At 29.7% G+C, this 55,555-nt stretch carries 58 protein-coding genes and 1 pseudogene; 33 read left to right on the top strand and 26 right to left on the bottom strand.

What is annotated here, in order from left to right:
- Positions 1–76: 76 nt before the first annotated feature.
- From ACTT9D_RS01690 to ACTT9D_RS01655, 8 genes are all read left to right on the top strand, one after another.
- Entirely contained in the window at positions 77–943 is an 867-nt protein-coding gene (locus tag ACTT9D_RS01690) for an S-methyl-5'-thioadenosine phosphorylase (RefSeq protein WP_440930155.1), read from the top strand.
- Positions 940–1,740 (top strand): phytanoyl-CoA dioxygenase family protein, encoded by an 801-nt coding sequence (locus tag ACTT9D_RS01685; RefSeq protein WP_440930154.1) that lies wholly within the window; start codon positions 940–942, stop codon positions 1,738–1,740. Before ACTT9D_RS01690 ends, ACTT9D_RS01685 begins: the two co-directional genes overlap by 4 nt.
- The gene (gene mtnA / locus ACTT9D_RS01680) at positions 1,740–2,816 is read left to right on the top strand and encodes an S-methyl-5-thioribose-1-phosphate isomerase (protein ID WP_440930153.1); all 1,077 of its coding nucleotides are present in this window, start codon (positions 1,740–1,742) and stop codon (positions 2,814–2,816) included. Before ACTT9D_RS01685 ends, mtnA begins: the two co-directional genes overlap by 1 nt.
- Positions 2,813–3,478: a class II aldolase/adducin family protein gene (locus ACTT9D_RS01675; RefSeq protein WP_440930152.1), complete on the top strand. Its 666-nt coding sequence runs from the start codon at positions 2,813–2,815 to the stop codon at positions 3,476–3,478. Before mtnA ends, ACTT9D_RS01675 begins: the two co-directional genes overlap by 4 nt.
- A gap of 6 nt (positions 3,479–3,484) precedes the next feature.
- On the top strand, positions 3,485–4,525 hold the full coding sequence (gene speD, locus ACTT9D_RS01670) for an adenosylmethionine decarboxylase (protein WP_440930151.1): 1,041 nt from the start codon (positions 3,485–3,487) through the stop codon (positions 4,523–4,525).
- A 63-nt stretch (positions 4,526–4,588) separates the two neighbouring features.
- Complete coding sequence (locus tag ACTT9D_RS01665; protein WP_440930150.1) at positions 4,589–5,455, top strand: transporter substrate-binding domain-containing protein; 867 nt, start codon at positions 4,589–4,591, stop codon at positions 5,453–5,455.
- A 45-nt stretch (positions 5,456–5,500) separates the two neighbouring features.
- Entirely contained in the window at positions 5,501–6,193 is a 693-nt protein-coding gene (locus ACTT9D_RS01660; RefSeq protein ID WP_440930149.1) for an ABC transporter permease, read from the top strand.
- Positions 6,193–6,870 (top strand): ABC transporter permease, encoded by a 678-nt coding sequence (locus tag ACTT9D_RS01655; RefSeq protein ID WP_440930148.1) that lies wholly within the window; start codon positions 6,193–6,195, stop codon positions 6,868–6,870. The genes ACTT9D_RS01660 and ACTT9D_RS01655 overlap by 1 nt, the downstream gene beginning before the upstream one ends.
- On the opposite strand, the gene ACTT9D_RS01650 is transcribed toward ACTT9D_RS01655, so the two are convergent.
- Positions 6,860–7,249 (bottom strand): DUF6165 family protein, encoded by a 390-nt coding sequence (locus tag ACTT9D_RS01650; RefSeq protein WP_440930147.1) that lies wholly within the window; start codon positions 7,247–7,249, stop codon positions 6,860–6,862. The genes ACTT9D_RS01655 and ACTT9D_RS01650 overlap by 11 nt on opposite strands.
- 30 nt (positions 7,250–7,279) lie before the next feature.
- On the opposite strand from ACTT9D_RS01650, the gene ACTT9D_RS01645 reads away from it, so the two are divergent.
- Entirely contained in the window at positions 7,280–8,221 is a 942-nt protein-coding gene (locus ACTT9D_RS01645; protein ID WP_440930146.1) for a glycosyltransferase family 9 protein, read from the top strand.
- On the opposite strand, the gene ACTT9D_RS01640 is transcribed toward ACTT9D_RS01645, so the two are convergent.
- Positions 8,218–9,285: an AbrB family transcriptional regulator gene (locus tag ACTT9D_RS01640; RefSeq protein ID WP_440930145.1), complete on the bottom strand. Its 1,068-nt coding sequence runs from the start codon at positions 9,283–9,285 to the stop codon at positions 8,218–8,220. The two genes, ACTT9D_RS01645 and ACTT9D_RS01640, sit on opposite strands and share 4 nt — an antisense overlap.
- An 80-nt stretch (positions 9,286–9,365) precedes the next feature.
- Here ACTT9D_RS01640 and ACTT9D_RS01635 point away from each other — a divergent pair, with 80 nt between their 5' ends.
- Genes ACTT9D_RS01635 through ACTT9D_RS01625 form a run of 3 tightly spaced genes read left to right on the top strand, consistent with a single transcriptional unit; the run spans position 9,366 to position 12,348 of the window.
- On the top strand, positions 9,366–10,346 hold the full coding sequence (locus ACTT9D_RS01635; RefSeq protein ID WP_440930144.1) for a tripartite tricarboxylate transporter substrate binding protein: 981 nt from the start codon (positions 9,366–9,368) through the stop codon (positions 10,344–10,346).
- A gap of 29 nt (positions 10,347–10,375) precedes the next feature.
- Entirely contained in the window at positions 10,376–10,846 is a 471-nt protein-coding gene (locus tag ACTT9D_RS01630; RefSeq protein WP_440930143.1) for a tripartite tricarboxylate transporter TctB family protein, read from the top strand.
- Complete coding sequence (locus ACTT9D_RS01625; RefSeq protein ID WP_440930142.1) at positions 10,843–12,348, top strand: tripartite tricarboxylate transporter permease; 1,506 nt, start codon at positions 10,843–10,845, stop codon at positions 12,346–12,348. Before ACTT9D_RS01630 ends, ACTT9D_RS01625 begins: the two co-directional genes overlap by 4 nt.
- On the opposite strand, the gene ACTT9D_RS01620 is transcribed toward ACTT9D_RS01625, so the two are convergent.
- Positions 12,341–13,423, bottom strand: coding sequence for a glycosyltransferase family 4 protein (locus tag ACTT9D_RS01620; protein WP_440930141.1), 1,083 nt, complete (start codon positions 13,421–13,423; stop codon positions 12,341–12,343). The genes ACTT9D_RS01625 and ACTT9D_RS01620 overlap by 8 nt on opposite strands.
- Positions 13,423–13,977 (bottom strand): thioredoxin family protein, encoded by a 555-nt coding sequence (locus ACTT9D_RS01615; RefSeq protein ID WP_440930140.1) that lies wholly within the window; start codon positions 13,975–13,977, stop codon positions 13,423–13,425. The genes ACTT9D_RS01620 and ACTT9D_RS01615 overlap by 1 nt, the downstream gene beginning before the upstream one ends.
- Before the next feature lie 20 nt (positions 13,978–13,997).
- Between ACTT9D_RS01615 and ACTT9D_RS01610 the strand changes: the two genes are divergently transcribed.
- A complete protein-coding gene (locus ACTT9D_RS01610) occupies positions 13,998–14,507 on the top strand; it encodes a gamma carbonic anhydrase family protein (protein ID WP_440930139.1) in 510 nt (169 codons plus the stop codon).
- 14 nt (positions 14,508–14,521) lie between these two features.
- Here ACTT9D_RS01610 and ACTT9D_RS01605 read toward each other — a convergent pair whose 3' ends face one another.
- From ACTT9D_RS01605 to ACTT9D_RS01570, 8 genes are all read right to left on the bottom strand, one after another.
- Entirely contained in the window at positions 14,522–15,616 is a 1,095-nt protein-coding gene (locus ACTT9D_RS01605) for an ABC transporter ATP-binding protein (protein ID WP_440930138.1), read from the bottom strand.
- Positions 15,609–17,048, bottom strand: a complete 1,440-nt coding sequence (locus tag ACTT9D_RS01600; protein ID WP_440930137.1) for a mannitol dehydrogenase family protein — start codon at positions 17,046–17,048, stop codon at positions 15,609–15,611. The genes ACTT9D_RS01605 and ACTT9D_RS01600 overlap by 8 nt, the downstream gene beginning before the upstream one ends.
- A gap of 6 nt (positions 17,049–17,054) precedes the next feature.
- The gene (locus ACTT9D_RS01595) at positions 17,055–17,867 is read right to left on the bottom strand and encodes a carbohydrate ABC transporter permease (RefSeq protein WP_440930136.1); all 813 of its coding nucleotides are present in this window, start codon (positions 17,865–17,867) and stop codon (positions 17,055–17,057) included.
- A 2-nt stretch (positions 17,868–17,869) separates the two neighbouring features.
- Positions 17,870–18,730 carry a carbohydrate ABC transporter permease gene (locus ACTT9D_RS01590; RefSeq protein WP_440930135.1) on the bottom strand — a complete coding sequence of 287 codons (861 nt, stop codon included), beginning with the start codon at positions 18,728–18,730 and terminating at the stop codon, positions 17,870–17,872.
- 95 nt (positions 18,731–18,825) lie between these two features.
- Positions 18,826–20,133, bottom strand: coding sequence for an ABC transporter substrate-binding protein (locus ACTT9D_RS01585; protein WP_440930134.1), 1,308 nt, complete (start codon positions 20,131–20,133; stop codon positions 18,826–18,828).
- A gap of 165 nt (positions 20,134–20,298) precedes the next feature.
- Positions 20,299–21,213: an ROK family protein gene (locus tag ACTT9D_RS01580; RefSeq protein WP_440930133.1), complete on the bottom strand. Its 915-nt coding sequence runs from the start codon at positions 21,211–21,213 to the stop codon at positions 20,299–20,301.
- Between the two features lie 6 nt (positions 21,214–21,219).
- On the bottom strand, positions 21,220–21,843 hold the full coding sequence (locus ACTT9D_RS01575; RefSeq protein ID WP_440930132.1) for a flavin-binding protein: 624 nt from the start codon (positions 21,841–21,843) through the stop codon (positions 21,220–21,222).
- A 6-nt stretch (positions 21,844–21,849) separates the two neighbouring features.
- Entirely contained in the window at positions 21,850–22,719 is an 870-nt protein-coding gene (locus tag ACTT9D_RS01570; RefSeq protein ID WP_440930131.1) for an NAD(P)-dependent oxidoreductase, read from the bottom strand.
- 12 nt (positions 22,720–22,731) lie between these two features.
- On the opposite strand from ACTT9D_RS01570, the gene ACTT9D_RS01565 reads away from it, so the two are divergent.
- The 6 genes and pseudogenes from ACTT9D_RS01565 (at position 22,732) to ACTT9D_RS01540 (ending at position 27,987) form a co-directional block, all read left to right on the top strand.
- Entirely contained in the window at positions 22,732–23,940 is a 1,209-nt protein-coding gene (locus tag ACTT9D_RS01565; RefSeq protein WP_440930130.1) for an MFS transporter, read from the top strand.
- 44 nt (positions 23,941–23,984) lie between these two features.
- A pseudogene (rpoZ, locus tag ACTT9D_RS01560) lies at positions 23,985–24,365 on the top strand (DNA-directed RNA polymerase subunit omega); the annotation flags it as partial.
- Positions 24,366–24,559: 194 nt separating this feature from the next.
- Positions 24,560–25,552, top strand: coding sequence for a tRNA dihydrouridine(20/20a) synthase DusA (dusA, locus tag ACTT9D_RS01555; protein ID WP_440930129.1), 993 nt, complete (start codon positions 24,560–24,562; stop codon positions 25,550–25,552).
- Positions 25,553–25,592: 40 nt separating this feature from the next.
- The gene (locus ACTT9D_RS01550; protein ID WP_440930128.1) at positions 25,593–26,378 is read left to right on the top strand and encodes a sulfite exporter TauE/SafE family protein; all 786 of its coding nucleotides are present in this window, start codon (positions 25,593–25,595) and stop codon (positions 26,376–26,378) included.
- A 1-nt stretch (position 26,379) separates the two neighbouring features.
- The gene (locus ACTT9D_RS01545) at positions 26,380–26,793 is read left to right on the top strand and encodes an HIT domain-containing protein (RefSeq protein ID WP_440930127.1); all 414 of its coding nucleotides are present in this window, start codon (positions 26,380–26,382) and stop codon (positions 26,791–26,793) included.
- A gap of 150 nt (positions 26,794–26,943) precedes the next feature.
- A complete protein-coding gene (locus tag ACTT9D_RS01540) occupies positions 26,944–27,987 on the top strand; it encodes a hypothetical protein (RefSeq protein ID WP_440930126.1) in 1,044 nt (347 codons plus the stop codon).
- 9 nt (positions 27,988–27,996) lie between these two features.
- Here ACTT9D_RS01540 and ACTT9D_RS01535 read toward each other — a convergent pair whose 3' ends face one another.
- A complete protein-coding gene (locus ACTT9D_RS01535) occupies positions 27,997–29,451 on the bottom strand; it encodes a phosphomannomutase/phosphoglucomutase (protein ID WP_440930125.1) in 1,455 nt (484 codons plus the stop codon).
- A gap of 156 nt (positions 29,452–29,607) precedes the next feature.
- Here ACTT9D_RS01535 and ACTT9D_RS01530 point away from each other — a divergent pair, with 156 nt between their 5' ends.
- The 3 genes from ACTT9D_RS01530 to ACTT9D_RS01520 are packed head-to-tail and all read left to right on the top strand — an operon-like array spanning position 29,608 to position 33,175.
- Entirely contained in the window at positions 29,608–31,542 is a 1,935-nt protein-coding gene (locus ACTT9D_RS01530) for a ribonucleoside-diphosphate reductase subunit alpha (RefSeq protein ID WP_440930124.1), read from the top strand.
- A complete protein-coding gene (locus ACTT9D_RS01525; protein WP_440930123.1) occupies positions 31,533–32,540 on the top strand; it encodes a ribonucleotide-diphosphate reductase subunit beta in 1,008 nt (335 codons plus the stop codon). Before ACTT9D_RS01530 ends, ACTT9D_RS01525 begins: the two co-directional genes overlap by 10 nt.
- A gap of 5 nt (positions 32,541–32,545) precedes the next feature.
- Positions 32,546–33,175: a class I SAM-dependent methyltransferase gene (locus ACTT9D_RS01520; RefSeq protein WP_440930122.1), complete on the top strand. Its 630-nt coding sequence runs from the start codon at positions 32,546–32,548 to the stop codon at positions 33,173–33,175.
- A 2-nt stretch (positions 33,176–33,177) separates the two neighbouring features.
- On the opposite strand, the gene ACTT9D_RS01515 is transcribed toward ACTT9D_RS01520, so the two are convergent.
- From ACTT9D_RS01515 to ACTT9D_RS01500, 4 genes are read right to left on the bottom strand one after another with little or no spacing between them, the layout of a single operon-like run.
- Positions 33,178–34,302 carry a bifunctional 2-methylcitrate synthase/citrate synthase gene (locus tag ACTT9D_RS01515; RefSeq protein WP_440930121.1) on the bottom strand — a complete coding sequence of 375 codons (1,125 nt, stop codon included), beginning with the start codon at positions 34,300–34,302 and terminating at the stop codon, positions 33,178–33,180.
- The gene (prpB, locus tag ACTT9D_RS01510) at positions 34,302–35,198 is read right to left on the bottom strand and encodes a methylisocitrate lyase (RefSeq protein ID WP_440930120.1); all 897 of its coding nucleotides are present in this window, start codon (positions 35,196–35,198) and stop codon (positions 34,302–34,304) included. Before prpB ends, ACTT9D_RS01515 begins: the two co-directional genes overlap by 1 nt.
- The gene (locus ACTT9D_RS01505; protein ID WP_440930119.1) at positions 35,198–36,700 is read right to left on the bottom strand and encodes an MmgE/PrpD family protein; all 1,503 of its coding nucleotides are present in this window, start codon (positions 36,698–36,700) and stop codon (positions 35,198–35,200) included. The genes prpB and ACTT9D_RS01505 overlap by 1 nt, the downstream gene beginning before the upstream one ends.
- A gap of 41 nt (positions 36,701–36,741) precedes the next feature.
- Positions 36,742–37,425, bottom strand: a complete 684-nt coding sequence (locus ACTT9D_RS01500; RefSeq protein WP_440930118.1) for an HAD-IA family hydrolase — start codon at positions 37,423–37,425, stop codon at positions 36,742–36,744.
- Between the two features lie 70 nt (positions 37,426–37,495).
- Between ACTT9D_RS01500 and ACTT9D_RS01495 the strand changes: the two genes are divergently transcribed.
- Genes ACTT9D_RS01495 through ACTT9D_RS01455 form a run of 9 tightly spaced genes read left to right on the top strand, consistent with a single transcriptional unit; the run spans position 37,496 to position 47,133 of the window.
- Positions 37,496–38,119 carry a DapH/DapD/GlmU-related protein gene (locus ACTT9D_RS01495; protein WP_440930117.1) on the top strand — a complete coding sequence of 208 codons (624 nt, stop codon included), beginning with the start codon at positions 37,496–37,498 and terminating at the stop codon, positions 38,117–38,119.
- The gene (gene glmS, locus ACTT9D_RS01490) at positions 38,120–39,940 is read left to right on the top strand and encodes a glutamine--fructose-6-phosphate transaminase (isomerizing) (protein WP_440930116.1); all 1,821 of its coding nucleotides are present in this window, start codon (positions 38,120–38,122) and stop codon (positions 39,938–39,940) included.
- 39 nt (positions 39,941–39,979) lie between these two features.
- Positions 39,980–41,359, top strand: a complete 1,380-nt coding sequence (locus ACTT9D_RS01485; RefSeq protein ID WP_440930115.1) for a class II 3-deoxy-7-phosphoheptulonate synthase — start codon at positions 39,980–39,982, stop codon at positions 41,357–41,359.
- Positions 41,360–41,398: 39 nt separating this feature from the next.
- Positions 41,399–42,136 carry an NAD(+) synthase gene (gene nadE / locus ACTT9D_RS01480; RefSeq protein ID WP_440930114.1) on the top strand — a complete coding sequence of 246 codons (738 nt, stop codon included), beginning with the start codon at positions 41,399–41,401 and terminating at the stop codon, positions 42,134–42,136.
- A 45-nt stretch (positions 42,137–42,181) separates the two neighbouring features.
- Positions 42,182–43,540 (top strand): cysteine--tRNA ligase, encoded by a 1,359-nt coding sequence (cysS, locus tag ACTT9D_RS01475; protein WP_440930113.1) that lies wholly within the window; start codon positions 42,182–42,184, stop codon positions 43,538–43,540.
- Positions 43,537–45,138 carry a citramalate synthase gene (gene cimA, locus ACTT9D_RS01470; protein WP_440930112.1) on the top strand — a complete coding sequence of 534 codons (1,602 nt, stop codon included), beginning with the start codon at positions 43,537–43,539 and terminating at the stop codon, positions 45,136–45,138. The genes cysS and cimA overlap by 4 nt, the downstream gene beginning before the upstream one ends.
- 2 nt (positions 45,139–45,140) lie before the next feature.
- Positions 45,141–45,854: an RNA methyltransferase gene (locus tag ACTT9D_RS01465; protein ID WP_440930111.1), complete on the top strand. Its 714-nt coding sequence runs from the start codon at positions 45,141–45,143 to the stop codon at positions 45,852–45,854.
- Positions 45,855–45,893: 39 nt separating this feature from the next.
- Complete coding sequence (gene rpsD, locus ACTT9D_RS01460; protein ID WP_440930110.1) at positions 45,894–46,511, top strand: 30S ribosomal protein S4; 618 nt, start codon at positions 45,894–45,896, stop codon at positions 46,509–46,511.
- A gap of 4 nt (positions 46,512–46,515) precedes the next feature.
- Complete coding sequence (locus ACTT9D_RS01455) at positions 46,516–47,133, top strand: class I SAM-dependent methyltransferase (protein ID WP_440930109.1); 618 nt, start codon at positions 46,516–46,518, stop codon at positions 47,131–47,133.
- Here the strand turns inward: ACTT9D_RS01455 and grxD are convergent, their stop codons facing one another.
- From grxD to sfsA, 9 genes are read right to left on the bottom strand one after another with little or no spacing between them, the layout of a single operon-like run.
- Positions 47,134–47,466 (bottom strand): Grx4 family monothiol glutaredoxin, encoded by a 333-nt coding sequence (grxD, locus tag ACTT9D_RS01450; RefSeq protein ID WP_440930108.1) that lies wholly within the window; start codon positions 47,464–47,466, stop codon positions 47,134–47,136. It lies immediately after the preceding gene.
- 3 nt (positions 47,467–47,469) lie between these two features.
- Entirely contained in the window at positions 47,470–47,700 is a 231-nt protein-coding gene (locus ACTT9D_RS01445) for a BolA/IbaG family iron-sulfur metabolism protein (RefSeq protein ID WP_440930107.1), read from the bottom strand.
- A 1-nt stretch (position 47,701) separates the two neighbouring features.
- Positions 47,702–49,894 carry a phosphoribosylformylglycinamidine synthase subunit PurL gene (purL, locus tag ACTT9D_RS01440; protein ID WP_440930106.1) on the bottom strand — a complete coding sequence of 731 codons (2,193 nt, stop codon included), beginning with the start codon at positions 49,892–49,894 and terminating at the stop codon, positions 47,702–47,704.
- Entirely contained in the window at positions 49,894–50,577 is a 684-nt protein-coding gene (purQ, locus tag ACTT9D_RS01435) for a phosphoribosylformylglycinamidine synthase I (protein ID WP_440930105.1), read from the bottom strand. Before purQ ends, purL begins: the two co-directional genes overlap by 1 nt.
- 8 nt (positions 50,578–50,585) lie before the next feature.
- Positions 50,586–50,819: a phosphoribosylformylglycinamidine synthase subunit PurS gene (purS, locus tag ACTT9D_RS01430; RefSeq protein WP_440930104.1), complete on the bottom strand. Its 234-nt coding sequence runs from the start codon at positions 50,817–50,819 to the stop codon at positions 50,586–50,588.
- On the bottom strand, positions 50,816–51,601 hold the full coding sequence (gene purC, locus ACTT9D_RS01425; RefSeq protein ID WP_440930103.1) for a phosphoribosylaminoimidazolesuccinocarboxamide synthase: 786 nt from the start codon (positions 51,599–51,601) through the stop codon (positions 50,816–50,818). Before purC ends, purS begins: the two co-directional genes overlap by 4 nt.
- Positions 51,601–52,893, bottom strand: coding sequence for an adenylosuccinate lyase (purB, locus tag ACTT9D_RS01420; RefSeq protein WP_440930102.1), 1,293 nt, complete (start codon positions 52,891–52,893; stop codon positions 51,601–51,603). Before purB ends, purC begins: the two co-directional genes overlap by 1 nt.
- Before the next feature lie 2 nt (positions 52,894–52,895).
- On the bottom strand, positions 52,896–53,663 hold the full coding sequence (gene map, locus ACTT9D_RS01415; RefSeq protein ID WP_440930101.1) for a type I methionyl aminopeptidase: 768 nt from the start codon (positions 53,661–53,663) through the stop codon (positions 52,896–52,898).
- Entirely contained in the window at positions 53,656–54,354 is a 699-nt protein-coding gene (gene sfsA, locus ACTT9D_RS01410; RefSeq protein WP_440930100.1) for a DNA/RNA nuclease SfsA, read from the bottom strand. Before sfsA ends, map begins: the two co-directional genes overlap by 8 nt.
- Before the next feature lie 22 nt (positions 54,355–54,376).
- Here sfsA and ACTT9D_RS01405 point away from each other — a divergent pair, with 22 nt between their 5' ends.
- Together ACTT9D_RS01405 and ACTT9D_RS01400 are read left to right on the top strand one after the other, a co-directional pair.
- A complete protein-coding gene (locus tag ACTT9D_RS01405) occupies positions 54,377–55,126 on the top strand; it encodes a competence/damage-inducible protein A (protein WP_440930099.1) in 750 nt (249 codons plus the stop codon).
- Positions 55,127–55,132: 6 nt separating this feature from the next.
- A complete protein-coding gene (locus ACTT9D_RS01400; protein WP_440930098.1) occupies positions 55,133–55,534 on the top strand; it encodes a gamma-glutamylcyclotransferase family protein in 402 nt (133 codons plus the stop codon).
- The last annotated feature ends 21 nt before the right edge of the window (positions 55,535–55,555 follow it).

Below are 55,555 nucleotides of genomic sequence, written 5' to 3'. Positions count from 1 at the left end.
ATCGATCTTATATGTTCTAACGAGATCCGCATTCTAAACTATAAATACACTTATAAATTAAATTTTAAACATAAGAATGAATAAATTAGCAATAATTGGAGGAAGTGGATTATATGATGTGGAGGAATTTCAAGAAAGAGAGTTAATAAATTTAGATACTCCTTGGGGCAGTCCATCAGATCAGATATTAAAAACTAGTTATAATAATAAAGAGGTCTTTTTTTTACCCCGTCATGGAAGAGGACATTTTATATCTCCAACTAAAATTAATTTTAGAGCTAATATTGATGCTTTAAAACAACTAGGTGTAACAGATATTGTTTCTGTTTCAGCGGTTGGATCTTTAAAAGAAGATTTACCCCCTGGAAAATTTGTAATTGTTGATCAATTTATTGACAGAACATTTGCAAGAGAAAAAACTTTTTTTGATGAAGAGATTGTTGCTCATGTTTCTATGGCACATCCAACCTCTAATGGATTGATGAATGCTTGTGAAAAAGCAATTAAAGAAACTAAAATTGATTATCAAAGAGGAGGAACCTATGTGGTTATGGAAGGCCCTCAGTTTTCTACATTAGCAGAATCAAATTTGTACAGGTCATGGAATGCCGATGTGATTGGAATGACTAATATGCCTGAAGCAAAACTGGCAAGAGAAGCAGAGATTAGATATGCATCAGTTTCTATGGTAACAGATTATGATTGTTGGCATCCAGATCATGAAAATGTTGATGTCCAACAAGTAATTAAAGTTTTACTGGGTAATGCTGAAAAAGCAAAAAACATGATCAAATGTTTAATAGATAATTTTGAAAATCATATAGATCCAAAAGATCCAACTAATAATTGTCTTGATGTTGCTATAATTACATCTCCAGAAAAAAGAACAAAAAAAACTATACAAAAACTTAATACGGTTGCTGGAAGAGTTTTAAATAAGTGAAAAAAGATTATTTAAATGCATATCAAATTAATGAATATCAAAATGAAGGCGTAATTATTTTAAGAGGATTATTTGATAATTGGATTGAAAAACTTCAATCAGGTTTTGAAAAAGTTATAAAAAATCCAAGCGAACATGGCAGAGAAAATGTTATAGAAAAAAATAGTGGTAGTTTTTTTGAGGATTATTGTAATTGGCAAAGAATTCCAGAATTTAAAGATTTTATTTTAAACTCTCCTGCAGCTAAAATTGTTGCAGAAGCAACTAAATCTAGCTCAGTACAAATTTTTCACGACCATATCTTTTCTAAAGATCCAGGAACTATAAAAGAAACACCCTGGCATCAGGATTTGCCATATTACTGTGTTAATGGAAACGATACCGGTAGTATATGGATTCCACTAGAAAACGTTTCAAAAGAAAATTCTTTAAAAGTTTTAAAAAAATCTCACAAGCTCGATAAATTAGTTAAGCCAACTAAATGGTCCACAAACATATCATGGTATAAAAATAATAATAATTTTATAGAGATCTCAAGTATAAATGAAAATGATAAAAATATTTTTAATGAAGAATTGATTAAAGGAGATGCTATTTTATTTAATTTCAAATCATTACATTATTCACCAGGTAATAAAGAAAATAAACCTAGAAAAGCATTTTCGGTTAGATTAATAGGAGATGATGTTCGTTATATTGATAGAGGTGAAGAAACATCTCCACCTTATAAAGATATAAATTTACAGAATGGTCAAAAATTAAGAAAAGATTGGTTTCCAGTCATTTGGAGTGATTAATGAAAATAGAAGGCAAAGAATTTAATACAATTTGGTTTAATGAGACAAATCAAAATGTTCAAATTATAGATCAAACTAAACTTCCCCATAAATTTATAATTAAAGATTTAAATACTGTGGAAGATGCAATAAACGCAATTAAAGTCATGGAAGTTAGAGGAGCACCACTTATCGGTGCAACTGCTGCTTATGGGTTGGTTTTGGCAATGAAAAAAAATAATGATTTTGAATATTTGGAAAGATGTTCAAAAAATTTAATTAATTCAAGACCAACTGCAATAAATTTAGAGTGGGCAGTCAATAGAATGAAAAACAAACTTTCATCTTGTAAACCTGTAAATCTTTTTAATACAGCATTAGATGAAGCAAAAAAAATATGTGAAGAAGACATTAGTTTTTGTCAACAAATTGGTCAAAATGGTTTTGAAATTATTGAACAGATTTATAATTCAAAAAATAAAACAATAAATATTTTAACTCACTGTAATGCTGGATGGCTAGCAACAATAAATTGGGGCACTGCTACATCACCGATTTATCAAGCACATAAAAAAGGAATTCCCATACATGTTTGGGTAGATGAGACTAGACCAAGAAACCAAGGCGCTAATCTTACTTCTTATGAATTAAATGAGGAGGGAATACCCAATACAATTATTGCAGATAACACTGGGGGTATTTTGATGCAAAGAGATCAAGTAGACATGTGTATTGTTGGAACTGATAGAACTTTATCAAATGGTGATGTTTGTAATAAAATTGGAACTTACCTTAAAGCTCTAGCTGCTCATGATAATAAAGTGCCATTTTATGTAGCACTGCCAAGCTCAACTATCGATTGGAATATTAAAGACTCAAAAGATATTCCTATTGAGGAAAGAGATTCTAAAGAGCTTTCGAATATTGATGGTGTAAATTCAAAAGGAGAAATTGAAAATTTTTTGATCTATCCAAATAAAAGTAAATCAATGAATTTAGCGTTTGATATTACACCTGCAAAATATGTTACAAAACTAATTACTGAAAAAGGTGTTTGTGATGCATCTACAGAAGGATTAAAAAGTTTATTTAAATGAATAACTTGAAAGAAAGAGAGTTGGTAATTGAGTTTTCAATTAAATTAAATGAAACAAACTTATCGCCTTTAAGATCTGGAAATATTTCAGTAAGAGGATTTGAAGATAATAAGGAAGGTTTTTTTATAACTCCATCAGGAAAAAAATATGAGACTTTAAAGCCTGAGGATATTGTTTTTTTATCTTTAGATGAGGATAAAGATTTTTTAGCTTGGTTCAATTCTGGAAAAAATCCATCTTCCGAATGGAGATTTCATCAAGATATTTATAAAAATAAATGGGAAGCTAAAGCTATTGTTCATGCTCATTCACCACACGCAACAGCTGTATCTACTCACAGAAAATCTATCCCACCATTTCATTACATGATTGCATTAGCAGGTGGTGAAGATATTAAATGTGCAGATTACGCAACATTTGGAACACATGAGCTTTCTATGAATATTATTAATGCCTTAAAAGATAGAAAAGCTTGCTTAATGGCAAATCATGGCCAGGTTGCATTTGGTGAAAATTTATCAAAAGCTTTTGAACTTGCTCAAGAGGTAGAAAATATTTGCTATCAGTATGTTATTGCTTTAAAGATGGGCCAGCCAAAAAACCTATCATTAGCTGAAATGAATAAAATTTTGGATAAAGTCAAAAATTATAAAAGTGGATAATATATTATGACTAAAGTTGGAGAACATATTATTGTAGATATAATTGGAACTAATAAAGAATATGATCCCTCTGTATATGAAAAAGTCATAAAAGATATTGCTAGTGCAGCAAAAGTAACAATCTTAAATATATCAAAATACAAATTTGAACCACAAGGTTTTACAATTTTAGCGTTATTAGCAGAAAGTCATATTAGTTTTCATACTTTTCCTGAAAAAGGGATTGTGAGTTTTGATTTTTTTACTTGTGGAAAAGTAAGTCCTTCGATTGCTTTAGACATAATTAAAAAAGAATTTAAATACAAAAGACTTTCAATTAAAGAATTTGATAGAAATACAAATTCTCTCTATAATGATATTTATAGCTCACCTGGTTTAAAAAAATCATATATCGTAAAAGATGTTCTAGAAGATTTTAAATCTAAAGTAGGTCAACATATCGAGATCTTAGAATTAGAACAATTTGGTAAAGCATTATTTATTGATAATGAAATACAAGTAGCTGAAACTGATGAACATTTATACAGTTCTACTTTTGTTGGAGCTGGCTTAGAATTAAATCCAGCAAATGAGAGAGCTGCAATAATTGGTGGTGGTGATGGTGGGGTTGCAAGAGAGTGCATATCTAAGAAATTTAATTTTATAGATTGGTTTGAATTAGACCCTGAAGTTGTAGATGTTTGTAATAAGCACCTTGGAGATATTGGTAAAAAATCTACAGAAAAAAACTCTGTTAAATGTGTTTGGGGCGATGCATTTGAAAGTGTTAAATCTATAGAGGACGATACATACGATCATATATTTGTTGATCTAAATGATGATCAATTTTGTATAGATCTTGCTGCAAAAAATATGGATTCTTTGGTTCGAATTTTAAAACCAAAGGGAGTTATAACAGCACAGGTTGGTAGCCAAGATAAAAAGCCAAAACAAGTTCAAAATTGGATGAATGTTTTCAATGAAAATTTTGGAAATACTAAACTATCAAGAGTATATATTCCAAGTTTTGACTGTTCTTGGAATTTTTCCTCATCAATAAATCATTAATTTTACTTTTTTCTTTTATAAAATTGTGAAATAATTCTCACATTAATATTAAAGGAGTAAATAATGAATATATTCAAAAAAACTATTTTTTCAGTTTTAGCAGTTTTATTATTTGTAGGTAATGTAAATGCTACTGACAAAATTAAAATAGCTACTGAAGGTGCTTATCCTCCATGGAATTCAAAAAACGAAGCAGGTAAATTGATTGGTTTCGAGGTTGAATTGGCTTGGTCTCTTTGCAGATATATAGGAAGACAGTGCGAGATTGTTGAGCAAGATTGGGATGGAATGATTCCAGCTCTACAACTTAGAAAGTATGATGCGATTATGGCAGGTATGTCGATTACCGATGAAAGAAAAAAAGTAATCACATTCTCTCAAGGTTATGCTGATGAAGTTGCATCACTTGCTGTAATGAAAGGTTCTGACCTAGAAGGTATGGAAACTCCAGCAGGTATCAACTTAACTAAACCCAACTCAGCTGCAAAAAAAGCCTTAAAAACAATTACTAAAGCTTTAGAGGGTAAAACAGTTTGTACACAAACTGGAACAATTCACCAAAACTTTTTAGAGTCTGGTGATGTAGGTAGCGTTAATGTAAGAACTTATAAAACACAAGATGAGGTAAATTTAGATTTAACTTCAGGAAGATGTGATGTTGCGCTAGCTGCAGCGGTTGCATTTTCTGACTATGCAGAAAAATCTGGAAAAAATGTTGTATTAGTTGGACCAACATTTTCAGGTGGTGCATTTGGAAATGGTGTAGGAGTAGGTTTAAGACAAGCAGCTCAAATGGGTGAAGATTCAGCTATGGGTAAAAGAGATGCTGAGCTTTTGAAAGCTTTCAACAAAGCAATTGATCAAGCAAGAAAAGATGGAGTAATTAGCAGACTTGCAATCAAACACTTTGGTTTTGACGCTTCTATGTAATAGTCTTTTTGAAAAGGCGGTTATTTAATTAACCGCCCTTTCGATATGGAAATTCTTGCTTTTGGAAAAACAGGTTGGGGTGATGAGTTATTTTACGCAACCTTGATGACGATCGCTGTTTCAATAACAGCAATGTTAATTGGATTTCTATTCGCAGCAGTTTTTACACCATTAAAATTATCAAAACATAAATCTTTAATTTTGATTGGAAATTTTTATACAACAGTAATCAGAGGTGTTCCTGAGTTATTAGTAATTTATCTTTTCTTTTTTGGTGGAAGTAGTGCAATTATGTATGTTGCCTCTATCTTTGGTTATTTCGAATATATTGAAATCAATGCATTTATTACTGGTTCTTTAGCAATAGGAATTATTTCAGGTGCATATTCTACTGAAGTTTTTAGAGGCGCTATTCAATCAATTGATAAAGGTCAGTTTGAAGCTGCAAAAGTTTTAGGAATTAGTAGATTTGGTCAATTTTACAAAGTTATCATGCCTCAAATGTTAAGGCTTGCAATTCCAAATTTAAGTAATGTTTGGCAAATAACATTAAAAGACACATCACTAATTTCAGTAACAGGTTTAGTTGAAATAATGAGACAATCTTATATTGCAGCTGGATCAACTAGAGATCCATTATTCTTTTACTCAATAGCTGCTCTTTTATATTTATTTTTAACGTTCATCAGTATGAAGTTAATTAATAGATTAGAACTTAAATATAGTATAGGTCATTAATGAATTTTGAACTGATTATCTCTAGTTTTCCAAAAATGTTAGGTGCAGCAGCAATTACAGTAAAGCTTTTGGTATTTTCATTAGCTATTGGATTATTGATAGGATTATTTTTTGCAGTCTTAAGATTAAATAAAAATATTTTTATTAATAGATTTGCATATGGATATTCATATTTATTTAGAGGAACTCCATTACTAGTTCAAATTTACATAATATATTTTGGTCTTGGTCAAATTGAATTTATTAGATCAACTTTTTTATGGGTAATTCTAAAAGAACCTTTTTGGTGTGCAATAATTGCCTTTGCATTGAATACAGGAGCTTATACATCCGAAATTTTAAGATCAGCTTTTCAAACAATTAAACCAGGAGTTATTGAAGCTGGAAAAAGTTTAGGAATATCTAATAAAATAATTTTTTATAAAATTCAAATTCCAATTGCTATACGACAATCGCTCCCAGCGTATGGGAATGAAATAATTTTAATGCTTAAAGGGACATCTCTTGCAAGTACTGTTACTATTATGGATTTGACAGGAGTTGCAAAACACATCATTTCGACAACTTTTAAGCCTGTTGAAGTATTTATATTAGCTGGCAGTATTTATCTTTTTATGACTTTTGTTGTTCACAATGTTATTAAATTTTTAGAGAGAAAATATTCTTTTAATAACTAGTATATTCTTTTATTTCTTTTATTTTTGAACCAGTATAATTGTTCATTTCTAATTTAATTTTAGCCCTATCGTCATTTAAAAAATGAACATCTCTTGAAAGTTTAATGAATTTTTCACCAAAATCTTTATCCTTTTCACACTGTCTTTTATCATCTTCTATTACCCATAATTTTGCATTTATTTCCTTCAATGATTGAAATAAATTTTCAAGTTTTTTATCAGTTTTAACATTTTGATTTAACTGATCTTTTAAAATCTTATGTTCCAAATTAATAAATTTTAGTTTCTCTTGGTCCTTTATCTTTTCTTGTTTTATTTCCAAGATAGAAATTTTATCTAAAAGTTCACCAACTGAAACTTCAACTATAATTTTATTCATAATAATTAATTCTGTGTTAGATTGATAATAATGTCTAATATATTAATTATCAAACATGGTTCTCTCGGAGATATAGCTCAAGCAAGTGGTGCTATTCAAGATATTTTTGAAAACCATTCAAATGATAAGATTTTTTTATTAACTACAAAGCCATATTTCGAATTATTTAAGAAAAATCCTCATATTCACGAAGTTATTTTAGACAAAAGATTGTCAAGAATGAATATCTTTTATCTCTATTCTTTAATGAAAGAATTAAAAAAACACAATTTTACAAAAGTTTTTGATCTTCAAAATTCATCAAGAACAAGTTTTTATAAAAATATTTTATTCCCAAAAGCAACAAGTGAAATTTGGTCTAGTTCGATTACAACTTTACCAGATGATAAAAATAAAGAAGAGTTCGACAAAATTTCAGTTCTAGAGAGGTTTGATCATCAATTAAAAACTTCAAATTTAAAAACTAATAATACATTAAAACCAGATTTTAATTGGGCTTGTTCAAATATTGATGAAATATTAAAAAAATATAATTTACAAAAATATATTCTTTTATTTCCTTTTTGCTCACCCCATTTAACATTAAAAAAATGGCCTTATTATGATGAGCTTACTGATTTAATTTTAAAAAAATTTAATGAAGAATACAAAATTATTACAGTTCCAGGACCAAACGAAATAGATGATGCTAAAAACTTAAAAGCAATTCCAATATTAGATAATGATAAAGCTTTAAATATTTCACAACTTACAGCATTTATTAAAAAAAGCTCTTTTGTTATTGCAAATGATACTGGACCCGCACACATTGCTGCACATGTTGGAGCTAAAGGTTTAACTCTATTTGGTAAACATACAACTGCCTACAAAGTAAGTATTGAAAGAGAAAACTTTAAACCAATTCAAGTTGAAGATTTGAACAAACTAAGTGCAGAAAGAGTTTTTGAAAGATTATTGGATACTATTTCTTAATTTTTGTTAAATATTCTCAAAATTACTGGAACTGTAAAAAGTATGAATAATAATCTTATTATATGATGAAAAGCCACAAAATCTGGCTCCAAGTCAAAAGCAATAGCAATTACAGCTACTTCATAAATACCACCAGGACAGAAAGATAAAATCAAACTTAAAAAATTATTATCAACAAAAAAAGTTGCAATGTATGCTGCGCCTAAACCTAGTAGAACTAAAAGTATGGTCGCAACTAATCCATGAAAAGAATTGCTTGCAACCTCTTTAAAAGTTTTATTAGCAAATCTACACCCAACAGATGCTCCTAAAATTAATAAACAAAAATTGATTGAGAAGTCTGGTAATTTATAAGAGGCAATATCAAATATTTGTAAGACACCACTTGCAACTAATGTTCCAGATAGGAGTGCTGCTGGAACTTTAAATTTATCAAAAAAGAAAATGAATATTAATGAAGCTATTATTAATAAGACTAAATCCAAGTGGTTTTGAGACATGTAATCAAATTTTTCTAATTCCAAAGCTTCAGAGGGATAGAGATTAACAATTATAAAAGGGAATAAAGTTATTATAATTATTAATCTAATCAAATGTGCTGTTGCCACTTGAGATAAATCTGATTTTTCATATTCAGCTAAAATCATTAAAGGACCCAAGGCACCTGGAGCAGCAGAAAATATTGATGTTTTTTCTTTATATCCTGAAAATTTTTGTAAATATTTTGAAACAACTAAAATACTAACAACAATGTAAAAAAACATTATTACGGTTGTCCAAATCCAATTAATCATTTGACTAAAAAGATTTTGATCAATGTAATTTCCAATATGAAGTCCTAAGATAATTAATATTGAGCTCAAAGCTATTTTTGGCATTAAAACTTGGAAGCCATTTAAAGCAATCAAAGATGTCGCAATCATTGGACCGATCATCCAAGCAAGAGGAATATTAAAAAAATCTGCAACAATTGCACTTGGAATAGAGATTAGAATTACTATTAAGAATTTTTTTGTAAATATTTGATTTAAATTCTCTCGGTTAAAGTGAATCGCTTTAAACATTTATTCCATCTTTGGTTGTTGACTATATTATTCAAAATATGTTTAATTTGGCATATTAAATATAACAACGAGAGGAAATAATGAAACTAATTAAATCTTTTTTTTCAGTTTTGTTCTCAGCAGCTCTTCTATTATCAACAACAACAGTTAACTCAATTGCAATTGAAAAATTACACTTTGTAATTGGTGGTGGTGCTGGTGGTGGTTGGGATGGAACTGCTAGAGGCACTGGAGAAGCTTTAACAAAATCTGGTTTTTTAAAAAGCGCATCATTTGAAAATATGTCTGGTGGTGGTGGTGGTAAAGCATTAGCTTACATGATTAATACTAAGCCTGAAAATACTATCTTAGTACAATCTACACCATTAGTTTTAAGATCAATCACAAGACACAAAGGTTATGTAAGTGGTAGTGGAACTTTATCTTATAAAGATGTTGTGCCAATCGCTGGAGTAATTGGTGACTACGGTGCAATCGCAGTTGCTAAAGATTCGCCTTACAAAAACTTTGAAGATGTTGTGAAAGCATATAAAGCAAACCCTAGCTCAATTAAAATGGCTGGTGGTTCTGTTAGAGGAAGTATGGACCATTTAATTGGTGCTTTAGCATTTCAAGCTGCTGGAGCAAATCCAAATGATGTAGCTTACATTCCTTATGATGCAGGTGGTAAAGCATTAGCTGGACTTTTATCTGGAGAAACACAAATTATTTCTACAGGTTTAGGTGAACTTATGGGAGCAAGAGACCAAGTAAGAATTATTGGTATTACTGCACCTGATAGAGTTGCTGATGCACCAGATGCACCAACACTTAAAGAACAAGGGTATGATGTACAATTCGTTAACTGGAGAGGATTTTTTGGCCCTCCAGGCATGAGCAATAAAGACAAAAAAGCTATTGCTAAAATGTTAGGTGATGTACAAAAAACTCCTGAATGGGAAGCTGTAAGAGCAAGAAATGCTTGGGTTAATATTTATAACCCAGACAAAAAGTTTGTTAAGTTTTTAAAAACTCAAACTAAAGAAATGACAGCTCTTATGAAAAAACTAGGAGTTATTTAATCCTTTTGGGTTAATTAATTTAAAGAGCAGTGAATATAAATACTACAAAAATTATATCACTGCTCTTTTTTATTTTTTCAGCATTTTATTTATATACAGCTTATCAAATCCAAGTTTTCGCATTTGATGAAAATGCACCTTTTAATGCCAGAACATTTCCAATTTATTTAGGTTACTCTGGTTTATTTTTTTCTGGTTTAAAATTAATTTTACCTGATCCTGATACTATTAAAGTTGAACACAGAAATTTAGAATATAAAAAAACTGCCTTATTAATTATTATCGCAATTATTTACGGTGCAACAATTTTAAAAGTTGGATATTTTTTAACTACTTCATTATTTTTGTTTGCTTCTTATTATTTTTTGGGTGAAAGAAGATGGATATTAATGTTTCTACTATCTTTCCCATTTGTTGCAGCTTTTATGTATTTGTTACATGGAATCCTTGATATCTATTTAAGAGATCCTTTCTTAAAATATATTGGAGTGATGGGATGATTGAAGGAATACTAATTGGTATAACAACAGCTCTTACATTTAAAAATATCTTCATGGTGATGATTGGTTGTTTCTTTGGAACAATAATTGGAATGTTACCAGGTCTTGGTCCTATGACTGCGATCGCTTTGATGATCCCTATTACTTATGGTTTTGATCCTGCTACTGGATTAATTTTAATGGCAGGAGTTTATTATGGTGCAGTTTTTGGTGGTTCAACATCTTCGATTTTATTAAATGCACCAGGTGTTCCAGGAACGGTTGCCACATCATTTGATGGTTATCCAATGGCTCAACAAGGTAAAGCTGGAAAAGCTTTAGCTATTGCAGCATGGAGTTCATTTGCAGGAGGTACATTATCTGCAATTTATTTATTATTTATGGCACCTAGTTTATCTAAAGTGAGTTTATCATTTAGATCACCTGATTATTTTGCATTAATGATTTTAGGATTAACTGCTATTGCAGCTTTTTCATCAAAAGGACAGTTTTTAAAAGCAATGATGATGGTGGTACTTGGTTTAATGCTAGCATCAGTTGGACAAGACTCTTTATCAGATATTACAAGATTTACTTTTAACAATATGAATTTAACTGATGGGATAAGCTTCGTTCTTGTAGTGATGGCAACTTTTGCAATGAGTGAAGCGTTGACAATTATTTTAAAAAGAAATGATCCAACAGCTGCTGCCAAGCAAGTTTCATTAACTGAATTAGGTTCAATTAAAATAAATAAAGAAGAAAGAGGAAAAATGTACAAAACTATTCCTAGATCATCAGTTATTGGTTTTTTAATTGGTGTTTTGCCTGGAGCTGGTGCAACTATCGCATCGTTCTTAGCTTACGGAATGGAAAGAAACTTAGTTAAAGATGAAGAAAAAGAAAAGTTTGGAAAGGGTAGTGTAAATGGATTGTCTGCTCCTGAAACAGCAAACAATGCAGCATGTTCAGGCTCATTTGTTCCAATGTTAACTTTAGGTATTCCTGGAAGTGGAACAACAGCAGTAATGTTGGGTGCTTTATTAGGATTTGGTATTCAGCCAGGTCCAAGACTTTACATGACTAATCCAGAAATTTTTTGGTCAGTTATTATGTCGATGTACATTGGAATGGTAGTTCTATTAATTTTAAACTTACCTTTAATCCCATACATAGCCAGAATTCTTGCAGTTCCAAAAAATTATTTAATTCCTTTAATATTATTTTTTTCCATTACAGGTATTTATGTAATGTCATTTAATAATTTTGACATTTATTTAATGATTGGAATAGCAGTTGTGGCAACATTCTTAAGACTTTATGATTTTCCAATGCCACCACTTATATTAGCATTTGTTCTTGGTGGTTTAATGGAAGAAAATTTACGAAGATCTTTACTTTTAAGTAATGGATCTTGGGAATTTTTATGGGATAGAACTCTTACAATTTGTATATTAATAACAACAATACTTATTGTTTTTTGGCATATTTATAAAACTTTAACAAAAAAAAATCTTAGTTAAAAATTTTTTTGTACTCGTCTAATATTTTTTCCCACTGAAACTTAGAAACATATTCTTTAGCATTTTTTCCATATTCAATGTATTTATTACTATTAAGCATTGCTATTAGAGATGAATATATGTCATCTAAATTATTCCCATCACAAATTAATCCTGTTTTTTCATTTTCTATTGCATCTGCAGCACCTCCATCTTTACCTCCAATTGATGGAATTCCATATTGAGCAGCTTCTACGTAGGCAATACCAAAACCTTCAACAGATTTTTTATGAATTACAGATGGCATTATAAAAATATTTGAACTTGCTATTAAAGCATTTTTTAAATCATCACTAATATCTTTGAAAAACATAACTTGAGATTCGAGATCAAGTTCTTTTACTAAACTTTTAATATTTTCTTCCTCGTCTCCATAACCAATACATATGTAAACGATATCAGGATAGATTTGTTTTAAATTTCTAAGTGACATTATTACTTTGTCATGATTTTTTCTTTTATCAAATCTAGAGACTGTAATTAATCTTGGTTTTTTTATTTTTAATAAACTTTCAACTTTAGATAATGACTTTTTATCCAAACTTTTTGCTGGATCTACTCCTGGATTGATTACTATTATTTTCTCCTCTGATACTCCAAGTTCAACTGCTAGATTTTTTGTATATTGAGAATTTGCAATGACTTTTTCAATATTATTTAAAACATTTAAAACTCTTTTATTTAAACCACTTCCTTTAGGATGATTAATTTCTTTTCCATGAATTAAACAATATTTTTTATTCTTGGATTTTAGTGGCTCTAAACTTTTCCAGTGATCAGCAATTATACCTTTTACTTTGTTTTCTTTAGTAAATTCATCGATTAACTGAGATTTTCTGATTTTTCTTAAGAATTTTATTCCTCCAACTCTTTCAATTGAAAAATTAGCTTGTTCATCAAAATCTTTATGTCCATCTTTATAATCAGCAAATACCTTAATCATAAAATTTTTTGACATTTCACGTGCAAGACCCCACATCAAACTTTGCATACCACCTAATTCAGGAGGGAATGATCTTGTTACAATCAAATACATTAATTATTTTTCCACTTAATACTACAACCAGCACTTGGGATTTGATCCTCTGGTCCTTTTCCAGTTTCAGCTATTTGTTTCATTGCTTTTAAAAGATCACTTTCACCACTTCTAACTGGAATTAGGTTTTTAAGTTCTCTCATTCTACCTCTGTATTGCAGCTCTAGATTTTTATTGTAGCCAAAAAAATCTGGAGTACACACAGCATCGTAAGTCTTTGCAATTTCTTGAGTTTCATCAACTAAATAAGGAAAAGAAAAATTATTTTTTTCAGCAAATTTAATCATATTTTCAAATGAATCTTCAGGATAATTAATTGGATCATTTGCACATATAGCAACTGAGTTAATTCCAATTTTTTTTAATTCAACACAATCTTCTACTATATCTTTTGTGATTGCTTTAACATACGGACAGTGGTTGCAAATAAACATTATTAAAGTTCCATTTTCACCTTTGATATCATTCAGTGACAAAATTTTATTTTCAGTTGATTTTAATTCAAAGTCGTGAGCCTTTTGGCCAAAATCACATATTGGAGTTTGTATGGGCATGATGTACTAATATATAAATTATGTTTTACGATTTAAAAGATAAAAAACCAAAAAGTTCAGGTGAAAATTGGGTTGCACCTAATGCAACTATAATTGGTGACGTTACATTAGAAAAAAATTCAAGTATTTGGTTTAATGCAGTTTTAAGAGGAGATATTGAAAATATATTTATAGGTGAGGGTTCAAATGTACAAGATGGAAGCGTTCTTCATACGGATCCTGGTTGTCCTTTAAAAGTTGGAAAAGATGTAACTATCGGACATATGGTTATGCTCCATGGATGCACAATTGGAGATAATAGTTTAATTGGTATTGGAGCTGTAATTCTTAACAAAGCTAAAATTGGAAAAAATTGTATTATAGGTGCCAAAGCTTTAATAACCGAAAATAAAGAGATACCAGATAATTCGTTAATAGTAGGATCACCTGGAAAAGTTATCAGAGAAGTTACAGAAGAAGAGAAAAAAGCTGTATTAGAAAATACTAAGCATTACCAAGAAAATTGGAAAAAGTACTCTGCTATAAAATAAAATTTAATTATCCTCTATTGATCAAAAAAACATATTTTATTTAAGTCGATGTATAGAATTATTTCTCTACCAATATCAATTGAAATTGAGGATGAAAATTTCCCAAGTACTTCTTGGCCCAAATAATCAAAAGTAATAATTTGCTCATGCCCAACGTATTCATTTAATATTGGGGTAACTTTAATCTCAGCAAAATTCTCATCTTTAGATACTCTTACCGCATGTTCTTTCTTAAAAAAAATATGTTCTGGTCTTATTCCTAAAAGTACTTGATTTGTGTTATTTGAAATTAAATCTTTATTATCAACCAGTATTTTAAATTTACTCTCAGCGCCATCAGGTAAAAAATTTTTTTTATTATTTTCATCAATAATTTTCCCTTTTATAAAATTCATTGGCGGTGACCCAACAAAATCAGCCACAAATACACTTTTTGGATTATTGTAGATGTTAGCAGGGGTATCATACTGTTCTATTCTGCCATTATTCATTAACGCTATTTTCGTACCTAAAGTCATTGCTTCAGTTTGATCGTGAGTCACATATACCATAGTCGTTTTTAAGTTTTGATGAAGTTTCTTCAATTCTCTTCTCATCTCCACTCTTAGCTTTGCATCTAGATTTGATAAAGGCTCATCAAACAAAAAAATTTTTGGATCTCTTGTGATAGCTCTTCCAATTGCTACTCTTTGACGTTGACCCCCAGATAATTGTTTTGGTAATCTGTCCAAATAATCATCTAATTGTAAAATTTTTGCTGCTTCATGCACTTTTTTTTCAATTTCATCCTTTGGAGTTTTTTTTAATTTCAAACCTAAGGCCATGTTGTCAAAAACATTCATATGTGGATATAAAGCATAAGATTGAAATACCATTGCTATTTCTCTATCTTTTGGATCAAGTTTATTTACAATTTTATCATCAATTGATATCTCTCCAGAATTAATTTCCTCTAAGCCCGCAATCATCCTTAACATTGTGGATTTTCCACTTCCGCTAGGACCAACTAATACAGTAAAGGATTTATCTTCAATTTCGATATCAATATCTTTAATGATGTGCAAATCACCATAAAATTTATTAAGTTTATTAATTTTTATGTCAGCCATTTAAGTTATTCCAAAAGTTAATATCTTTAATTTTTAATCTTAATATTTCTTTAAATCTAGGAAATCTTTCAGGTAAATCGCCCCAAAGATCTTTATTTGAACAGAAATCATCAATTCTATTTTCTTGTAAAAAATATTTTAACCACTCCCATTTTGGATCTATGTAATTAAACTTTATTTCATTGTTGTTAATTTTTTTCATAAATATATACCAACTTGCGATTGATGTAATAGCTCTATGAGGCTCTTTATTTTTCAAAAAACTTTTTTCTATTGTAGGTATTACAAAAATTGGAAATTTACTTGAACCATCCATACAAATTCTTTCAAGTGCATCACTTATATAAAAGTTTTTAAATCGATTATAAATAGTATTGAGATATTCAGGCAATTTTATTGGATCCATATTTCCAAGTGCAGGTAAAATTTCTTCATTTTCTAATTCTTTAAAAAAGTTGTCTAAAAACTTTTCTTTGAAACATTGATCAAATGTATTCAGTCCTTTTAGAGCACCAAAGTATGCCAAACATGAATGACCACCATTTAAAACTCTTATCTTTGTTTCTTCATAGTTAATTACATTTGATGCAAAATATACATTGTCTAATTGATCTAGTGCGGGAAATGGAGCTGCAAAATCTTCCTCTATTACCCATTGAATGAAATCTTCAGAAAGAACTGAGCAATTTTCTTTTACATTGAAATTACTTTCTATTTCCGCAGCCAAGTTTTCTGGTGTTCTAGGAGTAATCCTATCCACAACACATGAAGGAAAGGTTACGTTCTTTGATAACCAATTGATTAATTCTTTATCATTAATTAACTCTAAGTATTTAATTAATGAATTTTTTAAAATCTTTCCATTTTCTCTTAGATTATCACAACAAAGAATAGTAATTGGTTTGTTTATTGATTGTTTTCTATTATTTAAAGCAATTCTCAAATACGAATAAATTGAATTAGATATTTTATTATTTAATTCATTTTTTATTAATTCGTTATTTTGATCAAGCTCATTCTTTTCATTTAAAAAATAACCAGTTTCAGTAACTGTGATTGTTACTAGATGAATATCTTCATTATTTAATATTTTTTCTGAATTTTCTTTGTCAGTAGACCAGTCATTTAGATCAATAATTGATTTAATATTTTTATATTTAACATCACCATTTGATGAAATAGTCTTTAATATATAATCACCATTACGTTTTTTTAAATTATTAATAATATTCGAGCTATTTGAGATTAGATTTAATCCAACAATTCCCCAATTAAATTCTGAGTTTTTTTCTATATATTCATCAACTAAGTAAGCTTGATGAGATCTGTGAAAATTACCCACACCAATATGCAAAATACCTGGTTTTAATTTTTTTTTTTCAAAACTACTCTCAATTAATTGTATAGAATTTTGATTTATTTCATTTTTCAAAATCATCTATTTAACAGCTCCAAAAGTTAAGCCTCTGACTAATTGCTTTTGAGTTAACCAACCTAAAAATAAAACAGGCAAAACTGATAAAGTAGATGCTGCAGATAGTTTTGCATAAAATAAACCCTCAGGACTTGAATAGGAAGCTATAAATGTTGTGAGTGGTGCTGCATCAACTGATGTTAAATTTAAGGTCCAAAAAGCTTCATTCCAAGCAAGCACAATACAAAGCAGAGTAGTAGATGCTAACCCAGGCAATGAGAGTGGCAGCAAAACATAAATTATTTCTTGAAAAGTGTTTGCACCATCTATTCTTACTGCCTCTAGAATTTCATTAGGAATTTCTTTAAAGTACGAATACAAAAGCCAGATCATTATTGGTAAATTTACAAAACATAAAACTACAATCATTCCAATTTTTGAATCTAGTAGTGATAAGTCTCTAAAAATTAAATATATTGGAATTAATACTCCAACTGGTGGCATCATTTTTGTTGATAATATCCATAACAAAGTTCCCTTAGTTCTTTTTGTAGGATGAAAAGACATAGACCATGCAATTGGTATAGATAAAATTAATCCTAATATTGCGGAACCGAAAGAAATAATTACAGAGTTTAAAGCAAATCTAAAATAGTTACTTCTTTCCTGAACAATTCCATAATTTTCAACTGTTGGTTCAAAAGAAAAAAATAGAGGTGGAATAGCTACAGCATCTAACTCAGTTTTAAATGATGTGACAATCATCCATAAAATTGGAAAAAACATCATCAAGGAAATTAACCAAGCTAAAAAAGTTAGAGTAATTTTTTTTTTCATAATTATTGTAAATTTTTTCCAATCATTTTTACTAAAAAGAACGCAACTATATTAGCGAGGATTACTACAACTACTCCCCCAGCAGATGCTATCCCAATATCAAATTTTAATAACGCTTCAGTAAAAACTAAAAATGCTAGGTTTGTTGTGGCTAAACCTGGTCCACCAGTTGTGGTAACAAAAATCTCAGCAAAAATAGTTAATAAGAATATAGTTTCAATTAAAATAACAATTGCAATTGGTCTTAATAAATGAGGCAATGTTACGTATCTAAAAATTTGAAGTTGATTTGCACCATCTATCTTGCTTGCTTCTACTTGATCTTTGTCAACTGATTGTAAACTTGTCAGTAATATTAGAGTGGCAAATGGTATCCATTGCCATGAAACAATTATTATTATTGAAAGCATCGGAACATGTGTAAACCAGTCAATAGGATCTAAACCAAATAAAGATAGTAACCATGCAAATAAACCTGAAACAGGGTTCATAAATAAGTTTTTCCAAATTAATGCACTAACAGTAGGCATTATAAAAAAAGGAGCTATTGCTAAAATTCTTGCGAAACCTCTGCCAAAAAAGTCTTGGTTTAATAACAGTGCAAATGCAATTCCAAACAATACTGAAACAATTAAAACAGAAAAAACTAAAACGAATGTATTCCACAAAGCTTCTAAAAAAGCAAAATCAGTTAAAAAATATTCGTAGTTTAAAATACCAGTAAAATCTTGAACATCCGGATTCATTAAACTGTATCTTAGAAATGAAAAATAAATTGTCATACCCAATGGTACAGCCATCCAGATAAATAAAAGAGTGATTGTAGGATAGGATGTTGCTCTAGAAATAAACTTATTTTTCATAAGAAAACTTTAAGTTAATTTAGTTTAAAATAAAATAAAGGCCACTAATTCAAATAGATTAGTGGCCTTTAATATTTAAAAAGTCTTAGTTAAAATTATTTGATATAACCAGCTTTTTTCATTTCTTTTTCAGCAATCTTTTGAGCATTGTTTAATGCTTTTTCCACTGAAATTTTTCCTGCTAATGCAGACGATACTTGCTGACTTACAGATGTTGCAATTCCTTGGAACTCAGGAATAGCTGCAAACTGTACACCCATGTATGGTTTCTTTTTTAAAGTACCATTAAAAGATGGATCGGCAGTATTGATCGCATTTAAAGTCATAGCTGCAAAAGGAGCTTCATTTAAATAAGTTTGGTTTTTATATAAAGAAGTTCTTGTTCCTGGAGGAACGTTTGCCCATCCTTCTTTAGAAGCAACTAACTCAAGGTATTCTTTTGATGTAGCCCAATCAATAAACTTTGTAGCCGCATCAACTTTTTTAGAACCACCTGGAATTGCTAAAGACCAAGCCCATAACCAGTTAGAACCTTTACAAGTTACAGCACAAGGTGCTTGTGCAAAGTCTACTTTGTCATGTACTTTTGATTGTTTAGGGTTTGTCACAAAACTTGCTGCAACTGTTGCATCAATCCACATTCCACATTTACCTTCATTGAATAAAGCAAGGTTTTCATTGAAACCATTTGAAGATGCTCCTGGAGGACCATAGTTTTGTAATAAGTCAACATAAAATGAAACTGCAGCATTCCACTCAGGGCTATTCATTTGTGGTTGCCAGTTTTCATCAAACCATCTTCCACCAAATGCGTTTGCAACTGTTGTAATGAAAGCTCCACCTTCACCCCAACCAGGTTTACCTCTTAAACAAGCACCATAAACTCCATCGTTTCCTTCAGTGATTGCTTTAGCAATATCATAAACTTCTCCCCAAGTTGGTTGTTGAGGCATAGTCATACCTGCTTTAGCAACTAAGTCTTTTCTATACATAATCATAGAAGACTCACCATAGAAAGGAGCAGCATATAATTTACCATCAACTGATAAACCACTTCTTATAGCAGGTAATAAATCATCTACATCGTAAGCGGCGCTAAATTTTAATTCATTTAACCAATTTTTTCCTCCCCAAATTGGCACTTCATAAGTTCCAATTGTAAGAACATCAAATTGTCCACCTTTAGTAGTTATGTCTGTAGTAACTTTTTGTCTTAGAACGTTTTCTTCTAAAGTTACCCATTCAACGTTAATGCCAGTTTTAGAAGTAAAGTCACTTGTTAGACCTTGCATTCTAATCATGTCACCATTGTTTACTGTTGCAACTTTAATTGTCTCTGAATTTGCAGTAGTAGCAAATAAAAGAGCAAATAATGCAACAATTAAGTTTTTTATATTTTTCATATCTCTCTCTTTATTAATTAATAATTTTGGATTTTAATTTCTTGAATAATTCTAACAACAAAAATTTAATTATAATTCAGTTATATGTATAGAATAGTTCTATATGTCGCATTAAGCTTAATCGATTTTTACTTACTTTTATACTTACAACCATAGTTTGAAATTTTAATTCCACAGCCAGGCAGCTCCTCTAACACCACTTGAGTCGCCATGTTTATTTTTTAAAATTTTAGTTCTGACCTTTTCTGAAAAAGTATATTTAGGAATAATATTTGGTAGATTTTTATATAATCTCTCAACATTTGACATTCCACCACCCAAAATAATTGCCTCTGGATCAAATATTCCAATCATTACTCCAATTAGTCTTGCAAACCTATCCTCATATAATTCAAATTCTTTATTTGCTCTTTCATCATTATTTTTATCTAATTCTACAATTTCGGGTGATTTATAATTTGTGTTATATTTTTTGTTAAAGTTATCTGCAAAGCCTGTTCCTGAAATGAATTGTTCTGCACATAATGGTCTTCCACATGTTGGAGAAATACATTTTATTTCTGTATTTTTTTCATCTTCAGTCGGATAGGGCAATGGTTGGTGACCCCAATCTCCTGCAACTTGATTTGCACCTTCAATTATTTCTTTATTAAAGGATAAACCGCCACCAAAACCAGTTCCAATTATGACACCAAAAACACTTTTAAAATCTTTACCAGCCCCATCAATAGACTCTGAAAGCGTAAAGCAATTAGCATCATTCATCATTTTAATTTCACAGCTCAATTCTTTTTCCAAATCTTTTTTAAAAGATTTTTTATTTAACCAATCAGAGTTAGCATTGTGAACTAAGCCAGTTTCATTTGATAAAAAACCAGGTATAGCTATGCCAACTGTTGCATCTTGACTTGATTCTTGTTTAAAATTTTCAACAAATTTTTTTACAGTTTCTATTCCTGACTTATAATTTTTGTCATAACCTGATCTTTCTCTTTTTATTTCTTTTCCATTCTCATCAATCAGAATAGCTTCAATTTTGGTTCCACCATAATCTATCCCTATTTTAAATTTTTTATTCATGTTCTGTTAAGGTATAAGCCAAGTTTTTTTTATGAATGTAGTTTCTGATCCTAAATTATCTCCATATTCAAATTTAGCTCTTCTATGACCCTTGGCTGCTAAATACAACCACTCTAAAGAATTTATTTTACATTGTATTACGGTAAAATTTTCATAACCTTTTTCACTCTCTTCATGAGTATAGTCGAAATTATCTAGTTCTGGTCTTAAGCCTGATGTGGGGTTTTCTGACTCAGTTCCAGGTCCACTGTCTACAAGGTAACATTTTCTACTTATGTGACCCGTGTTTATCCAAGACTCTTTTGTGATTTCATTTTTATGATTAACTACACATTCAACTTTTGCTCTCACTTGTATCTTTTCGTCTTTATCATAAAATAACATAGCAGCCTTATTGTTAGATTTTAGTTTTAGAATTTTATCAGATCGTATATCGCTATGAAATTGTAACAATCTCTCCTTTTGCTTTGATTTTCTTAGCACAACAATACGTCCATCTAAATCATTTTGATTTCCACAAATGAAAGTAGGTATTCTAAATTGAGAGCTTCTATTTTTTACTGAGTCATCCAACATAAGCCAGATCTTTTTGATGATTTCATCAAAATTTTCATAGTATGCTGGTTGCATACAATTTTACTTTCTAAATCTTTTGATTAAACTTGAGGTATCCCATCTATTTCCACCAAGTTCTTGAACTTCACCGTAGTATTTGTCGACTATTTCTGTAATAGGTAGTGACGAGCCATTATTTTTAGCTTCTTCCATAGCAATTTTTAAATCTTTTCTCATCCAATCAACCGCAAAACCAAAATCAAATTTATCATCAATCATTGTTTTGTATCTATTTTCCATTTGCCAAGATTGAGCGGCACCTTTTGAAATAACTTCAATTACATCTTCCATATTAAGACCTGCTTTCATTCCAAAATTAATTCCTTCAGATAAACCCTGAACAAGTCCAGCTATACAAATTTGATTTACCATCTTTGCAAGTTGTCCACTTCCAGCATTACCAAGTAATTTTATTTTTTTACTGTAACAATCAATTTTATCTTTCGCTTTATCAAAGTCAGCTTGATCTCCACCAATCATAACTGTTAACGCACCATTTTCAGCTCCAGCTTGGCCACCTGACACTGGTGCATCTAAAGAACCAAAACCACTTTTTTTTGCGTGGTCGTAAATTTCTCTTGCAATTGTTGCTGATGCTGTAGTGTTGTCTATGTATACAGATCCTTTTTGAATTGTTTTAAATGCTCCTTTATCTCCAAATGTAACTTCTCTTAAATCGTTATCATTTCCAACACATGTAAAAATATATTCAGCATCTTTGGCAGCCTCAGCAGGCGTTTCTGCCATTTTACCTTTATATTCATTAACCCATTTTTCAGCTTTTGCTGTTGTTCTGTTAAAAACAGTTACATTGTGTCCGGCTTTTGATATATAACCAGCCATTGGGTAGCCCATTACACCAAGACCTATGAAAGCAACATTACAAGTCATAATTTTTTTTCTATGTTTAAAAGTTTAAGTTTAAAAGTAATTATATTTGGGTTTATTTTTACATTTTTTTCAAGCTTTGGACAGAGTTTTTTTTTAGGATTATTTAATTCAAGTATTAGAGACGCACTTTCTATATCTCATGGTCAATTTGGTTCTATTTATGCTTCAGCAACTTTATTAAGTAGTTTTATATTAATATGGTTAGGAAAAAAAATTGATGATGTAAATGCAATTAGATTTGCTTTCTTTGTTATAATTTCTTTAAGTATTTCATCATTTTTATTCTCAAAAATAAATTCAATTGTTTTTTTATTTTTAGCAATTTTTTTAATGAGATTGTTTGGCCAAGGTTTAATGTCTCATACCGCAACAACAACAATTTCAAGATTTTTTGATAAATCTAGAGGAAAGGCCTTAAGTACTGCTTGGTTAGGTTTGTCATCAGCAGAATTTTTATTACCAGTAGCAATAGTATATCTATTAACTTTTTTAGATTGGAGAGATCTTTGGGTAAGTTTTTCTTTATTAATTATATTATTTCTTCCTGTATCTTCAGTATTCTTGATAAGAAAATTAGATATAGATTCCAGAGAATCCGAAAACAAAAAAAATGAAAATGAAAATAAAATTAAACAATGGAAAAGAACTGAAGTTTTAAAAGATTATAAATTTTACATTATTTGTGGAAATTTATTGGCGATGCCTTGGATCTTTACTGGTTTTGCAGTTTTTCAATCATTTGTTCAGTCCTCTAAAGAATGGGGTCCTTACGTTATCGCTCAATCCTTTATGGCTTATTCAATATTATCTGTAATTACTTTATTTGTAACTGGTTTTTTAATCGATAAGTTTACTAGCAGGAAACTATTGATATTTACCAATATCCCATTGATGCTTGCAACTTTGATATTAATTTTTTTCGACAATCCTTTTTCATCTTTTATATTTTTGGGCTTGATGGGAGTCACAAATGGTTTTGCCAATGTTTTGGGCTCATCCACTTGGGCTGAACTTTATGGAGTTAAATTTATAGGTGGGATTAAAGCAATGACTTCAGCATTAATGGTGTTCTCAACTGCATTTGGTACAGCATTATTTGGTTTTCTTATTGATAAAGGTTTTACAATCGAGCAAATAGCAACTTTTTCTGGAACGTATATTTTATTGATGTTTGTTCTATTATTTTCGATAAAAAACAAACTAAATCCTCAATATTTATAGAATTTCTCCTTGCTTTTCTTTTAATCCCTGTGTAGATACTGCGCATGGCAAGAGTAACAGTAGAAGATTGTATCGATAAAGTTGAAAGTCCATATGAATTGGTATTGGTAGCCAAAGAAAGAGCTGCACAATTAAGTTCAGGCATTGAACCGACTTTAGATAGAGATAATGATAAAAACACAGTAATTGCTCTAAGAGAAATAGCAGAAGAAACAGTTAAGGTTCCAGATTTATCAGAAGCAGCAATATACAAACTAAGAAAACATGTAGAACAAGTTGATGATGGATCTGAAGATGATGAAGAAATTGGTGATGATTTTGAAAGCTTATATAAAGGTGAAATATCAAAAAGTGGTGCACCTATTTTGCCATCTAAAAGAGCAAGAAAAACTCCTGAAAAAATTCAAGTATCAAAAGAGGATTTAGCCGAATTATCACAAACAGCTACTCCGGAAGTTGAAACTCCAGTTGCAGACGAGACTGCAGATCAAGAAAGTCCATCTGATCAATCTGAAGTTTCTTTAGAAGATGTATCAGCTAGCGAAGAACAAGTTGCTGATGAAAACACTGAAGATACTGACACTTCAAACTCTTAATAAAATAATATAAAATCATTGTTATGAATAGGAAAGTTTCAGTTGCTCCTATGATGGATTGCACAGATCGTCACGAACGATATTTTTTAAGACTAATTTCAAAAAATACTCTTTTGTATACTGAAATGGTTGTCGATGAAGCAATTAATAGAGGAGATAAAAGGAAACTTTTAGAATTTAACATTGAAGAAAAACCTGTTGCATTACAATTAGGTGGTTCATCTCCTAAATTATTAGCATCAGCTACTAAAGTTGGTGAAGATTTTGGTTATGATGAAATTAATTTAAATTTAGGATGCCCCAGCAGAAAAGTAGAAAAAAATAAATTTGGAGCTTGTTTGATGAAGGAACCAAATTTAGTTGCAGATTGTCTAGCTGAAATGAAAGCTGTTACCAAACTACCAGTTACAATCAAAACAAGAATTGGCTATGATAATGTTGAAGATTATGAAAACTTTCATAATTTTATCTCGATATTAAAAAAAGTTGGTATTAAGACTTTTATAATTCACGCAAGAAAAGCAATGTTAGGTAAGTTTACTCCAAAACAAAATTTAAACATTCCACCTTTAAAATATGATTATGTTTATAAATTAAAACAAGATTTTCCTGAAGATGAAATTATAATTAATGGAGGTATTACTTCTGTTGAAGAAATCAAACCTCATTTAGAAAAAACTGATGGCGTTATGATTGGAAGAGCAGCTTATCACACACCTTATCTATTAGCTGATATTGAAAGAGAAATATTTGATAATGAAAATGTACCAAGTAGACAAGATGTTATTGAACAACTTATTCCTTATGTAAAATCTGAATTAAAAAAGGGAACAAGACTAAATCAAATAATGAGACATACTTTAGGATTATTTCATGGTCAGTCAGGTGCAAGTTTCTGGAAAAGGTATTTAAGTGAAAATATGTGTGTACGTGATGCAGATGTGAAAAAAATTGATCATATAATGGATAAAGTAAAATTTAATAATTTTGATCGTAGCGTAGGTACTTCTGCTTAGTTCAATTATATCATATGAATATTCCTATGTAATTTTATTAATGGCTTTAACTGCTATACCAGTAGGTTTTGTTGCAGGTTTATTTGGAATTGGTGGTGGTTTAATTACAGTTCCATTTCTTTACTATATTTTTAATCAATTAGGAGTTGATCCACAATATGTTATGCATCTTGCGGTAGGCACATCTTTTGCGATTATAATACCAACATCTACTGTATCTGTTATGACTCATCATAAATTTAAAGCTGTAGATTTTGAAATAGTCAAAAGCTATGGTTTATTTGTTGTATCAGGAGTAGTTGCTGGAACTATATTTGCTGCATCTTTAAAAACTAAGGCTTTAGTTTTATTTTTTTCAGTAATTATTTTTTTATTAAGCTTCTATTTACTTCTTCTTAAAGAGAAAGAACAAAGTGTAATTAAAGAAATTAAATTAAGTTTAAAAATAATATTTGGTTTTATAGTTGGTTTTTTATCTGCTCCAATGGGTATTGGTGGAGCAATTATGAACGTTCCAATTTTGAAATTTTTTGGTTATTCAATTAATAAAGCAATAGGAAGTGCAGCAGCAATTGGGTTTTTAATAGCTTTATTTGGTGCGGGAGGATTTCTTATTTCTGGAAGCTATTTAAAGACAAATTTGCCTTTAAGTATTGGTTTTTTGAATGTACCTGCTTTTTTAATCTTTATTCCAATTACAACTTTCATGGCACGAATAGGAGCCAAAACCGTTCATAAAATTGATAAAAATAAAATTAGTAAATTTTTTGGTATTTTTTTATTGGTAATAGCTTCAAAGTTTTTATACGAATATTTTAAATTATAGAATGGTTAACAAAGTTAATAAAAACTTCCTTAAATCCTCACATTATATTTTTGATTTAAAACTTTGCTCAATTAGAATAATTGATAATTCCAATTTTCCTTGGATTATCTTAATTCCGAAAAGAAAAAGTGTAACAGATATTACAGATCTTAAAAAAAATGATCGCAATCAATTAATAGAAGAGATTGTTTATTGCAGTAATATTATGAAGAAAGTTTTTAAAACATCTCGATTAAACGTTGAAAAAATAGGTAATATTGTGCCTCAATTACATATCCATATAATTGCTAGAAAAAAAACAGATGCAACTTGGCCATTACCTGTTTGGGTCGCTAAGGCAAAAAATTATAAAAAAAAAGAATTAGATTTTAATATAAGTAAAATTAGAGAAGTCTTCTCAAAAAAAAAGAGGTGACTTCAGTCTCCCTCCATCACCTCACATTTTAAATAATAAATGATTCTTTACAGTTTTATGAACACTTGTTAGTTGTATTTTGAAGTTATTAAGCCCAAATCAGACACACGTAATCTTTGATAAATTTCTTGAAATTGATAATTTTTAATTATGTATAAGAAGAAAAAAATAGACCTAAAAGATCCTATATCAAAAACAAAGGATTCAATATTCAATTTCATAAATGATTACAAAAAAAACAAAGCAAAACAAAAAGCCAAATATGAAAAAGATTTAGCAAAACAAAAGAAAAAAGATTTAGCTCTTGAGAAGAAATTAGAAAAAAAGGCAAAACAAGATGAAATTAAAGAGGAAAAAAGAAAATTATTACTTCAAAAGAAACTCATAATTGAAAATGAGAGACAAGAAAGAAAAAATGAAGAAAAGAGGAGAAAAATTGAAGCTCAAAGAATTAAAATTGAACAAAAGAAAATCAAGGATGAAGAAGCTAAAAAATTAAGAGAAGAGGCAAGAATTCTTAGAGAAGAAGATCAAAGAATAAAAATGCTTGAAAGACAGAGAGTAAGAGAAGAAAAAATTAAGATTAAAGAGGAACAAATAAAACAGAAAGAATTAGAAGCGCAAAGAATTAGAGATGAAAAAGAAAAAGAAAGACAAGAAAAACTAAGACTTAAAGATATTGAAAGACAAAAAAGATTGGAAGAGGAACAAAGATTACGAGAAGCTGCAAGAAAATTGAAATACGAACAAGAAAAACTTAAAGAAACTGAGGAAAGACTAAGAAATTTAGAAATTGAACGTCAACAAGAGATAGAAAGACAAATTTTAAAAGAACAAGCCGAACAAAGAGCTAAAGAGGAAGAATTAAGATTAAAAGAAGAAAAACTTAAAGAGGAAGAAAGAGAAAAGATTGCAAAAGAAAATGAAAGAAGGGAAAGAGAAAAAGAAATTAGATTAGAGGAAGAAAAACAAAAAAGAATTGAAGAAGAAAGAGAAAGAGCTTACCAAGAAAAAATTGCTGAAGAAAAAAGAATAGAAGAAGAAAATAGAAGAATTAAAGAATGGGAAAGAAAATTCGATGAAGAACAACGAAAAAAAGAAGAGGAATTAATTAGGAAATTTTATAGTGACGAAAGTTACGATAAAGTAAAAAATTCAACTTCTGAAGATGTAAAAGATAATAAGTCTGAATAGTTTAAAAAATTAAATTTTTTGATCGTATTCACCTATTTTACCAGTTTTCTGAAGTAGATCATCAATAAAATCAAATATTTTTTTCTTTCTATCATCAGAGGTTGGACTTTCAGTTACCACTACTAATGAGGGTTTATTTGATGAAGCTCTTATTAAACCCCAAGATCCATCGGAAAAAGAAAATCTTACACCATTAACCGTTAATACTTCACTTATATTTTGATCATCTATAAGTTTTTTGTCTTCTTTTATCTTTTGAACTTCTTTCACTAATTTTTCAACTACATTATATTTTTCTTCATCTTTGCAAAAAGGAGCCATAGTAGGAGTTTGATAAGTTTTTGGTAATTCATTTATAATTTCACTCATTTTTTTGTTTTGATTATTTAATAAATGGCAAACTTGAATTGCAGAATTTATTCCATCATCATATCCATATCCTAGTGGTTGATTAAAAAAGAAATGACCACTTTTTTCAAAGCCAGCAAGCGCTTTTTCATGATTTACTTTTCTTTTAATATGCGAATGTCCTGTTTTCCAATATATTGTTTCACAGTTATTTTCTCTTAAAACTTTATCTGTTGAATAAAGACCAGTTGATTTTACATCAACTACAAATTTAGAATTTTTATGATTAGTAGCTAGATTTCTTGCGATCAGTAATCCAATTTTATCTGAAAATATTTCATTTCCTTTATCGTCTATTACTCCAACTCTATCTCCATCTCCATCAAAACCAAAACCAATATCTGCATTATTATCTTTAACTGCTTTTGCTATTGCATGTAACATTTCTAAATCCTCTGGATTAGGATTGTATTTTGGAAAGGTCCAGTCTAATTTACAGTCAAGTTCTATTACTTCACAACCTATTCCTCTTAGAATATCAGGAGCAAAAACTCCAGCTGTACCATTTCCACATGCAACAACAGCTTTAATCTTTTTTTCTATTTTATTTTTTTCAATTAAATCTTGTTTATAAATTTTATCAAAATCTTTAATTTGTTTCTCATTTCCATTTCCAGTTAGAAATTTTTCATTAAGAGTAATTTCTTTCAATTCTTTCATTTCATCAGGTGCATGCGTTAAACCTTTTTGAATTCCCATTTTTACACCTGTCCAACCATTTTCATTATGGCTCGCAGTCACCATTGCAACTGCATCGGAATTTAGATTAAATTGAGCGAAATAAACCATTGGTGACAAAGACAAACCAACATCTTCAACATTGCATCCTGTTGATATTAAACCTTCCTTTAAAGCTGACTTAATTTCTTCACTATAAGACCTGTAATCATGTCCAACTATAATTCTTGGATTTTCTTTTTTTGTATGTAACTTTATTTGAGTACCTAAACCTTTTCCTAAATTTATGATTCCATCTTTATTGATGTCTTTTTCATATAGCCATCGTGCGTCATATTCTCTAAAGCCATAAGGGTCGATTTTTATATTGCGATTCATCTGTTAATTACTTACATTTTTTTCAATAATTTTATTGATCTTTTTTTTCATTGTTCTATATATGTTCTGTTGTATTACTAGGCATATAGTGTATTACTGATTTGTGCATACAACATATAGTTGTTTTAACCAAAATACTAAAAAAAGTTAGAATTTATGAACAAAATATTGTCATTAGCAATCAAGAAAGCTGTCTCTGAATATACGCCAGAGGTTAAAGAAGCTTCTGAAAGCAAAAGACCAGATCTCTTTTCATTAAATAATCAAACTGAGTTATTTCAAAATGACAAAGGAATTATCATTAAAATTGATAGATCTAGAGATAGTAATTTAACTGATTTTGGTAAGGCTACATTATTAGATAGATATTTAGGGCAGAATGAATCTTTTCAAGATTTGTTTGCAAGAGTAGCAAGCACATATGCAGATGATAATTTACATGCTCAAAGAATTTATAACTACATTAGCAACCTTTGGTTTATGCCAGCAACTCCTGTTTTATCAAACGGTGGTACGAAAAGAGGTTTGCCAATTTCATGTTTCTTAAATGAAGCTTCGGATAGTTTAGGCGGAATTTTAGATTTATGGAGTGAGAACGTTTGGTTAGCTGCTAAGGGTGGTGGTATTGGAAGTTATTGGGGTAACCTTAGATCAATCGGAGAAAAAATTGGAAGAGTAGGAAAGACTTCGGGCATTATTCCATTCATCAAAGTAATGGACTCGTTAACAATGGCAATTAGCCAAGGCTCTCTTAGAAGAGGATCTGCAGCATGTTATTTACCAATAGATCATCCTGAAATAGAAGAATTTATAGAAATGAGAAGACCAACTGGAGGTGATCCAAATAGAAAAGCTTTAAACTTACATCACGGTGTTCTGATTTCAGATGCTTTCATGAGAGCAGTTGAAACAGACGATCAATGGGCATTAAAAAGTCCAGCTGATGGTTCAATACAACAAACTATATCAGCAAGAAATCTTTGGATTAGGTTGCTAACTGCAAGAATAGAAACAGGTGAACCTTATATTATTTACATTGATACAGTTAACAGACAAATTCCACAACATCACAAGTTAGCAAACTTAACAGTTAAAACTTCAAACTTGTGTAGTGAGATTACTTTACCTACTGGAATTGATAAAGATGGAAATGATAGAACAGCTGTATGTTGTTTATCATCTTTAAATTTAGAAAAATATGATGAGTGGAAAGATGACAAAGATATGATTCCAGATGTGATGAGATTTTTAGATAATGTTCTAAGTGATTTTATTAATAAAGCTCCAGATCAATTTAAAGACGCAAAATATTCTGCCGAAAGAGAGAGAAGTGTTGGTTTAGGTGTAATGGGCTTTCATTCATTTTTACAACAAAAAAGAATTCCATTAGAGTCGGTAATGGCAAAGTCATGGAATAAAAAAATATTTAAACACATTAGCGATCAAGTTGATCAAGCTTCAAAAGATTTAGCTGAAGAAAGAGGAGCATGTCCAGACGCAGCTGAGTATGGTTATCAAGAAAGATTTTCTAATAAAACAGCAATAGCTCCAACAGCATCGATTTCGATTATTTGTGGTGGTGCATCACCAGGAGTAGAACCTATCGCTGCTAATAGTTACACACACAAAACATTGTCAGGTTCATTTAATGTTAGAAATAGATATTTAGAAGAAATTTTAGAAAATCATGGAAAAAATGATGAAGAAACTTGGTCAAGTATTACTACAAATCAAGGCTCAGTTTCTCATTTAGATTTCTTAACTGATTTAGAAAAAGATGTTTTTAAAACAGCTTTTGAGTTAAATCAAAAATGGATCATAGAACTAAGTGGAGATAGAACTCCTTATATATCTCAAGCGCAATCAGTAAATTTATTTTTACCTGCAGATGTACATAAGAGAGAGCTTCACAAAATACATTTTGATGCTTGGAAAAAAGGCCTAAAAAGCCTTTATTATTGTAGATCAAAATCAATTCAGAGAGCGGAGAACGTTAATGATGCAAAATCTACAGATGTTCTTGCTAATGTTTATAAAAATAAATCAACAAGTAGTGAACCAGAATACGAGGAGTGTTTATCATGTCAGTAGCAGAAAATATTAAGAATACGGAAACAACAAAAAATAATAATGGATTACTAGTAGGGAATCCTGTCTACAAACCATTTAGATATCCCTGGTGTTATGATGCATGGTTAACACAACAAAGAATTCACTGGTTACCAGAAGAAGTACCACTTGGAGATGATGTAAGAGATTGGCAAAAAAATTTAAGCCCATCAGAAAAAAATTTACTTACTCAGATTTTTAGATTTTTTACTCAAGCTGATGTTGAAGTAAGTAACTGTTATATTAGACATTACATGAATGTATTTAAGCCAACTGAGGTTTTAATGATGATGTCTGCATTTGCTTCAATGGAAACGGTTCATATTGCGGCTTACTCTCATTTATTAGATACAATTGGTATGCCAGAGTCAGAATATTCAGCTTTCATGAAATATAAAGAAATGAAAGATAAATATGATTATATGCAAGGCTTTGATGTTAAATCAAATCATGATATTGCTAAAACAATAGCTGTGTTTAGTGCTTTCACTGAAGGACTTCAATTATTTGCAAGCTTTGCAATCCTTTTAAATTTCCCAAGACACAACAAAATGAAAGGTATGGGCCAGATTGTTACTTGGTCAGTAAGAGATGAAACTCTTCACTGTAATTCAATGATTAGATTGTTTAAAGATTTCATTAAAGAAAACCCTGAAACATGGACACCTCAATTAAAGAAAGAAATCTATGAGGCATGCAGAACAATAGTGCATCATGAAGATGCTTTTATTGATTTAGCTTTCCAAATGGGTCCAATGGAAGGATTAACTGCTCAAGATGTTAAGAATTACATTAGATTTATTGCTAACAGAAGATTAGATCAATTAGGATTAGAACCAATTTATAAAGTTGAAAAAAATCCTCTTGGTTGGTTGGATACGATGCTGAATGCAGTAGAGCATATGAACTTCTTTGAAGGACGTGCAACAGAATATTCTAAAGCATCTACACAAGGAACTTGGACAGAAGCATTTAGTTAATCAAGTTGAAATACAAAAAGTATTTTAGAAAAACTAGCTTTAAACAAAAAGGCGTAGGTGACTATTTTCTAGAAGAAATAAGAAAAAAGAAACCAAAAGTTTTTTTGGAAATAGGTGTTTTTCATGGTGTTACTTCAAGAAATGTTTGTGAGTTACTATATGAAATTCATGGTAAAAATTTTAAATATATTGGTATAGATTTATTTGAAGAAAGTTTAGAAAATGAAAATGAAATTATTCCAAGCACTATTTTCAAAAATCCACTGAAACAATTTTACTTTAAATATATCAAAAAACAAAATCCTTACAGTATTGAAGCTGTAAGAGACTTATTGAAAAAATTTAAAGATAATGCTCATTTGATTAAAGGTAATTCAAACACAGTTTTACAAAAAATAGATATGGAAAAAATAGATTTTATTTTTTTAGATGGTGGACATGATTATGATACAGTTATGAATGATTTAAATTTATCAAAAGATGTAATAATTAAAAATGGTGTGATTTTATGTGATGATTATGATCTTTCATATGCACCAGGAGTAAAAAAAGCTATAGATGAATATGTTGAAAAAAATAACTTTCAAAAAAAAATATTACTCAATAATCGATTTGCTTTAATTGAAAAAAAATAATTTTAACGCTGATTAAGTTCTAATACTTTTCTGTGTTTACTTCCTTTATAACTCGCAAGAGGTCTAATCAATTTATTAGCTGCATGCTGTTCCATAATGTGAGCAGACCAACCTGTAATTCTTGAAATTACAAAGATAGGAGTAAAGAAGTCTGTATCAAATCCCATTAAGTGATATGTAGGTCCAGTAGGGTAGTCTACGTTTGGATGAATATTCTTCTTTTCAATCATCACTTTTTCTACAATATCGTAAATCTTTTCAAACTTTTTATCTTTTTTGATTTTAGCAACTTTGCCAAAATATTCTCTCATTGTTGGAACTCTTGAGTCTCCACTTTTGTAAACCCTATGACCAAAACCCATTACTACATCTTTATTAGCTAGTGCATTATTGATCCATTTTAAAGCATTTTCTGGTTTCTTTATTTTATTCATCATGTGCATTACTTCTTCATTAGCACCACCATGTAAAGGCCCTTTTAAACTCGCGATCGCACCTGTTATTGCACCATGAATATCAGATAAACTTGATGTAATTGTTCTTGCAGTAAAAGTTGAAACATTAAAACTATGTTCTGCATATAAAATTAATGAAACATCAAAAGCTTTTACTATTTCTTTTTGAGGAACTTTTCCAAAACACATATAGAAAAAATTTTCTGCAAAAGTTAAATCTTTTTTAGGTTTGATGATTTTTTTACCTTTTCTAATTCTGTAAAAAGCAGCTAAAGCAGTAGGTGTTTTAGCAAAAATTCTTAACGCTTTTCTCATATTTGCTTCAGGTGAAGAGTCTGAAGTTTCTTTATCTTCTAATCCCATTACACTCACAGCTGTTCTTGCAACATCCATTGGATGAGATTTTTTAGGCATTCTTTTTATAATTTCATATAAATCTTTTGATAGATCTCTTTGACTTCTTTCTTCTTTTTCAAATTTTCTAAGTTGAATTGTATTTGGAAGGTCTTTATTTAAAATTAAATAAGCCACTTCTTCAAATCTACAATATTCACATAAATCTTGAGCAGCATAACCCCTGTAAGTAAGAGAATTTATTTCAGGCATTACTTTTGAGACTTCAGTTTCATCAACAACAATACCTAGTAATCCTTTTTTAATATCTTCGCTCATTATTCATGTCCCTCCGTACTAAAGTTATAAATTTTTTCATCTAAACTGTTGTATTTTTCATATTCAACAAGTTCGTATAATCTTTTTCTAGTTTGCATTTTATCAATAATATTGTTCTGGTGTCCATTTGCATAAATGTCTCTTAAACCATCCTCTACATTTTTCATCGCTAAACGTTGAGTTGTCACTGGATAAATTACAATATTGTAACCAAAATTTTCTAATTCTTTATAATTAAATAATTTTGATTTACCAAATTCAGTCATGTTAGCTAATAAATAACATGAAAGTTCTTTTCTAACTTTTTCGAAATCTTTTTCATCATGTAAAGCTTCAGGAAATACAATTTCAGCTCCAGCATCAATGTATGCCTTACATCTTTCAATCATTTTATCGATGCCTTCAACACCTTTAGCATCTGATCTTGCAATAATTTTAAAGTTATCATCTTTTTTTGCATCAACACATTCTTTAATTTTTTTAACCATTGCTTCAGTAGAGATCAGCTCTTTATTATCAAGATGTCCACATCTTTTTCTCTCTATTTGATCTTCTAAATGGACTGCTGTTATTCCAAATTCTTCAAAAGTTTCAATTGTCTCTTTACAAGATTTAAAACCTGTATCAATATCAACAATCGTTGGAAGATTTGTTACTCTTGAAATTAAATATGATCTTGTGCTTACATCTTGTAGAGTTGTTAAACCAATATCTGGAAAACCAAGATCATTAGCCATTACTCCACCAGAAACATAAACTGCATCATACCCAATTTCTTCAATTAATTTTGCTGTAAGAGGATTATAAGCGCCAGGTACTCGTAAAATTTTATTTTTTTTTAATTTATCTGAAAAATCTTTTCTTTTTTGACTTGGCTCTTTTTCAACAAAATGCATTAAAATATTCCAACTTTTAAATTTCTTTTAATTTTAGATTTTCTTACTTCTACATTTAGCTTATCTAACTGACCTGCTTTAAGATTTTTTAAATTTTGCACTACTCTTAAAAATCTATCACTTTCTTTTTTTTCAATAATGCCTTCAGTTAAAATCTTAAATTTATTAATATAATTTTCTCTTTTAAAAGGTCTTGCTCCGTATGGATGAGCATCTGCTCTATCTAATTCTTCAGTAATTTTCTTACCATTATTTAAAGTAACAACAACTTTTGCACCAAAAGATTTATTTTTTGGATTTGGATCGTGATATTTTTTAGTCCACTTTTTATCTTCATGAGTTTTGATTGATCTCCAAATCTTAAGTGTGCTTTTTCTATTTGCTCTTGCTTTTGTATATGATTTTACATGATGCCAATCACCATCCTCTAAGGCTACAGCAAATATGTACATAATAGAGTGATCTAATGTTTCTCTACTTGCATTTGGATCCATTTTTTGAGGATCGTTTGCACCTGTACCAATTACATAATGCGTATGATGACTAGTGTAGATATCAATTTTTTTAATTTGATTTTGATTTGATATTTTTTTTCTAAGAATTTTTGCAAGATCAATTAAGGCTTGAGATTGATATTCCGCAGAATATTCTTTTGTATATGTTTCAAGTATAGCTTTTTTTGTCTCACCTTTTTTTGGAAGTGGAACTTTATATAAAGCTTTTTTACCATCTAAAATTCTTGCTATTACACTGTCCTCACCTTCGTAAATTGGACTTGGAGCACCTTCACCTCTCATTACTCTATCAACAGCTTCTATTGCTAGTTTACCTGCATGAGCTGGTGCATAAGCTTTCCAACTTGAAATTTCACCTTTTCTAGATTGTCTAGTTGAAACAGTTGTGTGTAATGCTTGTTGAACTGCTTGATAAATTGTTTCTGTATTTAATTTTAACATTGTACCAAGTCCAGCTGCAACGCTTGGACCTAAATGTGCAATGTGATCTACTTTATGTTTATGTAAACAAATTCCCTTAACTAGATTTACTTGAACTTCATAAGCTGTGATAATTCCTCGAAGTAAATCTAATCCGCTTTTCTTTTTTTGTTGAGCTACACTTAATAGAGGAGGAATGTTATCTCCAGGATGACTGTAATCAGCTGCTAAAAAAGTATCATGAAAATCTAATTCTCTAACTGCAGTTCCATTTGACCAAGCTGCCCATTCACAATCAAACTTTAATTTAGAATTTACTCCAAACAATGTTGCTCCATTTTTTCTAGAGTGTTTTAAAGCCATTTCTCTAGATGATATAACTGGTCTTCTATTTAACGATGCAATTGCAACTGATGCATTATCAATAATTCTATTGATTACCATCTCAATTGCAGCCTTATCTAATTTTGCATTATCACTTGCTATCTCTGCGATTTTCCATGCAAGCTGATTTTTTTTTGGTAAGTGAATTTTTGAAGGATAAACTTTAACTTTATGAACTATCATAATCTGACGGTGTTTTAGACCTAAAATCTAATTAATCAATATTAAAGATAAGTGGAGACAATTTTTTCAACACCAATAAAGTCTTTTATTAAGTGATTATGATATATTTCTTCAGAATTTTTTTCTGTGTATCCATTTTCAAGTAAAATTACAGGTATGTTAGCAGCCTTTGCTGCATTGGCATCAGTTTCACTATCACCAATCATTAAAGATTTTTTAACATCACCATCTAATATTTCTACTACACTTGTGAGATGTCTTGGATCAGGTTTGCAATAATCGAAAGTATTAGATCCTGCCACATATTCAAAGTAATCATAAATTTTTATTTTTTGTAAAAGATCAATCGCTAAATGTTCTTGCTTATTTGTGCAAACGGCCATTGATATTTTTTTATCTTTGCACCATTTTAAGAAATCTAAAACTCCATTAATTAAAGTACTTTGATTAATTATATTTTTTCCATAAAAATCAATGAACTCATCAACCATTTGTTTCTTAACTTTTTCATCTTGAACTTTACCAAATTCTTTTTTTGCCTGACCCCAAATAGATCTACCAATTAATGCACCAGCACCTTTACCAACTAAATTTCTAATATCTTCAGTTGATTTAGTTGGATAGCCAAATTTTTTCATTACATGATTGTGCGCTAACATTAAATCTGGAGCCGTATCGACTAATGTTCCATCTAAATCAAATAAAATTGTAAAGTTTTTAGTCATTAAAAGGTTATTTTAAGAAATATTTTGTGAGTTAAGTATCACTAATACATGAATATAAAGATTTTAAAACATGAAACAATCAAATTTACAAAAAATTCAAAATCAAATTAGAGACAAGTTTTTAAAACAGGGAGTTAAAATGGTTGGCCCTGAAACAATTTTTTTTTCAAAAGATACAAAAATTGGAAAAAATGTAACTATTGAACCTTATGTGGTTTTTGGACCTAAAGTAAAAATTGGAAGCAATGTAGTGATTAAATCTTTTTCTCACTTAGAAGAGTGTAACATAATGAATAAAGTTGAGATAGGTCCATATGCAAGAATTAGACCTAAAACAATACTAAAAGAGGGTTCTAAAATAGGAAACTTTGTTGAAGTTAAAAAGAGTGTTGTTGGTAAAAATTCAAAAGTAAATCATTTATCTTATGTGGGTGACAGTGATATTGGAAAATCAGTTAATATAGGTGCTGGAACTATTACTTGTAATTATGATGGGGTAAACAAAAATAAGACAAAAATAAAAGATAATGTATTCATAGGTTCTAATTCTTCTTTAGTAGCACCAGTTACTATAGAAAATGAAAGTACTGTAGGAGCTGGTTCAGTTATTACTAAAAAAGTAAATAAAAAATCTTTAGCACTTACAAGAGCAAATCAGTTAGAAATAAAGAATTATAAAAGAAAGAAAAAATAAATGTGTGGAATAATTGGAATAACTAGTCACAAACCTGTTTCAGCGTCCATCATTAATTCTTTAAAAAAATTAGAGTATAGAGGTTACGACTCTGCTGGGATTGCCACTTTATCTAATGGTATTATTAATGAAGTTAAAACTGAAGGCAGAGTTGATAAGTTAGAACAAAATGTTTCACTAAAAAATTTAGAAGGTGTTGTAGGTATTGGTCATGTTAGATGGGCAACGCATGGAGTTCCTAACACTGTTAATGCTCATCCACACTCATCAGAAAATGTATCTGTAGTTCACAATGGAATTATTGAAAACTCAACATTATTAAAAAAATACTTATTAAACAAAGGTTATAAATTCAAATCTCAAACAGATACAGAGGTAATAGTACATTTGATTTCAGAAAACTTAAAAGAATTAGATCTTGTTGATGCAATTACTAAAACTTTAAAACAACTTATTGGTAGTTTTGCACTTGGAATAATTTTTAAAGATGAGCCTGATTTAATTGTAGGTGCAAGAAGAGGCTCACCATTAGCTGTTGGATATGGTCCCAATGAAAATTACTTAGGTTCAGATTCTTATGCTCTAAAATCAATGACCAATAAAATTACTTATTTAGATGATGGTGAATTTTGTATAATTAAAAAAGATCAAACCGAATTTTTCAATGAAAAAGGAGTAAAAGTTAATAAAAAAGTTTTAGAACTTTCTTCAAATGAAGAAAACTATGGAAAAGGGGATTACAAACATTTCATGGCTAAAGAAATTGAGGAACAGCCAACTACAATTAAGAATTGTATTAAAGAATATATCGACAATGCAAATAAGGAGATAAATATTTATAACTTTCCCTGGGATATAAAAGATATATCATCCATTACTCTTATTGGTTGTGGTACTGCTTACCATTCTTGTTTGATGGCAAAATACTGGTTTGAAGAATTAACTTCTCTAGATGTAAATATCGATATCGCATCTGAGTTTAGATACAGAAAGAATAGATTTAAAAAAGATGGATTATATATTTTTGTATCTCAATCAGGTGAAACTGCAGACACATATGCTGCTTTAGAATTATGTAATAAAAATGATCTAAAAACTTGCTCAGTTGTTAATGTTGTAGAAAGCTCAATTGCAAGAGACTCTAATTTTGTTTTACCAATTCATTGTGGTCCTGAAATTGGAGTTGCTTCAACAAAGGCTTTTTTAGGACAATTAATGGTCCTATATTTACTAACCTTAAAAATTGGAAATTTAGATAAAACTTTAAGTTTAGATATTTATAAAGATAAAATTGATAGTATTCAAAAACTACCCAAATTAATAAATGAAACCTTAAGTTTTGATAATAAAATACAAATTATTTCAAAAACATTTAATGAAGCAAAGGGATCAATGTTTTTAGGTAGAGGTTTCTCTTTTCCAATCGCATTAGAGGGCGCATTAAAGTTAAAAGAATTATCTTATGTTCATGCAGAAGGTTATCCTGCAGGTGAAATGAAACATGGACCTTTAGCATTAATTGAAGAAGGAATGCCTGTTGTTGTGCTTGCTCCAAGAGATAACTATTACAGAAAAACGATTTCTAATATGCAGGAAGTAATTGCGAGAGGTGCTAAAGTTTTATTGATTACAAATAAAAGCAAAGACGAAGTTATTCCTGAAAATATTTGGGAAACAATTGAAGTTGAAAGTGCAGATGATGATCTTCTTCCTTTCCTATTAACAATACCTCTACAAAAATTAGCTTATTACTCTGCTTTAAACAATGGTTACGACATAGATAAACCAAGAAATTTAGCAAAATCAGTCACAGTTGAATAAATTCTAATCTCTGCTACAACACTTTATAGTTGAAAATTTATGAGTAGTTGGAAAATAAATAGTTGGAGAGATTATCCTGTAAAACATATTCCTGATTATCCTGATCAGGCAGAGTTGGATCAAGTTCTTAATAAGATCAGAACTTTTCCACCTTTAGTTTTTGCGGGTGAGACTAGACATTTAAAAACTCAACTAGCTGATGTTGTTGATGGTAAAGCGTTTCTTCTTCAAGGGGGAGACTGCGCAGAGAGCTTTGCAGAATTTAATCCAGATAACATAAGAGACACATTTAAATTAGTTTTACAAATGTCATTAGTATTAACTTATTCTGCTTCTTTACCAGTTGTTAAAGTTGGAAGAATTGCTGGTCAATTTTCAAAACCAAGAAGTTCACCTGTTGAAGTGAAAGATGGTGTTGAGTTACCAAGTTATCTGGGAGATAATATCAATGGTATTGAGTTTAATGAAAAAGCAAGAATACCAGATCCAAAAAGATTATTCAAAGCTTACTCACAAGCTGCTGCAACTTTAAATTTGATTAGAGCATTTTCACATGGTGGATTTGCTGATTTGAAAAAAGTTCACACTTGGAATTTAGGATTTATAAAAAATACTCCCGAAGCAAAAAAATTTAAAGAACTAGAAGATAACATTGAAAAAGCATTAGCATTTATGGACGCATGTGGAATTAATTCTGATTTTAATAGAAGATTAAAAACAGTTAACTTTTGGACTTCACATGAAGGTTTACATTTACCTTATGAAGAGGCGATGACTAGAACAGATTCTACTACTGGTGAAAACCATGATACCTCTGCTCATTTTATATGGATAGGAGATAGAACAAGACAATTAGATGGTGGGCATGTAGAATTTTGTAGAGGAATTGAAAATCCTATTGGAATTAAATGTGGCCCAACTTTAGAACCTCAGGATTTAATAAATTTATGTAATAAAATTAATCCACAAAATGAAAAAGGTAAAATCACTTTAATATCTAGATTTGGGCATGATAAAGTTTCTAAGTTTTTACCAAAATTAATTAGAGCGATTAAAAAAGAAGGTCTAAACGTAATTTGGTCTTGTGATCCTTGTCATGGAAACACAATTAAAGCAACTTCAGGATACAAAACTAGACCTTTCAATGATGTATTAAAAGAAGTTAAAAATGTTTTTGAATGTCACCAAAGCGAAGGTAGTTATGCTGGTGGTTTACATATTGAGTTAACTGGTCAAAACGTTACTGAATGTACTGGTGGTGCACAAAAAATTTCTGATGAAGATTTATCCTCTAGATATCACACACATTGTGATCCAAGATTAAATGGTAATCAAGCATTAGAATTAGCCTTTTTAATTTCAGATGAGATTAAAAAGAATAGCAGTTATTCTAAAAACACAGTCCAAGCGGCATCTTAGGATATTGAATTTAACCAATAGTCTGTTTATCTAATTATTATGAACGTTGCAGAAAAAGCTAAATACATTTCCAATTGGATTAAAGATTATGCGCTTGGCATGCCATCAAAAGCTGAATCTTTAGTTATCGGAATTTCAGGTGGTATCGATTCATCTGTTTCAAGCACTCTAAGTGCTATGACAGGATTAAAAACTATTGTGCTTACTATGCCAATTAAACAAAAATCAAATCAACATGATTTAAGTTTAAAACATCAAAAATGGTTATTAGAAAACTTTAAAAATATAGAAGCACATACAATTAATTTAGATAATTTATTTGAAAGTTTTACAAAAAGTTTAAGTAATTTTAATAATGAACATGGATTTGCAAATTCGAGAGCAAGGCTAAGAATGACAACTCTTTATCAAGTAGCTGCTGCAAATAAAGGTATTGTTGTTGGAACTGGAAATAAAGTAGAGGATTTTGGAGTAGGTTTTTATACAAAATATGGTGATGGAGGAGTTGATATTTCTCCAATTGCAGATTGCAATAAAACAGAAGTTTGGGAACTAGGTAAAGAGCTAGGTATACTTGATGAGATTATTGAAGCTGATCCAACCGATGGATTATGGGATGATGGTAGAACTGATGAAGGACAATTAGGTTTTAAATATCCTGAACTTGAAGACGCTATGGTAAATCCGAGCTCTCCTCACAGAGAAAAATACGAAAAAATTCGTAGTCAAAATTTACACAAAATGGAGCCAATTCCAGTGTGTAAAATTCCTAACTAATCAATTTGATTCACAAATCATAATTTTAAGTATATTCATATTTTTATGGCTAAAGAAATTTATTTAACGAATAATTTGTCCAATAAGCGTGAACAGTTTGTTCCAATCGATGAGAATAATGTTAGAATGTATGTGTGTGGTCCTACTGTATACAATGATCCTCACATAGGTAACGCTCGGCCACTTGTCATATTTGATATTCTATACAAAGTTTTAAAAAATAAATTTAAATCTGTAAATTATGTAAGAAATATCACTGATGTAGATGACAAAATCATTAATTTTTCAAAAGAAAACAATGTTTCAATAAAAGAACTTACAGACAAAATTATTAAAAGCTTTGCTGAAGATTGTAGTTTTTTAAAATGTGAAGAGCCCAATCATCAACCAAAAGCAACTGAACATATTGATTTAATGATTGAGATGACAAAAAATTTGATTTCCAAAGGTTTTGCTTATGAAAATGAAAAACATGTTTATTTTGAAGTTAAAAAATTTAAAGATTATGGAAAACTTTCAAATAAAAAATTAGATGAGTTAATTGCGGGTTCCAGAATTGAAGTAAGTGATAATAAAAAAAATTCTGAGGATTTTGTTTTATGGAAACCTTCAAATAAAGATGAACCAGGATGGGATTCTCCATGGGGGAAAGGAAGACCTGGTTGGCATTTAGAATGTTCTGCGATGTCTAAGAAATTTTTAGGAGATGAATTTGATATTCATGGAGGAGGAATAGATTTAATCTTTCCTCATCATGAAAATGAAATAGCCCAATCAAGATGCGCTAATAGCACCAAGACATTTGCAAATTATTGGGTTCATAACGCTTTCCTCACAATGTCAAATGAAAAAATGGCAAAGTCTCAAGGCAACATTATAAAGATAAAAGATTTTAGAGAAGGCAACATTAGTGGTCAGGTAATTAGATTTGCCTTGATGAGTGCGCATTACAAACAACCTTTGGATTGGAGTGATAAACTATTAAAAGATTGTCAAAATACACTTGATAAATGGTATAAAATTTATGATCTAAAATTTGAAACAGTTAATATAACAGATGAAATAATTTCACCTTTATATGAAGATTTAAATACTCCAGGCTATATTGCCAATCTTCATAAATTATATGAAAGTGCTGTAAATGGAACAGATGATGATAAAAAAGCTTTTGTTTCTGCTTGTAAGTTTGTGGGTTTTTTAACTGAAACAAAAGAAAAATGGATCAGTTATAAAAAAAAAAATACTTCTTTATCTGAGAAGGAAATTGAGGAAAAGATCAATGAAAGAAACAAAGCAAGAGCTCAAAAAAACTATCAAAAAGCTGATGAAATAAGAAACGAACTTTTAGACAAAGGTATTTTAATAGAAGACAAAGATGGTAAAACCATCTGGAAATTTAAATGAGTAAAGAGAGATTATATATTTTTGATACAACACTTAGAGATGGTGCACAAACACAAGGTGTAGATTTTTCAGTAGATGACAAAGAAAAAATTGCTTCTGCTTTAGATAAACTGGGGGTTGATTATATTGAAGGTGGATGGCCAGGTGCAAATCCAACAGACACAGAATTTTTTCAAAAAAAACATAACTTTAAAAATGCAGTTCTAACTTGTTTTGGTATGACTAAAAGATCTGGAAGAAGTGCAGAAAATGATCCTGGTTTATCTGCTTTAATGAATTCAAATACTAATTCAGTTTGTTTAGTTGGAAAATCTTGGGATTTTCATGTTGATGTTGCATTAGGAATTACTAATGATGAAAACTTATCCAACATAAGTGAGAGCGCATCACATTTTGTTGAACAAAAAAAAGAATTTATGTTTGATGCAGAGCATTTTTTTGATGGCTATAAAGCAAACAAAGATTATGCAATTTCCTGTTTAAAAGCTGCTTATGAAAAAGGTGCAAGATGGATTGTGCTTTGTGATACTAATGGTGGAACCTTACCTCATGAAGTTTCAAATATTGTATCAGAAGTAATAAAGTTTATTCCAGGAAAAAATTTAGGTATTCACGCACATAATGATACTGGGAATGCTGTGTCAAATTCTTTAGCAGCTGTGATGGCAGGTGTCAGACAAGTTCAAGGTACTATAAATGGTTTAGGTGAAAGATGTGGCAATGCTAATTTAATGTCATTAATTCCGACTTTTTATTTGAAGAAAGATTTTTCTAATAAATTTGAAATGAATATCAAATCAGACCATATTAAAAATCTAACTCAATGTTCAAGATTGTTAGATGAAATTTTAAATAGAAAACCAAATAAACATTTACCTTATGTTGGTGCAGCAGCTTTTTCTCATAAAGGAGGATTGCATGTTTCAGCCGTACAAAAGGATCCCAAAACTTACGAACATATCGATCCTGAAGAAGTTGGTAATTCAAGAAATATAGTTGTGTCAGATCAATCAGGAAAATCAAACATTGTTTCAAGATTGAAAAGTTTAAATGTTGATTTTGAAGAAGATAATCCAAAAATAAAAAAATTATTAGACGAAGTAAAAGATAGAGAATTTATTGGTTATAGTTACGATGGTGCTGATGCATCATTTGAATTATTAGCAAGAAGAATAATGGGTGAGATACCAAGATATATTTCAATTAATGAGTATGATGTTGGGGTTAAGAAAAATAAATCTGGTGAAATTATTTCTTCTGCAAAAGCACAATTAGAAGTGGATGGTGAAACAATTGTATGTGAAGGTGAAGGTAATGGTCCAGTTAATGCATTAGATAATGCTATTAGAAATAATATTGATAAAATTTCAAAATATTCGAAGTATTTAAAAGATTTAAAATTAGTAGACTATAAAGTTAGAATTTTAAACACAGGAACAGAAGCCGTAACAAGAGTTTCAATTGAAAGTACAGACTCAAAGGGTAAAAATTGGTTCACAATTGGTGTATCTCCAAACATAATTGATGCATCTTTTAAGGCATTAATAGATAGTTTGGATTATAAATTATTTAAAGATAATGCTCCAGCTAGTAAATAATTGTGAAAGCAAATAACATTACTTTTATTCTTCATAAACCCCAATTATCCGAAAATATAGGTGCTTGTGCTAGAGCTTTAAAGAACTTTAACTTTACCAACTTATGTGTAGTTAATCCAAAACCTATTTACCCAAATGATAAGATACTAGCAACCTCAGTTGGAGCCAAAAATATTATCAATAAATCTAAAATATTTGACGAATTAGGTCCTGCTGTAGAAAAAATAGATTATCTAATAGCTACATCAGCAAGATTTAGAAATAAAAATATCAAACATATTTCATTAGAGGATTTGAAAAAAATTGATTTTAATAAGAAAGTTGGTTTTTTATTTGGATCTGAAGCATCGGGATTATCAAATGACGAAATTAGTTATGCAAATTATACACTTCAAATTCCAACTAATCCTCAATTTAAATCTTTAAATTTATCTCATAGTTTAATTATTATTGCCCAGTATGTTTCGAGCATTTTAAAATCAAAGTCTTTTGATTATAAAAAATCAAAAAAAGTAAAGTCTGCATCTAGAAAAGAGATATTAGCTATGGCAAATCTTTGCATACAAAACCTCGATTCAATAAATTTTTTCAAGCCTAAAGAGAAAAAACCTATTATGTTGGAAAATTTAAGGAATATTTTCTATAAAATGGAATTATCAGATAAAGAAACTCGTATTTTATCCAGCGTATTTGCTAGTTTGGGGAAAAAACGTTGATTGACAAACCAAAAACTAAGTTTATAAAGCCGTCATCACATGACAAAAAGATTAAACTCTAAACATAAAGTAGACAGAAGATTAAAAGTGAACTTATGGGGTAGACCAAAAAGCCCATTCAACACTAGAGCATATGGTCCTGGGCAACACGGCCAAACTAAAACATCCAAACCTTCAGATTACGGTATTCAATTACAAGCTAAACAGAAATTAAAATCTTATTATGGAAACATGAATGAAAGACAATTTAGAAATATGTATCAAAAAGCTACAATGCTTAAAGGGGATACAAGTGAAAATTTAATTGGACTATTAGAGAGAAGGTTAGATGCAGTAATTTACAGAGCAAAATTTGCAACAACGATATTTTCAGCAAGACAATTAATCAACCATGGTCATGTCAAAGTAAATGGAAAAAAAGTAAATATAGCTAGCTATTTAGTGAAAGAAGAAGATTCAATTGAGATTAGAGACAAATCAAAACAACTTGCTATTATTGATATCGCTCTTGCTAATAAAGAAAGAGAAATACCAGAATATATTCAAATGGATGAAAAAAATAAGAAGTTGAAATTTGTGCGAATACCAAAATTTGAAGAAGTGCCATATCCCATAGTAATGGAACCAAATCTTGTAATCGAATATTATTCAAGATAACCCTTTGATAAGAAGATCTTCCAAAGAACATATTAACATATTATTAAAGTCAAATCCTAACTGGAATATTCTTGATATTGGCTGTGGCTATGGTGCAAATATTTCTGCAAAAGTAATTTGTGATATTCAAGACTTATCAGCTTATTACAAAGATAAAAATTTTATTAAGCTAGATCCACAAAAAAAAACATTACCTTTCAAAGATAAAGAATTTGATTTTGTTATTGCAAGCCATGTAATTGAGCATGTTGAAAATGTTGAAAATTTTATTGGTGAAATTGAAAGAGTTTCAAAACAAGGATATATCGAATTACCAACAAAATTAGAGGATAACTTAGTATTTGAAAATAAAAATGATCATTTATGGCATATGGATTTTGATGACATTAATTCTAAGTTAGAGATTTCCCCAAAAGTTCAAGTTTTAGAACCAATTTTAACAGTTTCATCTATGAAAAAAATGCATCAATTTTTTAGAAAGAGTTTTGTATTAGAACTATATTGGCGAGATAAAATAGAATATGTTCTTTTAAATAAAACTAAAAATGTAAATGAAAAACTAAGTTTACTAAATTTATTTAAAAAATTCTTTTCAAAAAAAGTACGAATGATTTTTAAATAGTTATTTTTTAAAGTTAATTCCTTTGGCTTCAAGTGTTTGCTTTAACTCACCATTTTCATACATTTCTTTTACGATATCACAACCACCGACAAATTCTTTTTTAATATAAAGTTGCGGGATAGTAGGCCAGTCACTAAATATTTTGATACCTTCTCTAAGTTCTTGGTTTTCTAATACGTTGATACCTTTAAAATTTACTTCAAGAATTTTTAACATGTTAGATACAGCCATTGAAAATCCACACTGTGGTGCATCTGGTGTGCCTTTCATAAATAAACATACTTCATTGTTATCAATTTCATTTTGTATCATATTTTTAATATCATCGTTCATTATCTATTTTTCCTTTGTTTTAATTGCTAGTGCATGTAGTTCATTTCCCATTTTACCTTTAAGAGAATTATAAACCATTTTATGTTGTTCTATTTTTGATTTACCTGAAAATTCAGGTGCTATAACAGTTGCAGAATAATGATTTCCATCACCTGCTAAATCTTGAATTTCTACAGTAGCCTTGGGTAATGCTTCTTTTATATAATTTTCAATTTCTTTTAAATCCATTGCCATATTATTTGCTCATGTAATCCTTTAGCCAACTTGTATTAAATGTTTTCAAATCGTCAACTGAAAGATCTGTTTTTTTATCAATTGTCAGGTTTTTTTCTTTAATTTCTCCTAATTGATCAAAATGAACAGAGTTTTTATTTAATAAATTTGTTACTTTTTTTAAATTATCTTTACTTACTTCAATCACAAATCTTCCTTGATCTTCACCAAAAAAATACTCAAATTCATTAATTAAAGACTTAGGTTTTTTAATATTTATTCCTTTATCTCCTTTAATACACATTTTGGATATTGCTGTAATTATTCCACCTAAAGAAACATCATGAGCACTTTTTATTAAACCATCTTCAATAAGTTTTAATAAAGTTTCTCCATTATTTTTTTCATTAAATAAATTGATTTCAGGAGGAGGACCATTTTTCTCATCTAATATATTTCTTGCAAATAAACTTTGATCAATGTGACCTTCAGTTTTCCCAATAACCAAAACAATATTACCAGTTTCTTTAAATTCCATAGTAATCATTTTTGAATAATCTTTAATTAATCCAACACCACCAATAGCAGGAGTTGGTTTAATACCAATTTCTTTTGTTTGATTGTAAAAAGATACATTTCCCGAAACCACTGGAAAGTTTAAAAATTTACTTGCTTCTCCAATACCCTCAACACACTCAACAAACTCTCCCATATTTTCCTCATTCTCTGGACTTCCAAAGTTAAGACAATTTGTTATCGCAATTGGTTTTGCACCAACTGAAATTAAATTTCTCCAACTTTCACAAACAACTTGTTTTCCACCTGTTAGAGGATGAGCCCAACAATAAACAGCAGATGAGTCTACCGAAGCTGCAACTGCTTTATTTGTTCCATGAACTCTAACTACACCGCTATCACCACCTGGTTTTTGAATAGTATCTCCCATTACAGTATGATCGTATTGTTCCCATATCCATTGTTTACTGCAAACATTTGGATTGGATAATATTTTCTTTAAAACATCTTTAAATTTTAAATTAGTTAAATCTTTTTTTGGTATTTTGTTTTTCTTAGGTAATTTTGCCTTCTTCCATTTACGGTCATACATGGGTGAATTTTCAACAAGTATGTTAACAGGAATGTTTGCAACTTTTTCTTCATCAAAGAATAATTCTATTCTTTTTGAGTCAGTTGTTTTACCAATTACAGAGAAATCTAAATTCCATTTATCAAATATCTTTTTTGCAAGATCTTCTTTGCCATTTTCTAAAACAATTAACATTCTTTCCTGACTTTCAGAAAGCATTATCTCATAAGGCGTCATTTTACTTTCTCTGCAAGGAACTTTATTTAAATTAATCTCAATTCCCAAATTCCCTTTTGAAGCCATTTCAATACTTGAGGAAGTTAAACCTGCTGCTCCCATATCTTGAATTGCTATGATCGAATCTCCTGCCATCAATTCAAGACATGCTTCAAGTAAAAGCTTTTCAGTAAAAGGATCTCCAACTTGTACAGTTGGTTTTTTTTCTTCAATTTTATCGTCAAAACTTGCAGAGGCCATACTTGCTCCATGAATTCCATCACGACCTGTTTTTGACCCAACATAAATCACAGGTTTTCCTAAACCAGCTGCTTTTGAATAAAAAATTTTATTTTTTTTAACTAAACCAAGTGTCATTGCGTTAACTAAAATATTTCCATTATAAGAACTATCAAAACTTGTTTGACCTGCAATTGTTGGAACTCCCATACAGTTTCCGTATCCACCAATTCCATGAACAACACCTCTTAATAAATTTTTAGTTTTTTTGTGATGAGTTGAGCCAAAATGAATAGAGTTTAAATTTGCAATAGGCCTTGCACCCATTGTAAATACATCTCTCATTATACCACCTACACCAGTTGCAGCACCTTGGTAGGGCTCGATAAATGAAGGGTGGTTATGACTTTCTATTTTAAAAACAATTGCATCATCATCTTCTATATCAATAATACCAGCATTTTCGCCTGGTCCTTGAATAACTTTTTTGCCTTTAGTTGGTAATTTTTTTAAATGTAATCTTGAAGATTTATACGAGCAATGTTCATTCCACATTGCAGAAAAAATACCAAGCTCTGTTATATTTGGTGTTCTTTCTAATAATTCACAAATCTTAGCGTACTCATCTCTTTTAAGACCATGATCTATTGCTATTTGCTCGTTTACTTCCATTACTTGATATTATTAATTAAATTTTCAAAAAATATTGAGCCATCTTCTCCAGATAAACTTTTATCAATCATTCTTTCAGGGTGAGGCATCATTCCAAGAACATTTTTTTCTTTGTTAAAGATCCCTGCTATGTTTTTTATTGATCCATTAGGATTATATTGATCATTAATTTGACCTTGTTCGTTACAATAATAAACTGCAACTTGGTTGTTATCTTCTATTTCCTTTAATTGATCTTTGCTGCAAAAATAATTTCCTTCATTATGAGCGATGTGAAATTCCAATATCTTTTTATCTAGATATTTAAAATATGAGCTATCTTTGTCGTTAACTTTTACAAATACATTTTTACAAATAAACTCTAAGTATTTATTTCTTAGTAAAACACCTGGGACCAAACCTGTTTCTACTAAAATTTGAAACCCATTACAAATTCCCATAACTAAACCACCAGATTTAGCAAAATCTATTACAGATTTCATTATTTTGGATTTTGATGCCATACTTCCGCATCTTAAATAATCTCCATAAGAAAAACCTCCAGGAAGCACTACTAAATCAGACTTTGGGATCTCATTGTCGTTGTGCCATACCATTTTATTCTTAAAGCCAAATTTGTTTAAAGCGACATGCATATCTCTATCACAATTTGAACCTGGAAAAGTAATGACTGCTGATTTCATTATTGAGTTTAAAGAATTTTATAATTTTCGATTACAAGATTTGTTAAAAGTTTTTTACACATTTCTTCAACCTGAGCTCTAGCTTTATTTTCATCTTGTTCATTAACATTAATTTCAAAATATTTTCCTTGTCTTACTTCATCAATATTATCAAAACCCATACCTGTAAGAGTTTGATTTATAACTTTACCTTGAGGGTCTAATACATCTTGTTTGAGAGTGATGATTACCGATATTTTCATTTTCTTTTCTTCTTAACACTTGAAAGTTTTGTTACATTTACTGCTGATACATTAGATTGTTCATGCAAGATACCTAATCTTCTAGCAACCTCTGTATAAGCTGGAATTAAGTCACCAAGATCTTTTCTAAATCTATCTTTATCCATTTTTTTATCAGTAATACTGTCCCATAATCTACATGTATCTGGGCTTATCTCATCAGCAAGTATAACTTCATTTTTTCCATTTAATTTAATTCTTCCAAACTCTAATTTGAAATCAATCAATTTAATTCCAACACCTCTAAACATACCAACCATAAAATCATTGATACGAAGAACCATTTTTTTAATTTTTTCTATTTCTTTTTTAGTAGCCCATTCAAAAACCAAAATGTGTTCTTCAGAAATCAATGGATCACCCAATTTGTCATCCTTCAAACAGTATTCAATTAGAGGTTCTTTAAGAACTGTCCCGTCTTCTATACCTAATCTTTTGGTAATTGAACCAGTTGCAACATTTCTTAGTACAAACTCAATTGGAATAATTTCAACATGTTTGATGATTTGTTCACGCATATTTAATCTTTTCACTAAATGGTTTTTAATTCCAATTTGTTTAAGATTTGTAAGTATATGTTCAGATATTCTATTGTTTAAAACACCTTTTCCTTCAATAAGAGATTTTTTTTGATTATTAAAAGCTGTTGCATCATCTTTAAAATATTGGATAACTAAATTTTTGTCAGATGTAGTATAAATTATTTTTGCTTTTCCTTCGTAAAGTTTTTTACCTTTTTTCATTATTTAAATACTCTTCTAAATATCAAATTCACATTTTTAAAATGTTTTGCATAACTAAATATTAACTTAAATTTCTTTTCGGAAATTTTAGACATTATGAATTTATCTTGTCTAATTACATCAATTAAATTTAGATTTTCACTAAAACATTTTTTTGCATAGTTTTGCACAATTCTATAAGATTTTTCTCTACTTAATCCTGATTTAGTTAATTCTAACATTACTTCTTGAGAAAAAATTAACCCCTTGGTTAAATTTAAGTTTTCAAGCATTTTTTTTGGATAAACAATCATATTATCCAAAAGATTAGAAAGCCTAACAAGTGCAAAATCTAAAGTAATGTTTGCATCAGGACCTATATTTCTTTCAACGCTAGAATGCGAAATATCTCTTTCATGCCAAAGCGCTATATTTTCAAGGGCAGGGATCACAGCACTCCTTACCATTCTTGCAAGTCCAGTTAAGTTTTCACTTAATATCGGATTTTTTTTATGTGGCATTGCAGATGAACCTTTTTGCTTCTTTGAGAAGTATTCTTGCAATTCATAAACCTCAGTTCTTTGCAAATGCCTTATTTCGATAGCAACTCTTTCAATTGATCCTGCAATAATTCCTAAAACTGAAAAATAATAAGCATGTCGATCTCTTGGAATTACTTGAGTAGAAATAGGTTCCACTTTCATCTTTAGTTTTTTAGCAACATGTTTTTCAACACTAGGATTTATGTTAGCAAATGTTCCAACAGCTCCTGAGATTGCACACGTCGAAACTTCTTCAATTGCATTTTTTAATCTAATTTTATTCCTTTTGAATTCTTCATAGAAAGATGCAAGCTTTAATCCAAATGTAACTGGTTCAGCATGTATTCCATGACTTCTTCCCATACAAGGAGTGAACTTATGTTTCTTAGCTTGTCTTTTTAAAACACTTAAAATTTTATCAAGATCTTGAAGCAAAATTTTTCCAGATTGAACTAGTTGAATATTAAAACTTGTGTCTAATACATCAGAAGAAGTCATGCCCTGATGAAGGTATCTTGCTTTAATTCCAGCTTTTTCAGTAACTGAAGTTAAAAAAGCAATGACATCATGTTTAACATCTGCTTCTATTTGATGAATTCTTTTTACATTTATTTTTGCTTTTTTTTTAACAACTGAGGCAACACCTCTTGGAATATGACCCAATTTTTCCATTGCTTCAGCAGCAGCAACTTCTACGTCTAACCAGATTTTATATTTATTTTCTTCTGACCAAATATCAGAGAGTTCTTTTCTAGAATATCTTTTTATCATTATTAATATGGAGGCTTCGTATAACCTTTAGCAGATTCTGTAAAAATTTCATATCCATTTTCAGAAATACCCACAGTATGTTCAAATTGTGCTGATAAAGATTTATCTTTTGTTACCGCTGTCCATCCATCATTCAACATTTTTGTTTGAAATTTGCCAGCATTAATCATCGGTTCGATTGTAAAAGTCATACCCGGTCTAAGCTCCATTCCAGAATTTTTACTTCCATAATGTAAAACATTTGGCGGTTCGTGGAAAATAGTACTTATTCCATGACCACAAAAATCTCTAACTACAGAATAACCTTTTTTTTCTACATAAGATTGAATTGTATAACCAATGTCTCCTAATTTTAATCCTGGTTTTAATATCTTTATGGCATTCATCATTGAATTATAAGTTGCATCAATGAGATTATTTACTTTAACTGAAGTTTCACCAACACAAAACATTCTGCTAGTGTCGCCATAATGATGATCAACAATAGCAGTCACATCTATATTTATTGCATCGCCATCTCTTAAAACTCTATCTCCAGGGATACCATGACAAACGACATGATTTAAAGAAGTACACAATGATTTTTTAAAACCTCTATAAAATTGTGGAGCAGAATATCCACCATTGTCTCTTATAAATTCATACCCAAGTTTATCTATTTGATCAGTCGAAACTCCCTCTTTTACGTTGTCTGTTAACATATCTAGAGTTTGAGCCGCAAGTTTTCCAGCAACCCTCATTTTTTCAAATTTTTCTGTATAACTACTCATCAATAATTTTTAATTTTTTTTCTACAAAAATTTTTTTCGAGTTTATTTTGCATCTATATACTAAAAAATTAACACCAGCTTTCTTTGCTTTTAAATAATTATTGTAATATTCACTATCAATATCTTTAGCTATTTTAAAGTTTTCCATATTTTGAATTTGAACCAAAAATAATAAGTAAGCTTTATAACCTTTTTTTGTGGCATCAATAAGAGTTAATAGGTGTTTCGAGCCTCTAGCAGTTACAGCATCAGGAAATTCAGAAGTTTTTTTATCTCTAAATAAAGTGACATTTTTTACTTCTAAAAAAATCTTTGTTTTTTTCTTCTCTAAATAAAAATCAAATCTCGTTTCTTCGTTAAAAAATACTTCACTTTTGATTTGATCAAGATTTTGAAGTTCTTTAATTAGATTATTGTCTAAAGCATGCCTAGCAATTTTGTTTGCCATATGCGTATTAACACCAACAAGATTTTTATTTGCTTTAATTATTTCTAAACCATATTTTAATTTTTTTTTAGGATCGTTGTGCTTTAGTAAGTGAACTTCATTTCCTTCATCAAGTAAACCTTTCATCGATCCAGTGTTAGGACAATGAGCTGTTACTTTGACACCATCAATATTAACGTCAGTAAAAAAACGTTTATATCTTTTGATTAATTTGCCTTTGATTAAAGGCTTGGTAAATTTCATATATAGACTATACATTCTTAAAATGACCAAAGAAACTAAAGTTAATGCCGCTATATTAATAATTGGTAATGAAATTCTTTCAGGAAGAACTCAAGATACAAATACAAGCACACTTGCAACTTGGTTAAATTCTATAGGTGTTAAAGTTGGGGAGGTAAGAGTAATACCTGATGTTGAAGGAACTATAATTTCAACTCTAAATCATTTAAGAAATATTTATAATTATGTTTTTACTACTGGTGGTATTGGGCCTACTCATGATGATATTACAGCCGAATCAGTTTCAAAAGCTTTTGGATTAAAATATGAAATTCATCAAGAAGCTTACAAAATTTTAGAGGCATATTATAAACCAGGAGAATTTAACAAAGGTAGACAAAAGATGGTATGGATGCCTTCAAATGCTAATTTGATTTTAAACCCAACTAGCGGAGCCCCAGGTTTTAATGTTGAGAATGTTTATTGTCTTCCAGGAGTTCCTTCAATTCTAAAATCAATGTTAGGTGGATTGAAAAATGACATTGTTGGTGGTGAGCCAATTATAAGTAAAACGATAAGTTTAAGAACTGTTGAAAGTGAAATAGCAGAGTCTTTAACTAAAGTTCAAAATGAAAATAAAGATGTAGAAATTGGAAGCTACCCTTTCTTTCATGCTGGAAAACTTGGAGTCTCAATTGTTTTAAGATCTGAAAGTCAAAGTAAAATTGATGAATGTAATTCTAAGATACTTCAATTCGTAAATGAAAAAAGTATAGAAATCGTAGAAAGATAAAATTAGATGTTGTATTTTGCATACGGAAGTAATCTCCATCATTTTCAAATGAAAAGAAGATGTAAAGACAGCATTTTTTTAAAAAAAATTAATTTAAAAGATTTTCGCTTAACTTTCAGAAGCAAATATAGAGCTGCTGATATTGAGCCAAAAAAAAACTCAATTGTACCAGGCGGTTTATATGAAATATCTAAAAGTGATGAGAAGAAACTAGATGTATATGAGGATTTTCCAATTCTTTATAAAAAATATTATTTCAATTATTATGGAAAAAAAGTCATGACATATACAATGACTAAAAAAACTCCATTTAAGTACCCAACTGAAAGATACTTAAATATAGTAAAACGTGGTTATAGTGATTGTAATTTAGAGTTTAAATTTTTATCTAAAGCTCTAAAAGGTTAATTTATGAAAATTAGTATTATA

The organism is Candidatus Pelagibacter sp. (genome assembly GCF_052049815.1).
Classification (GTDB): Bacteria; Pseudomonadota; Alphaproteobacteria; order Pelagibacterales; family Pelagibacteraceae; genus Pelagibacter.
The sequence above is the reverse complement of the archived record's forward strand: the minus strand, read 5'-3'. Positions and strand labels throughout refer to the sequence as shown.

Bases quoted from the DNA above. Each gene is read 5' to 3' on its own strand.
- purQ (WP_440930105.1), bottom strand. From the start codon at position 50,577: ATGAAATCAGCAGTCATTACTTTTCCAGGTTCAAATTGTGATAGAGAT.
- ACTT9D_RS01530 (WP_440930124.1), top strand. From the start codon at position 29,608: ATGAACAAAATATTGTCATTAGCAATCAAGAAAGCTGTCTCTGAATAT.
- ACTT9D_RS01655 (WP_440930148.1), top strand. From the start codon at position 6,193: ATGAATTTTGAACTGATTATCTCTAGTTTTCCAAAAATGTTAGGTGCA.
- ACTT9D_RS01570 (WP_440930131.1), bottom strand. From the start codon at position 22,719: ATGACTTGTAATGTTGCTTTCATAGGTCTTGGTGTAATGGGCTACCCA.
- ACTT9D_RS01590 (WP_440930135.1), bottom strand. From the start codon at position 18,730: ATGAAAAATAAGTTTATTTCTAGAGCAACATCCTATCCTACAATCACT.
- ACTT9D_RS01565 (WP_440930130.1), top strand. From the start codon at position 22,732: ATGTTTAAAAGTTTAAGTTTAAAAGTAATTATATTTGGGTTTATTTTT.
- ACTT9D_RS01610 (WP_440930139.1), top strand. From the start codon at position 13,998: ATGTTTTACGATTTAAAAGATAAAAAACCAAAAAGTTCAGGTGAAAAT.
- ACTT9D_RS01535 (WP_440930125.1), bottom strand. From the start codon at position 29,451: ATGAATCGCAATATAAAAATCGACCCTTATGGCTTTAGAGAATATGAC.
- ACTT9D_RS01485 (WP_440930115.1), top strand. From the start codon at position 39,980: ATGAGTAGTTGGAAAATAAATAGTTGGAGAGATTATCCTGTAAAACAT.
- ACTT9D_RS01495 (WP_440930117.1), top strand. From the start codon at position 37,496: ATGAAACAATCAAATTTACAAAAAATTCAAAATCAAATTAGAGACAAG.
- nadE (WP_440930114.1), top strand. From the start codon at position 41,399: ATGAACGTTGCAGAAAAAGCTAAATACATTTCCAATTGGATTAAAGAT.
- map (WP_440930101.1), bottom strand. From the start codon at position 53,663: ATGAGTAGTTATACAGAAAAATTTGAAAAAATGAGGGTTGCTGGAAAA.
- rpsD (WP_440930110.1), top strand. From the start codon at position 45,894: ATGACAAAAAGATTAAACTCTAAACATAAAGTAGACAGAAGATTAAAA.
- ACTT9D_RS01400 (WP_440930098.1), top strand. From the start codon at position 55,133: ATGTTGTATTTTGCATACGGAAGTAATCTCCATCATTTTCAAATGAAA.
- ACTT9D_RS01620 (WP_440930141.1), bottom strand. From the start codon at position 13,423: ATGTATTTGATTGTAACAAGATCATTCCCTCCTGAATTAGGTGGTATG.
- grxD (WP_440930108.1), bottom strand. From the start codon at position 47,466: ATGAACGATGATATTAAAAATATGATACAAAATGAAATTGATAACAAT.
- ACTT9D_RS01525 (WP_440930123.1), top strand. From the start codon at position 31,533: ATGTCAGTAGCAGAAAATATTAAGAATACGGAAACAACAAAAAATAAT.
- cysS (WP_440930113.1), top strand. From the start codon at position 42,182: ATGGCTAAAGAAATTTATTTAACGAATAATTTGTCCAATAAGCGTGAA.
- ACTT9D_RS01645 (WP_440930146.1), top strand. From the start codon at position 7,280: ATGTCTAATATATTAATTATCAAACATGGTTCTCTCGGAGATATAGCT.
- ACTT9D_RS01545 (WP_440930127.1), top strand. From the start codon at position 26,380: ATGGTTAACAAAGTTAATAAAAACTTCCTTAAATCCTCACATTATATT.
- ACTT9D_RS01585 (WP_440930134.1), bottom strand. From the start codon at position 20,133: ATGAAAAATATAAAAAACTTAATTGTTGCATTATTTGCTCTTTTATTT.
- ACTT9D_RS01575 (WP_440930132.1), bottom strand. From the start codon at position 21,843: ATGCAACCAGCATACTATGAAAATTTTGATGAAATCATCAAAAAGATC.
- ACTT9D_RS01550 (WP_440930128.1), top strand. From the start codon at position 25,593: ATGGCTTTAACTGCTATACCAGTAGGTTTTGTTGCAGGTTTATTTGGA.
- ACTT9D_RS01690 (WP_440930155.1), top strand. From the start codon at position 77: ATGAATAAATTAGCAATAATTGGAGGAAGTGGATTATATGATGTGGAG.
- ACTT9D_RS01445 (WP_440930107.1), bottom strand. From the start codon at position 47,700: ATGGCAATGGATTTAAAAGAAATTGAAAATTATATAAAAGAAGCATTA.
- dusA (WP_440930129.1), top strand. From the start codon at position 24,560: ATGAATAGGAAAGTTTCAGTTGCTCCTATGATGGATTGCACAGATCGT.
- ACTT9D_RS01500 (WP_440930118.1), bottom strand. From the start codon at position 37,425: ATGACTAAAAACTTTACAATTTTATTTGATTTAGATGGAACATTAGTC.
- glmS (WP_440930116.1), top strand. From the start codon at position 38,120: ATGTGTGGAATAATTGGAATAACTAGTCACAAACCTGTTTCAGCGTCC.
- ACTT9D_RS01515 (WP_440930121.1), bottom strand. From the start codon at position 34,302: ATGAGCGAAGATATTAAAAAAGGATTACTAGGTATTGTTGTTGATGAA.
- ACTT9D_RS01605 (WP_440930138.1), bottom strand. From the start codon at position 15,616: ATGGCTGACATAAAAATTAATAAACTTAATAAATTTTATGGTGATTTG.
- cimA (WP_440930112.1), top strand. From the start codon at position 43,537: ATGAGTAAAGAGAGATTATATATTTTTGATACAACACTTAGAGATGGT.
- purB (WP_440930102.1), bottom strand. From the start codon at position 52,893: ATGATAAAAAGATATTCTAGAAAAGAACTCTCTGATATTTGGTCAGAA.
- ACTT9D_RS01540 (WP_440930126.1), top strand. From the start codon at position 26,944: ATGTATAAGAAGAAAAAAATAGACCTAAAAGATCCTATATCAAAAACA.
- purC (WP_440930103.1), bottom strand. From the start codon at position 51,601: ATGAAAAAAGGTAAAAAACTTTACGAAGGAAAAGCAAAAATAATTTAT.
- ACTT9D_RS01665 (WP_440930150.1), top strand. From the start codon at position 4,589: ATGAATATATTCAAAAAAACTATTTTTTCAGTTTTAGCAGTTTTATTA.
- ACTT9D_RS01650 (WP_440930147.1), bottom strand. From the start codon at position 7,249: ATGAATAAAATTATAGTTGAAGTTTCAGTTGGTGAACTTTTAGATAAA.
- ACTT9D_RS01625 (WP_440930142.1), top strand. From the start codon at position 10,843: ATGATTGAAGGAATACTAATTGGTATAACAACAGCTCTTACATTTAAA.
- speD (WP_440930151.1), top strand. From the start codon at position 3,485: ATGACTAAAGTTGGAGAACATATTATTGTAGATATAATTGGAACTAAT.
- purS (WP_440930104.1), bottom strand. From the start codon at position 50,819: ATGAAAATATCGGTAATCATCACTCTCAAACAAGATGTATTAGACCCT.
- ACTT9D_RS01635 (WP_440930144.1), top strand. From the start codon at position 9,366: ATGAAACTAATTAAATCTTTTTTTTCAGTTTTGTTCTCAGCAGCTCTT.
- ACTT9D_RS01595 (WP_440930136.1), bottom strand. From the start codon at position 17,867: ATGAAAAAAAAAATTACTCTAACTTTTTTAGCTTGGTTAATTTCCTTG.
- ACTT9D_RS01580 (WP_440930133.1), bottom strand. From the start codon at position 21,213: ATGAATAAAAAATTTAAAATAGGGATAGATTATGGTGGAACCAAAATT.
- purL (WP_440930106.1), bottom strand. From the start codon at position 49,894: ATGGAAGTAAACGAGCAAATAGCAATAGATCATGGTCTTAAAAGAGAT.
- sfsA (WP_440930100.1), bottom strand. From the start codon at position 54,354: ATGAAATTTACCAAGCCTTTAATCAAAGGCAAATTAATCAAAAGATAT.
- ACTT9D_RS01615 (WP_440930140.1), bottom strand. From the start codon at position 13,977: ATGCCCATACAAACTCCAATATGTGATTTTGGCCAAAAGGCTCACGAC.
- ACTT9D_RS01505 (WP_440930119.1), bottom strand. From the start codon at position 36,700: ATGATAGTTCATAAAGTTAAAGTTTATCCTTCAAAAATTCACTTACCA.
- ACTT9D_RS01675 (WP_440930152.1), top strand. From the start codon at position 2,813: ATGAATAACTTGAAAGAAAGAGAGTTGGTAATTGAGTTTTCAATTAAA.
- ACTT9D_RS01405 (WP_440930099.1), top strand. From the start codon at position 54,377: ATGACCAAAGAAACTAAAGTTAATGCCGCTATATTAATAATTGGTAAT.
- mtnA (WP_440930153.1), top strand. From the start codon at position 1,740: ATGAAAATAGAAGGCAAAGAATTTAATACAATTTGGTTTAATGAGACA.
- prpB (WP_440930120.1), bottom strand. From the start codon at position 35,198: ATGCATTTTGTTGAAAAAGAGCCAAGTCAAAAAAGAAAAGATTTTTCA.
- ACTT9D_RS01660 (WP_440930149.1), top strand. From the start codon at position 5,501: ATGGAAATTCTTGCTTTTGGAAAAACAGGTTGGGGTGATGAGTTATTT.
- ACTT9D_RS01640 (WP_440930145.1), bottom strand. From the start codon at position 9,285: ATGTTTAAAGCGATTCACTTTAACCGAGAGAATTTAAATCAAATATTT.